Annotated in this window: 53 protein-coding genes and 1 pseudogene (2 of these 54 cut by a window edge); 31 read left to right on the forward strand and 23 right to left on the reverse strand. The window is 55.9% G+C overall.

The window, feature by feature from the left end; genetic code table 11:
* Positions 1-1,289: the 3' portion of a PTS sugar transporter subunit IIC gene (locus KW829_RS07330; protein WP_218307924.1), read on the forward strand. It extends 34 nt beyond the left edge of the window; only the last 1,289 of its 1,323 coding nucleotides appear in the window; the start codon falls outside the window, past its left edge; its stop codon occupies positions 1,287-1,289.
* A gap of 15 nt (positions 1,290-1,304) precedes the next feature.
* Positions 1,305-2,021, forward strand: a complete 717-nt coding sequence (locus tag KW829_RS07335) for a GntR family transcriptional regulator (RefSeq protein ID WP_010428962.1) — start codon at positions 1,305-1,307, stop codon at positions 2,019-2,021.
* 43 nt (positions 2,022-2,064) lie between these two features.
* On the opposite strand, the gene ldtB is transcribed toward KW829_RS07335, so the two are convergent.
* Positions 2,065-2,985 (reverse strand): L,D-transpeptidase, encoded by a 921-nt coding sequence (gene ldtB, locus KW829_RS07340; RefSeq protein ID WP_010428965.1) that lies wholly within the window; start codon positions 2,983-2,985, stop codon positions 2,065-2,067.
* A 222-nt stretch (positions 2,986-3,207) separates the two neighbouring features.
* Here ldtB and KW829_RS07345 point away from each other — a divergent pair, with 222 nt between their 5' ends.
* Entirely contained in the window at positions 3,208-4,803 is a 1,596-nt protein-coding gene (locus tag KW829_RS07345) for an ABC-F family ATPase (RefSeq protein WP_059310710.1), read from the forward strand.
* A 91-nt stretch (positions 4,804-4,894) separates the two neighbouring features.
* Here KW829_RS07345 and KW829_RS07350 read toward each other — a convergent pair whose 3' ends face one another.
* Together KW829_RS07350 and KW829_RS07355 are read right to left on the reverse strand one after the other, a co-directional pair.
* Complete coding sequence (locus tag KW829_RS07350; protein ID WP_218307925.1) at positions 4,895-7,258, reverse strand: glycoside hydrolase family 31 protein; 2,364 nt, start codon at positions 7,256-7,258, stop codon at positions 4,895-4,897.
* A 17-nt stretch (positions 7,259-7,275) separates the two neighbouring features.
* Positions 7,276-8,577 (reverse strand): MFS transporter, encoded by a 1,302-nt coding sequence (locus KW829_RS07355; RefSeq protein ID WP_023335029.1) that lies wholly within the window; start codon positions 8,575-8,577, stop codon positions 7,276-7,278.
* Positions 8,578-8,865: 288 nt separating this feature from the next.
* Here KW829_RS07355 and KW829_RS07360 point away from each other — a divergent pair, with 288 nt between their 5' ends.
* Positions 8,866-9,939 carry a LacI family DNA-binding transcriptional regulator gene (locus KW829_RS07360; RefSeq protein ID WP_089598974.1) on the forward strand — a complete coding sequence of 358 codons (1,074 nt, stop codon included), beginning with the start codon at positions 8,866-8,868 and terminating at the stop codon, positions 9,937-9,939.
* On the opposite strand, the gene KW829_RS07365 is transcribed toward KW829_RS07360, so the two are convergent.
* The 4 genes from KW829_RS07365 to KW829_RS07380 form a co-directional block, all read right to left on the reverse strand.
* Positions 9,936-11,192, reverse strand: a complete 1,257-nt coding sequence (locus KW829_RS07365; RefSeq protein ID WP_214605468.1) for a DUF1479 domain-containing protein — start codon at positions 11,190-11,192, stop codon at positions 9,936-9,938. The genes KW829_RS07360 and KW829_RS07365 overlap by 4 nt on opposite strands.
* Positions 11,193-11,341: 149 nt before the next feature.
* Complete coding sequence (locus KW829_RS07370; RefSeq protein WP_218307926.1) at positions 11,342-12,157, reverse strand: Cof-type HAD-IIB family hydrolase; 816 nt, start codon at positions 12,155-12,157, stop codon at positions 11,342-11,344.
* 195 nt (positions 12,158-12,352) lie between these two features.
* Positions 12,353-14,785 carry a formate C-acetyltransferase/glycerol dehydratase family glycyl radical enzyme gene (locus KW829_RS07375; protein ID WP_218307927.1) on the reverse strand — a complete coding sequence of 811 codons (2,433 nt, stop codon included), beginning with the start codon at positions 14,783-14,785 and terminating at the stop codon, positions 12,353-12,355.
* Between the two features lie 4 nt (positions 14,786-14,789).
* Positions 14,790-15,689 (reverse strand): glycyl-radical enzyme activating protein, encoded by a 900-nt coding sequence (locus KW829_RS07380; RefSeq protein ID WP_218307928.1) that lies wholly within the window; start codon positions 15,687-15,689, stop codon positions 14,790-14,792.
* A gap of 128 nt (positions 15,690-15,817) precedes the next feature.
* Between KW829_RS07380 and fsa the strand changes: the two genes are divergently transcribed.
* Positions 15,818-16,480, forward strand: coding sequence for a fructose-6-phosphate aldolase (gene fsa, locus KW829_RS07385; protein ID WP_218307929.1), 663 nt, complete (start codon positions 15,818-15,820; stop codon positions 16,478-16,480).
* 86 nt (positions 16,481-16,566) lie between these two features.
* Here fsa and moeB read toward each other — a convergent pair whose 3' ends face one another.
* Together moeB and moeA are read right to left on the reverse strand one after the other, a co-directional pair.
* Positions 16,567-17,319, reverse strand: coding sequence for a molybdopterin-synthase adenylyltransferase MoeB (gene moeB, locus KW829_RS07390; protein ID WP_126815610.1), 753 nt, complete (start codon positions 17,317-17,319; stop codon positions 16,567-16,569).
* A 1-nt stretch (position 17,320) separates the two neighbouring features.
* Entirely contained in the window at positions 17,321-18,553 is a 1,233-nt protein-coding gene (gene moeA, locus KW829_RS07395; RefSeq protein ID WP_218307930.1) for a molybdopterin molybdotransferase MoeA, read from the reverse strand.
* A gap of 189 nt (positions 18,554-18,742) precedes the next feature.
* On the opposite strand from moeA, the gene iaaA reads away from it, so the two are divergent.
* Genes iaaA through gsiD form a run of 5 tightly spaced genes read left to right on the forward strand, consistent with a single transcriptional unit; the run spans position 18,743 to position 24,965 of the window.
* Positions 18,743-19,681 (forward strand): beta-aspartyl-peptidase, encoded by a 939-nt coding sequence (gene iaaA / locus KW829_RS07400; protein WP_174340614.1) that lies wholly within the window; start codon positions 18,743-18,745, stop codon positions 19,679-19,681.
* A gap of 11 nt (positions 19,682-19,692) precedes the next feature.
* Positions 19,693-21,564: a glutathione ABC transporter ATP-binding protein GsiA gene (gene gsiA, locus KW829_RS07405; protein ID WP_218307931.1), complete on the forward strand. Its 1,872-nt coding sequence runs from the start codon at positions 19,693-19,695 to the stop codon at positions 21,562-21,564.
* Between the two features lie 23 nt (positions 21,565-21,587).
* Positions 21,588-23,126: a glutathione ABC transporter substrate-binding protein GsiB gene (gsiB, locus tag KW829_RS07410; protein WP_218307932.1), complete on the forward strand. Its 1,539-nt coding sequence runs from the start codon at positions 21,588-21,590 to the stop codon at positions 23,124-23,126.
* 5 nt (positions 23,127-23,131) lie between these two features.
* Entirely contained in the window at positions 23,132-24,052 is a 921-nt protein-coding gene (gsiC, locus tag KW829_RS07415) for a glutathione ABC transporter permease GsiC (protein WP_089598983.1), read from the forward strand.
* Position 24,053: 1 nt separating this feature from the next.
* Entirely contained in the window at positions 24,054-24,965 is a 912-nt protein-coding gene (gene gsiD, locus KW829_RS07420; RefSeq protein ID WP_214594319.1) for a glutathione ABC transporter permease GsiD, read from the forward strand.
* Positions 24,966-25,084: 119 nt separating this feature from the next.
* Here gsiD and rimO read toward each other — a convergent pair whose 3' ends face one another.
* Positions 25,085-26,410, reverse strand: coding sequence for a 30S ribosomal protein S12 methylthiotransferase RimO (gene rimO, locus KW829_RS07425; RefSeq protein WP_218307933.1), 1,326 nt, complete (start codon positions 26,408-26,410; stop codon positions 25,085-25,087).
* A 216-nt stretch (positions 26,411-26,626) separates the two neighbouring features.
* Between rimO and bssR the strand changes: the two genes are divergently transcribed.
* Positions 26,627-27,010, forward strand: coding sequence for a biofilm formation regulator BssR (gene bssR, locus KW829_RS07430; RefSeq protein WP_010429006.1), 384 nt, complete (start codon positions 26,627-26,629; stop codon positions 27,008-27,010).
* Between the two features lie 106 nt (positions 27,011-27,116).
* Positions 27,117-28,235, forward strand: a complete 1,119-nt coding sequence (locus KW829_RS07435; protein WP_182402683.1) for a PQQ-dependent sugar dehydrogenase — start codon at positions 27,117-27,119, stop codon at positions 28,233-28,235.
* Here KW829_RS07435 and KW829_RS07440 read toward each other — a convergent pair whose 3' ends face one another.
* Positions 28,236-28,862, reverse strand: coding sequence for a glutathione S-transferase family protein (locus KW829_RS07440; RefSeq protein WP_174340621.1), 627 nt, complete (start codon positions 28,860-28,862; stop codon positions 28,236-28,238).
* Between the two features lie 242 nt (positions 28,863-29,104).
* On the opposite strand from KW829_RS07440, the gene dacC reads away from it, so the two are divergent.
* Positions 29,105-30,310, forward strand: coding sequence for a serine-type D-Ala-D-Ala carboxypeptidase (gene dacC, locus KW829_RS07445; RefSeq protein WP_089599029.1), 1,206 nt, complete (start codon positions 29,105-29,107; stop codon positions 30,308-30,310).
* Between the two features lie 67 nt (positions 30,311-30,377).
* On the opposite strand, the gene deoR is transcribed toward dacC, so the two are convergent.
* The 3 genes from deoR to KW829_RS07460 form a co-directional block, all read right to left on the reverse strand.
* Complete coding sequence (deoR, locus tag KW829_RS07450; protein WP_010429018.1) at positions 30,378-31,136, reverse strand: DNA-binding transcriptional repressor DeoR; 759 nt, start codon at positions 31,134-31,136, stop codon at positions 30,378-30,380.
* Positions 31,137-31,203: 67 nt separating this feature from the next.
* Positions 31,204-31,812: an undecaprenyl-diphosphate phosphatase gene (gene ybjG / locus KW829_RS07455; RefSeq protein ID WP_010429020.1), complete on the reverse strand. Its 609-nt coding sequence runs from the start codon at positions 31,810-31,812 to the stop codon at positions 31,204-31,206.
* Positions 31,813-31,819: 7 nt separating this feature from the next.
* Entirely contained in the window at positions 31,820-32,548 is a 729-nt protein-coding gene (locus KW829_RS07460) for a phosphatase PAP2 family protein (RefSeq protein WP_010429022.1), read from the reverse strand.
* 168 nt (positions 32,549-32,716) lie between these two features.
* Between KW829_RS07460 and KW829_RS07465 the strand changes: the two genes are divergently transcribed.
* Positions 32,717-33,949 (forward strand): MFS transporter, encoded by a 1,233-nt coding sequence (locus KW829_RS07465; protein ID WP_218307934.1) that lies wholly within the window; start codon positions 32,717-32,719, stop codon positions 33,947-33,949.
* Between the two features lie 62 nt (positions 33,950-34,011).
* On the opposite strand, the gene KW829_RS07470 is transcribed toward KW829_RS07465, so the two are convergent.
* Positions 34,012-34,824 carry a Cof-type HAD-IIB family hydrolase gene (locus KW829_RS07470; protein WP_010429026.1) on the reverse strand — a complete coding sequence of 271 codons (813 nt, stop codon included), beginning with the start codon at positions 34,822-34,824 and terminating at the stop codon, positions 34,012-34,014.
* Positions 34,814-36,028, reverse strand: coding sequence for an MFS transporter (locus KW829_RS07475; RefSeq protein WP_218307935.1), 1,215 nt, complete (start codon positions 36,026-36,028; stop codon positions 34,814-34,816). The genes KW829_RS07470 and KW829_RS07475 overlap by 11 nt, the downstream gene beginning before the upstream one ends.
* An 81-nt stretch (positions 36,029-36,109) precedes the next feature.
* Between KW829_RS07475 and KW829_RS07480 the strand changes: the two genes are divergently transcribed.
* Complete coding sequence (locus KW829_RS07480) at positions 36,110-36,661, forward strand: TetR/AcrR family transcriptional regulator (RefSeq protein ID WP_100165210.1); 552 nt, start codon at positions 36,110-36,112, stop codon at positions 36,659-36,661.
* Between the two features lie 23 nt (positions 36,662-36,684).
* On the opposite strand, the gene arsC is transcribed toward KW829_RS07480, so the two are convergent.
* The 3 genes from arsC to KW829_RS07495 are packed head-to-tail and all read right to left on the reverse strand — an operon-like array spanning position 36,685 to position 38,779.
* Positions 36,685-37,116, reverse strand: coding sequence for a glutaredoxin-dependent arsenate reductase (gene arsC, locus KW829_RS07485; protein WP_218307936.1), 432 nt, complete (start codon positions 37,114-37,116; stop codon positions 36,685-36,687).
* Positions 37,117-37,128: 12 nt separating this feature from the next.
* Positions 37,129-38,418 carry an arsenic transporter gene (locus tag KW829_RS07490; protein ID WP_214597861.1) on the reverse strand — a complete coding sequence of 430 codons (1,290 nt, stop codon included), beginning with the start codon at positions 38,416-38,418 and terminating at the stop codon, positions 37,129-37,131.
* Positions 38,419-38,458: 40 nt separating this feature from the next.
* Positions 38,459-38,779, reverse strand: a complete 321-nt coding sequence (locus KW829_RS07495; RefSeq protein WP_089598994.1) for a metalloregulator ArsR/SmtB family transcription factor — start codon at positions 38,777-38,779, stop codon at positions 38,459-38,461.
* 465 nt (positions 38,780-39,244) lie between these two features.
* On the opposite strand from KW829_RS07495, the gene KW829_RS07500 reads away from it, so the two are divergent.
* Positions 39,245-40,162 carry a retron St85 family effector protein gene (locus KW829_RS07500; RefSeq protein ID WP_218307937.1) on the forward strand — a complete coding sequence of 306 codons (918 nt, stop codon included), beginning with the start codon at positions 39,245-39,247 and terminating at the stop codon, positions 40,160-40,162.
* A 1-nt stretch (position 40,163) separates the two neighbouring features.
* Positions 40,164-41,093 (forward strand): retron St85 family RNA-directed DNA polymerase, encoded by a 930-nt coding sequence (locus KW829_RS07505; RefSeq protein WP_218307938.1) that lies wholly within the window; start codon positions 40,164-40,166, stop codon positions 41,091-41,093.
* 85 nt (positions 41,094-41,178) lie between these two features.
* Here KW829_RS07505 and KW829_RS22925 read toward each other — a convergent pair whose 3' ends face one another.
* Both KW829_RS22925 and KW829_RS07515 read right to left on the reverse strand, forming a co-directional pair.
* Positions 41,179-41,775 carry a GIY-YIG nuclease family protein gene (locus tag KW829_RS22925; RefSeq protein ID WP_256350513.1) on the reverse strand — a complete coding sequence of 199 codons (597 nt, stop codon included), beginning with the start codon at positions 41,773-41,775 and terminating at the stop codon, positions 41,179-41,181.
* A gap of 334 nt (positions 41,776-42,109) precedes the next feature.
* Entirely contained in the window at positions 42,110-43,795 is a 1,686-nt protein-coding gene (locus KW829_RS07515; RefSeq protein WP_089598996.1) for an aspartate:alanine antiporter, read from the reverse strand.
* A 273-nt stretch (positions 43,796-44,068) separates the two neighbouring features.
* On the opposite strand from KW829_RS07515, the gene KW829_RS07520 reads away from it, so the two are divergent.
* Entirely contained in the window at positions 44,069-44,443 is a 375-nt protein-coding gene (locus KW829_RS07520; RefSeq protein ID WP_042716356.1) for an inner membrane protein YbjM, read from the forward strand.
* Positions 44,444-44,473: 30 nt separating this feature from the next.
* Here the strand turns inward: KW829_RS07520 and KW829_RS07525 are convergent, their stop codons facing one another.
* On the reverse strand, positions 44,474-44,743 hold the full coding sequence (locus tag KW829_RS07525; protein WP_010429050.1) for a GrxA family glutaredoxin: 270 nt from the start codon (positions 44,741-44,743) through the stop codon (positions 44,474-44,476).
* A gap of 184 nt (positions 44,744-44,927) precedes the next feature.
* Between KW829_RS07525 and nfsA the strand changes: the two genes are divergently transcribed.
* Entirely contained in the window at positions 44,928-45,650 is a 723-nt protein-coding gene (gene nfsA, locus KW829_RS07530; protein WP_126543537.1) for a nitroreductase NfsA, read from the forward strand.
* Between the two features lie 211 nt (positions 45,651-45,861).
* Positions 45,862-46,641, forward strand: coding sequence for a hypothetical protein (locus tag KW829_RS07535; RefSeq protein WP_069303864.1), 780 nt, complete (start codon positions 45,862-45,864; stop codon positions 46,639-46,641).
* A gap of 34 nt (positions 46,642-46,675) precedes the next feature.
* Here KW829_RS07535 and KW829_RS07540 read toward each other — a convergent pair whose 3' ends face one another.
* Positions 46,676-47,293, reverse strand: coding sequence for a DUF2971 domain-containing protein (locus tag KW829_RS07540; protein ID WP_218307939.1), 618 nt, complete (start codon positions 47,291-47,293; stop codon positions 46,676-46,678).
* 762 nt (positions 47,294-48,055) lie between these two features.
* Between KW829_RS07540 and KW829_RS07545 the strand changes: the two are divergent.
* The 11 genes and pseudogenes from KW829_RS07545 to KW829_RS07595 all read left to right on the forward strand — a co-directional run.
* Positions 48,056-48,316, forward strand: a pseudogene (locus tag KW829_RS07545) (oxygen-insensitive NADPH nitroreductase); the annotation flags it as partial.
* A gap of 64 nt (positions 48,317-48,380) precedes the next feature.
* The gene (gene rimK / locus KW829_RS07550) at positions 48,381-49,283 is read left to right on the forward strand and encodes a 30S ribosomal protein S6--L-glutamate ligase (RefSeq protein ID WP_010429057.1); all 903 of its coding nucleotides are present in this window, start codon (positions 48,381-48,383) and stop codon (positions 49,281-49,283) included.
* Positions 49,284-49,346: 63 nt separating this feature from the next.
* Entirely contained in the window at positions 49,347-49,823 is a 477-nt protein-coding gene (locus KW829_RS07555) for a YbjN domain-containing protein (RefSeq protein WP_010429060.1), read from the forward strand.
* Positions 49,824-50,175: 352 nt separating this feature from the next.
* Positions 50,176-51,288 (forward strand): spermidine/putrescine ABC transporter substrate-binding protein PotF, encoded by a 1,113-nt coding sequence (gene potF / locus KW829_RS07560; protein ID WP_010429062.1) that lies wholly within the window; start codon positions 50,176-50,178, stop codon positions 51,286-51,288.
* A gap of 102 nt (positions 51,289-51,390) precedes the next feature.
* The gene (gene potG, locus KW829_RS07565) at positions 51,391-52,524 is read left to right on the forward strand and encodes a putrescine ABC transporter ATP-binding subunit PotG (RefSeq protein ID WP_042716353.1); all 1,134 of its coding nucleotides are present in this window, start codon (positions 51,391-51,393) and stop codon (positions 52,522-52,524) included.
* A gap of 9 nt (positions 52,525-52,533) precedes the next feature.
* Positions 52,534-53,487: a putrescine ABC transporter permease PotH gene (gene potH, locus KW829_RS07570; protein ID WP_042716351.1), complete on the forward strand. Its 954-nt coding sequence runs from the start codon at positions 52,534-52,536 to the stop codon at positions 53,485-53,487.
* Positions 53,484-54,329: a putrescine ABC transporter permease PotI gene (potI, locus tag KW829_RS07575; protein WP_218307940.1), complete on the forward strand. Its 846-nt coding sequence runs from the start codon at positions 53,484-53,486 to the stop codon at positions 54,327-54,329. Before potH ends, potI begins: the two co-directional genes overlap by 4 nt.
* A gap of 65 nt (positions 54,330-54,394) precedes the next feature.
* Complete coding sequence (locus tag KW829_RS07580; RefSeq protein WP_042716348.1) at positions 54,395-54,868, forward strand: YbjO family protein; 474 nt, start codon at positions 54,395-54,397, stop codon at positions 54,866-54,868.
* Between the two features lie 165 nt (positions 54,869-55,033).
* Positions 55,034-56,173 (forward strand): 23S rRNA (uracil(747)-C(5))-methyltransferase RlmC, encoded by a 1,140-nt coding sequence (gene rlmC / locus KW829_RS07585; protein WP_218307941.1) that lies wholly within the window; start codon positions 55,034-55,036, stop codon positions 56,171-56,173.
* 105 nt (positions 56,174-56,278) lie between these two features.
* Positions 56,279-56,986 carry a response regulator transcription factor gene (locus KW829_RS07590; RefSeq protein WP_089599001.1) on the forward strand — a complete coding sequence of 236 codons (708 nt, stop codon included), beginning with the start codon at positions 56,279-56,281 and terminating at the stop codon, positions 56,984-56,986.
* A protein-coding gene (locus KW829_RS07595) for a HAMP domain-containing sensor histidine kinase (protein ID WP_218307942.1) crosses the window boundary here: on the forward strand, positions 56,970-57,671 show its 5' portion. 768 nt of this gene lie beyond the right edge of the window; the window shows 702 of its 1,470 coding nt (coding positions 1-702); the start codon lies at positions 56,970-56,972; its stop codon lies off the right edge, out of view. The genes KW829_RS07590 and KW829_RS07595 overlap by 17 nt, the downstream gene beginning before the upstream one ends.

Genomic DNA, 57,671 nt, shown 5'->3' on the forward strand with positions numbered 1-57,671 from the left:
CCTTTGTCGATAAATTTGTTGAGTTCTCGGCGCGCCTGGCAAACCAGGTGCACCTGCGCTCCCTGCGCGACGCCTTCGCCACGGTGATGCCGATTTTCATCCTTGCCGGTCTGGCGGTACTGGTGAACAACGTGGTGTTTCCGTGGATTTTTCATGGTGACACGCTCGTGCAGTTTAAGGTGTGGGGCGAGGCGATTATCAACGGCACGCTGAACATCGCCGCGCTGCTGCTGGCCCCGATGATTGCCTGGTCGCTGGCGCGCAACAAAGATTTCGACAATCCGGTCTCGGCAGTGGTTATCGCCGTCAGCAGCTTCATCATCATGATGCCGATGCGCCTGCAGATTACGCCCATCGGCAGCGACGCCGCGGTGAACGTCACCCAGGTGCTGACGTTCGCCAATATTGGCTCAACCGGGATTTTCGCCGGGGTGCTGATCGGGCTGCTTTCAACAGAAGTGTTTATCGCCATCTCGCGGCTGAAGGCGCTGCACATTTCCCTCGGGGAAAACGTGCCGCCGGCGGTGAGCAAATCCTTTACCGCGCTGATCCCGACCATTCTCACGCTTTCGCTGTTCGCAGTGCTGGCGGCCATACTGGCAAACGTGCTGCACACGGACCTGATCCATCTTATTACGACCTTTATCCAGCAGCCCCTGCGGCTGATCAACACCAGCCTGCCGGGGACGATTTTCATCTACAGCTTTGGTAACTTTCTGTTCACGCTGGGTATTCACCAGTCGGTGGTGAACAGCGTGGTGCTGGAGCCGTTCCTGCTGATTAACACCAACGAGAACATGCTGGCCTTCGCCAACGGTCAGCCCATCCCGCATATCATCAATAACATCTTCGTGCCGACGTTCGGCATGGTGGGCGGCACGGGCAGCACGATATCGCTGCTGATCGCCATCTTTATCTTCTCCCGACAAAAATCGGCGAAGCAGGTGGCGCGTCTGTCGCTGGCGCCCGGCTTATTCAACATCAACGAGCCGGTGATCTTCGGCCTGCCGATTGTCTTTAACCTGCCGCTGATGATCCCGTTTGTGCTGCTGCCCGCCATCGGCATCTATTTCGCATGGCTCTGTACTACGCTGGGGCTAATGTCGCGCTGCGTGGTGATGATCCCGTGGACCACGCCGCCGATTCTGAGCGCCTGGCTGGCGACGGCGGGGGACTGGCGGGCGGTGGTGGTGCAGTTGGCAATCATTGTATTTGGTGTATTCTTCTACCTGCCTTTCCTCAAGATTGCCGAGCGAGTGGCGTTGAAAAACAGCGGGATAGAAAACTAACAGAAAGGAAGGACGATGGCGGCGAAGTACATCACCATAGCGCGGGAAATTAAGAAACGCATTATCAGCCAGCAGTACGCCGCCAATGAACCGCTGCCGGACCAGTTTGCGCTGGCGGCGGAGTTCAGCACCAGCCGGATGACCATTCAGCAGGCCATGCGCCAGCTGATTGTCGAAGGGCTGGTCTACACCCGTCAGGGGCAGGGAACGTTCATCCGTAAAAATTTCCTCCAACTCTCGCAGTGGGATCTCTCCGGCAGCGACTACTTTGGCGCCACCAAAACCTGGGAGCATCTTGGAACGGTGACCAGCCAGGTGGTGCATTTCGAACTGCGCTTCCCGAACGAGAAAGAGCAGGCGTCGCTGATGATTAACGCCGATGCGCCGATCTATGACTTTATTCGTCTGCGTTTGCTGAACGGTGAGCCGATGTCGCTGGATTCCACGGTGATGCCGCTGAATCTGGTGCCCGGCCTGAACAAAAGCCATCTTGAAAGCTCGGTGTTCCGTTACGTGCAGGAGACGCTGGGGCTGAAAATAATGGGCTCGTATCGCGTCGTGCGCGCGTTAAAACCAAATGCGCTGGATATGCAGCACTTAATTTGTGAACAGACGGACCCGGTGCTGGAGGTGGAGCAAGTGATCTATCTTGAAGATGGCACGCCGCTGGAGTATGCCCACTGTCACTATCGCTACGACCACGGCGGGATTGTGATCGTGAACAACGGATAAAAAAAAGCGGGCAACGAGGCCCGCTTTTTTATTCGCTTTGCTATCAGTTCAGACGTACTGGCATACCAGAACGGTTCTGGATCGCCTGGTCAACCACGGTCGTTTCCACGTCAGCCTGAGAGGTCACGGACTGCACCGCGCTGGTCAGGTTGATTGGCACGATTTCGTTGTTGTTGATCTGATCTTCGCTGGTGGACAGCGGGTTGTGCACTTCGATGTAACGGCTGCCGTCTGGCTCAGAGGTCGCTTTCACCGGTTCATTGATGAACTGCACGCGGGTACCGACCGGCACGTTTTCGAACAGGAACTTGATGTCGTCGTTACGCAGACGCACGCAGCCGTGGCTGACGCGCAGGCCGATACCGAAGTTGGCGTTAGTGCCGTGGATAGCGTACAGGCGGCCAATGTACAGCGCGTACAGACCCATTGGGTTATCCGGGCCTGCTGGCACAACGGCTGGCAGCGGTTCGCCCGCAGCAATGTATTCCGCGTGCATTTTCGCGGTTGGGGTCCAGGTTGGGCCCGCTTTCTTACGCTCAACTTTGGTGGTCCAGTTCAGCGGGGTATCTTTACCCAGCTGGCCGATACCGATTGGCAGCACGATAACGGTGTTGGTGCCTTTCGGGTAGTAATACAGACGCATTTCGGCGCTGTTGATTACGATACCTTCATGAACGGTATCCGGCAGGATCAGCTGCTGAGGGATGTTCAGCACGGTACCTGCTTTTGGCAGATACGGGTCAACGCCCGGGTTTGCTTCGAGCATGTTAGACAGACCGAGCTGGTATTCAGCGGCAAAATATTCCAGCGGCTGAGCGTTGCCTTCCGGCACAATCACCACCTGGTTTTGCCCAACCAGACGGCTACCGTCTGTCGGCAGTGGATACGTCACCGCAGAAGCGGTCTTGCAAAAACCTACTACGGCTAACGCTGCCGCAAAAAGCGTTGTCAATTTCATGTTCATGTTGTGCGAGGTATCTAAGCCATTCAGGCGATGAGTTGATAAGTCTGAATCTGTGATGGGAGCGCATTATATGTGCATTCCCGCTAACAGGGAATTCAGATGTGTACGAAATCACATTTTTTTCGATTTTGTTAAAGTTTAGTGGATTGCCGCAACACGGGATCTCAATTCGGAATTGTGGCATAATGCCGTGTTTATCACACTTTTCGCAGGAATCTCCCCGTGTTAGTTACCAGCAACGTCACTATGCAGTTTGGCAGTAAGCCGCTGTTCGAAAACATTTCCGTCAAATTTGGCGGCGGCAACCGTTACGGCCTGATTGGTGCCAACGGTAGCGGAAAATCCACCTTTATGAAAATCCTCGGCGGTGACTTAGAACCGACGCTCGGCAACGTGTCGCTTGACCCTAACGAGCGTATCGGTAAGCTGCGTCAGGATCAGTTCGCCTTCGAAGAGTTCACCGTGCTCGACACCGTGATCATGGGGCACGCGGAGCTGTGGGAAGTGAAGCAGGAGCGCGATCGCATTTACGCGCTGGCCGAAATGAGCGAAGAAGACGGCTATAAAGTGGCCGATCTGGAAACGCAGTACGGCGAGATGGACGGTTACTCTGCGGAAGCGCGCGCGGGCGAGCTGCTGCTGGGCGTAGGCATTCCCGTTGAACAGCATTACGGCCCGATGAGCGAAGTTGCGCCAGGCTGGAAGCTGCGTGTGCTGCTGGCACAGGCGCTGTTCTCTAACCCGGATATCCTGCTGCTCGACGAACCGACGAACAACCTGGACATCGATACCATCCGCTGGCTGGAGCAGACGCTGAACGACCGCGACAGCACCATGATCATCATCTCGCACGACCGTCACTTCCTGAACATGGTCTGTACGCACATGGCGGATCTGGACTATGGCGAGCTGCGCGTGTACCCGGGCAACTACGACGAATACATGACGGCGGCCACCCAGGCGCGTGAACGTCTGCTGGCGGATAACGCCAAGAAGAAAGCGCAGATTGCTGACCTGCAGTCCTTCGTCAGCCGCTTTAGCGCCAACGCCTCTAAGTCGCGTCAGGCGACCTCGCGTGCGCGTCAGATCGACAAAATCAAGCTGGACGAAGTCAAAGCCTCCAGCCGTCAGAACCCGTTCATCCGCTTCGAGCAGGACAAGAAGCTGTTCCGTAACGCGCTGGAAGTGGAAGCCCTGGCAAAAGGCTTTGAGAACGGCCCGCTGTTTAAAAAATTCAACCTGCTGCTGGAAGTGGGCGAAAAGATTGCCATTCTGGGCGCCAACGGCGTGGGTAAATCCACCATGCTGAAAACCCTGGTGGGTGAACTGCAGCCGGACAACGGCACCGTGAAGTGGTCTGAAAATGCGCAGATTGGCTACTACGCGCAGGACCATGAATACGAGTTCGAAAACGACCTCACCGTCTTTGACTGGATGAGCCAGTGGAAGCAGGAAGGCGACGACGAGCAGGCGGTGCGCAGCATCCTGGGCCGTCTGCTGTTCAGCCAGGACGACATCAAAAAGCCGGCTAAAGTACTTTCCGGTGGTGAAAAAGGCCGCATGCTGTTCGGCAAGTTGATGATGGAAAAACCAAACATCCTGGTGATGGACGAACCGACTAACCACCTGGATATGGAATCTATCGAATCGCTGAACATGGCGCTGGAGATGTATCAGGGTACCCTGATCTTCGTCTCTCACGACCGTGAGTTCGTCAGCTCGCTGGCGACCCGCGTGATTGAAATTACGCCAGAGCGCGTGGTGGACTTCACCGGAAACTACGAAGATTACCTGCGCAGTAAAGGTATCGAGAACTAAAAAAAAGCCGGGTGGCGGCTTCGCCTTACCCGGCCTACGTTCTATTCCCTCTCCCAGTGGGAGAGGGTTAGGGTGAGGGCATCAGGCCGCACTACATCACCCACTCACTCCCTTCAATCCCGTTCACCAGCAGCCTGCGTTTTTCCCCCGCCGGTAACGACACCTTCAGCGCTTTCCACGCCGGACGATAATCCCCGCGCGCGTTCACCTTCAGGTTAATGGTTGCGCCGTCGCACACCATTTCCCATTCAACCCACAGCGCATTGCCGTTCTGATATCCCCAGCTTTCGCCGTCGTCTTCAAATAGCATCCCGGTGGTTGTCCCGACGCCCTTCAGTGGGAACAGCTTCAGCTCGCGGGTGTCGTCTTTTTCTGCGGATACGTGGGTGATACGCTCGCTGAGCGGCAGGCCGGCACCGGCGCGCACCAGCAGCGGCAGTTTTTCCAGCGGCGCGTCAAGAACAATCGACTGGCCGCCCGCATACCACGCGTGGGTGTAAAAATCGTACCAGCCGGAGGCGTTATCCGGCAGCCAGACGCGGCGCTCGCGCTGCCCGGCTTCGACGACGCTGGCCACCAGCAGGTCGCGGCCCAGCAGGAAGTCATCGCACTCCTCAAACGTCTGCGCATCGTGCTCATGATCGAGGAAGGTCGGGCGCAGCATCGGTTCATCGTCGGCGTGCGCCTGCCAGAGCAGGGTGTAGAGGTACGGCAACAGGCGGTAGCGCAGCTCCACCGCGCCACGAATGGCTGGCGTGACGCCCGGGTACATCCACGGTTCGTTCACGGTGTGGTCATCGTTCCACGAGTGAATGGTAAAGCGCGGATGCATCACGCCGTTCTGCACCCAGCGAACGAACAGCTCGGCATCCGGTTTGTCGCCGGAGAAACCGCCGACGTCGTGACCGACGTTGAACAGCCCGGACAGGCTCATGCCCAGCCCCATGCGGATGTTATAGCGCAGGGTGTCCCAGCTGGTGCGGTTGTCGCCGCTCCAGGTCTGGACGTAGCGCTGCATCCCGGCGCAGCCGGAGCGGGAAATCAGGTACGGACGCTTTTCCGGCGCGAAACGCTGCTGCGCTTCCAGCGAGGCGCGCATCATCAGCAGCGGCATCACCGGGCGAATATGCTTGATGGCGATCTCCTTGCCAAAGCCGTAACAGCGGGCTTCCCCGTCCCACACTTCATATTCGTTGTTGTCGTTCCAGGTGGAGTCGATGCCCATCTCCAGCAGCTGCGTGGTGACGCCGTTCTGCCACCACTGCACCGTCTGAGGATTGGTAAAATCGAGGTGCGAGCCTTCGTCATCCCAGAAGCTGGAACGTTCCGGCGCATCGGTTTCTGAATCGCGAATGAACAGGCCGCTTTCCGCCACTTCGTTATAGCGCGGATGATCCTGCAGCAGGCACGGCTTGATGTTGGCCGCAAGCTTCAGCCCCGCGTCGTGGAATGCCTGGCTCATCACCTTCGGCTGCGGCACCTTGTCATGGTTCCAGTTGAAGACGTAGCGCTTGCCGTTGATGGAGGTATAACCGGAGGAGAGCTGGAACGAGTCGCACGGAATGGCGTGCTCTTCGCACAGGCGGATGAAGTTCATCAGCTGGTTTTGCGCGTCCGGCGCGTCGGTGTAGTGCATGGTCGAGCCGCTGTAGCCCAGGCTCCATTTTGGCCCGAACAGCGTTTTTCCGGTCAGGCGCACGAAGGCCTTGGTGACGTCCAGCACGCGCTTGCCGGTAAAGATGTAGTAATCGATATCGCCCGCTTCCGCCTGCCAGCGGCGGTAGGCGGTGTGGTAGTTGTCTATCTCGTTGCCCAGATCCAGCCAGCAGCTGCTCAGGTTGTCGTAGAACAGGCCGTAGCTGACGTCATCGCGACGGGTGAGGGTGAACGGAATGTGCTTGTAGAGTGGGTCGGTGCTGGCCGCGTTGTACCCCATCGCGTCGAGGTTGCGCATCTCATAGCGTTTGCCGTTGCGCTGCAGATCGCCTGCTTTCTCGCCCAGACCATAAAAGCGCTCGTCCTTACGACGGCTCAGGTAATGCGCAACGCCGTCGCCGTGGGCGTTCAGGAGGTAGGCGCTGGTTGGACGGTCGTTGACCAGCGGCAGCCACTCGCCCGCCTCATTGCGGTAGTGCCACTCCAGCCACAGCGGCTGGTGGACGGTCACGCGCAGCCGTTCGGTTGCCACGGTTAGCGTCTCACCCTGCTGCGTGAGCGTCCAGGCCGGGCAGGTGAAACCGCTTAAATCGTCACGGCGGCGACCTTCCCACGGCACGTCTTTTTCCGGCGCGATGCTCCAGGTGCGGTCCAGCGCCAGCTCGCCTTTGCGTTTGATCAGCACGCGGAACAGGTTCTCTTCCAGCACGTACAGACACAGGCGGTGCTGATTATCGACCAGCAGTTCCAGATGGTTTGCTGACTGCTTATCTACGGTCCAGTTTTTCAGGGTTTTCATATGCAATACATCCACTATCAGGCGCGCTTGGCGCGACGTTCAGCAATAAATGCTACCAGGAAGACAGCGCCAATCAGGTCAAAGAAGCCCATGGCAATAAAGAGCGGGTTAAAGCCGATTTTGTCGGCGGTCACACCGATTAACAGCGAGAACAGGAAGCTGGCGATCCACGCCGCCGAGCCGCGCATGCCGTTGACGGTCGCCATCTGGCCTTTGTCGAACGACTCCACGACCAGGGCGCTCAGCATGCAGGAGATGATCTGGTGCCCGAAGCCGCCGATGGAGATCAGCACGATGGTGATATACGGGTCTCGGGTGATGGCCACGATGCCCAGAGAGATCATCAGGAACGCGCCCGTCACGGAGCTGGCAACGACCGAGTTAACGCGGGAGCAGCCGAACAGACGGGTGTACAGACGCGTCAGGTAGCCACTCGCCACGCTGCCCAGATCGGCGGCGAGGAACGGCAGCCAGGCAAACATCGCAATCTGCTTCAGATCCATGCCGTGCTCTTTGGCGAGGTACAGCGGCACCCAGAAGCTCAGCACCGCCCAGGCCGGTTCCGCCATAAAGGCCGGGATGGCGATACCGTAGAAACGTTTGTTTTTCGAAACGGTTTTCAGCGCGGTCAGGAAGGGCAGTCTCACCGCAGGCGGTTCGTTATCCTGCTTGATAAACGCCAGCTCGTCCTTGCTCAGGTTCGGGTGCTGCTCCGGGTTGTGGTAGAACGCCCACCAGAGGATCACCCACAGCAGCGCCAGCACGCCGGTAAACATAAACGCGCCCTGCCAACCGAACGAGGCGTGAGCAAAGTAGATGATAGGCGGGGCCAGCATCGCGCCGATGGAGAAGCCCACGCCCGCCCAGCCGGCGGCAACGGGACGTTCTGATTTCGGGAACCATTCGCCGATGGTTTTGGCATTCGCTGGGGTAGCGGCGGCCTCAGAGGCACCCATAAAGAAGCGCAGAATCGCCAGGTGCAGCCAGCTTCCGGCGCCCGCATGGAAAATACACATCAACGCCCAGATCCCGGCGCAGACCATAAAGCCAATCTTCAGGCCGATAACGTCAATCAGCCAGCCGCACAGGGGCTGGAAAATGGTGTAGGCGATCTGGAACGCGCCGACGATCCAGGAGTATTGCTCGGTGGTGATGCCGAGGCTCTCTTTCAGTTCCGGGGCGAGGATCCCGAGCGAGTTTCGGGTGATGTAGTTAACGGTGACGCCAAGTAAGAACAGCACCAGCACGTACCAGCGCAGGTTCTTGATGACGCGACGGGTTTTGCTTGTCGCAACGGTGTTATTGATGTCCTGACTCATTTTACTCTCCACAAGACGGACGGTAAGGGGACGGAGGTTCAGGTGTCACACGGATTGTTATGGCTTTGATTTCTATCCGTTTAAAATGCTTAAGTTGGTATACAACTAGTATGGAAGTTGTGTGACAAGTTCACCTTAAGGGAGAAAATGAGCAGGCAATAGTGGATTTTGTGCAAAATTTCTCATAACTGACGAAATGCCTCTGGCATGATGGTGTTTATGTCAGTTATTGCCTGACCAATACGCTATGAAAAATTTTTCATTTCGCAAATGGAGCCAGATCACAAAATGGACAAAAGGCTAAAAATCACCGAAATCGCCGCCCGTACACAGCTCTCCATCAGCACCGTGTCGCGGGTGCTGGCGGGGAAAGCGAATACCAGTGAAAAGGCGCGCGCAAAGGTGCTGGCATGCGCCCGAGAGCTGGGCGTGATGGAAGGTATGGCGGCGGGGCGGTTGCTGCTCAATAGCCTGGTGGTTTTTGCCCCCCAACGCGCCTTCGACGAGCGGTCCGACATCTTTTACTACCGTGTGATCCAGAGCGTGAGTAAAGGCCTGGCGTCCCACGATGTGCGACTTCGCTACTGCGCGCTGGAAGAGAATGATAGCGACGCGCAGCTGTTTCTGGCGCGCATGAATGAAGCGGACACCCAGGCGGCGATTCTGCTCGGTATCGACGATCCGCACATTCACGATCTGGCGGTGGACGTGGGGAAACCCTGCATGCTGATTAACTGCCGCGACCGGCACATGCGTTTGCCTGCCGTTGCGCCGGATCATCGCGCCATTGGCGAGCGGGCGGCGGAGTACCTGTTCGAGATGGGGCACCGTGAGGTGATGAACGTGCTGTGCCTGCGTCGCTACACCATGGAGCTGCGCCTGTCGGGGATCCGCGATGCGTGGCAGAGCCATAACCTCAAGTTCAACGATAAACGCGATCTGCTGGTGGTGCCCAGCTTCAGCGCGCGTGAAACGGAACAGATGGTCAGCGAGTGGCTTAACCAGCAGAAGGGAAAAGACCTGCCGACGGCGTTTCTGGTCGGCGGCGACTTTATGGCGGCGGGCACCATTAGCGCATTACAAAACCACGGCCTGCGCGTGCCGCAGGACGTCTCGGTGATGAGTATTGACGGGTTTAACCTGGCGGCGATTCAGGATGTGCCATTAACGGCGGTGCACGTTCCCCGCGATGAGCTGGGAACCGAAGCGGTGCATATGCTCCAGCAGCGGCTGATGCGCCCGGACGCGCCGGTGGGGACGTTACTGCTTAACGGTACGATGACCGTTCGGGATTCGGTACGGCGGATACGTCAGGGGAAACGACGCACCGCCGTGGAGCGGGAAGGGCTGTACGACAGTTAGACCATGCCCAGCGCGCGCTTGCCGTGGATATTGAGATCGTTCACGGTAAAGCGGTCCTGCCAGCTCTTTTCATAATCCTCGCGCGGGAAATCTCCCGGCGACGCGCCGGTTTCCAGCGCTTCCTTGACCTTTTTCGCGTAGGCGAGATTTTTCTCGCACATCGGCGCGGCAGGGATGTACATCACGTTGCCCCAGCCCTGCTGATTTTCCACCGGCGCGACGGAGTGGATCACATCGCAGTGCCACCACACGGAATCGCCCGCTTCGAGTGCCGGAATGCTGGTCAGCGCCTCGATGAGCAGCGGGTGCCACTTCTCGGAAATCGGCAGCACGCGCCCCGGCGCCACGCCGCACAGCTCGTCTTCCGGCACGTCGTCCAGCAGCGGACGCAGCAGAATATAGGCCATCGCTTCCGGGATCGGCACCACATGCAGCAGCCCCTGTCCGGGGATCATGTCCGACAGCGCCGTCCAGCCCTGGAAGGTGCGGAACACCGAGCATTTGGTGGTGTTATCGACGGTGTACTCTTCCACTTCAGTACGGTGCGCGGCGTTCCACGGATCGTACTTATCGACGTTGCCGTCAAACACGCGGGCGAACACCTGTTGATAAGCCGGAAGCAGCCAGCGCTCCAGCGCGCCGGAATCGGTATGCGCGCCCAGTCCTTTCGAGGTGGTTCCCGGCGGACGGCGGCGGATACGGTCCGGGTAAATCACGCTCACGTCCGGGTCGAACCACTGCTTGCCGTTGCTCTCGAATGTCCATAAACGGTTCAGGAACGACTGCACCTGCGCCATCTCTTCGCTCTGGCGCGCCTGCATTTGCGCCTGAGACCAGTAAATCGGGTAAATCTCCGGACGAGAGGCCGTTAAGGTTCCGAAGAAGTTATCGCCTGGGCCTTTGTACACGTCGTCAAACGTGTTGAGATCGAGGTAGTCGAGCATCGACTGATCCCATGCCAGCGCCTGCTCGCGTGGGAAATGACCTTTAATCACCGCGCAGCCGCGGCGTTTAACGGCCTCGCGCTGAGCGTCGGTGAGGGTGCCGTTTTTCACATCCGCGAACGGGATCACCGGCCAGACGGTTTCGCCTTTGTTCTTAAGGGCGTTGATTTCCGCCACGCGGGTGGCAATTTTATCGCTGAGCTTATTAAACACCGCCTGCACGTCGCCGATCTGCGCGCGTAACTCACGTTTTAACTGACGGATTGCCGCTTTGTGATCCGCTGGCAAAGTTTCACTGGTAAAGGTCATAACTGCCTCGCATCTTTCATTCGAAAGTAAAAATATCTACAAGTGATACTTTAAGTTAAAATTAAGTTAATGCAAGTTTAAAAACTTGACGCAAGCCACAGGACGGAAAAAGAGTGAGAGGCCGGAGCAAGGCTCCGGCGAGGAGAGGATCAGACGTCGAACGGGGAATGGTTGTCGAGCACGGCCTGAATGACGTTCAGCGCGCCCTGGTGGTTGTTGTCGTTGGTGCTGTAGCGGCTGATTTCTTTGATGCTTTCTGCCGCGTTGCCCATCGCAAAGGAATATTTCACCAGCTTTAGCATCTCGGCATCGTTGCCGCTGTCGCCAATGCCCACGCACTCCTGCGGGGAAATTTTCCAGCGTTTCAGCAGGCGGCTGATGCCGTTGGCTTTGTGCAGGCCGGGGATAATTAAATCCACAAAGCCAAAGCCGCTGGTGACCGGCTTCATGATGCCGTCCAGGGAGACGTGGAGTTTATCCACCAGATTAGGAATATCGCTGTCCGGCAGGTTCAGGGAGAATTTAAACAGCACGTCGTCAATCTCGCGGTAATCGCTGATGCGCTTTAAGCGGTGATAGTGCTTTGACATCAGCGCCACGAACGCTTCAGGAGCCTGGTCGCTGACGTAGGCACTCTCCAGCCCGCAGGCCACGAAGTTCAACCCTTTGTCTTTCAACAGTTCGCCAATGACGATTTGTGATTCATGACGCGTCAGTTCGCCGTGGAAAATCTGTTCCCCGTGATCGAACACCAGCGCGCCGTTTTCCGCCACGAAGGAGATCTGCTCTTTCAGTTCCGGAAAGAAGGAGATGAGCTGGTAATACTGGTTGCCGCTGGCAACAACGAATTCAATGCCGCGGGCGTTAAGCTGTTCAAACTGTGCCTGAAAGCGGTCTCGATCGTACTGCTTGGCATCATCAAGGAAAGTTCCGTCCATATCGGTGACGATAACTTTTACGGTCATACATTGCGCTCCTGGGTCACTGCGTTTTGAAACATTCTAATAACAAGGTGACGGGGAGCACAAATTTAATTTCATTCGAAAGTAAAAGCAAAACGGCAACCGAAGTTGCCGCTTTAAGTCTTTTCTCCCTCTCCCGGTGGGAGAGGGCCGGGGTGAGGGCATCAGCGTGCGCATTTCCCCTTAGGGGATACACCGTTACAGCGTATGCTCAGTACGCGCAATAATATCGTCCTGCGCATCCGGCGACAGGGCGGTGAAGAACGCCGAGTAGCCCGCCACGCGCACCACCAGATCACGATACTGGTCAGGATGTTTCTTCGCTTCCAGCAGCGTATCGCGCGAGACGATGTTGTACTGAATATGCCAGCCTTTGTGCACCTCGAAGAAGGTGCGCAGCAGCACCATCAGCTTCTGGCGATCGCTGTCGTTTTCCAGCGTCGACGGGTTCAGCTTCTGGTTAAGCAGCACGCCGCCGAGAATCGCCTCGGTAGGCAGTTTACCGACTGAGCCAATCACCGCCGTCGGGCCGAGGTGGTCCGTACCGGAGGCCGGGCTTGCCCCTTCCGCCAGCGGGGTGTGCGCTTTGCGTCCGTCCGGCGTCGCCATCGTCGCTGCACCAAACGGCACGTTTGCGGAAATTGAGGAGGTGCCCGCGTAGTAGTTACCGCCAATCGGGCCACGACCGTAGCGCGGGTTGTGGTACTGCTTCAACTCTTCAATGTAGGTCTGATAGGCACGCGTCAGCAGCATATCCACGCTGTCGTCGTCGTTGCCGTACTTCGGCGCGCCGTTGATCAGACGCTGGCGCAGCTGCTCGTGAGTCAGCCCCTCGAAGTCATCCGCCAGCGCGGCCGCCAGCTGCTGTTGACCGATAGTGCCCTGCTCGAACACCAGCTTTTTCACCGCCGCCAGGCTATTGCCGAGGTTGGCGATGCCCACCTGCAGGCCGGAAACCCAGTCATACTTCGCGCCTCCCTGCTTGATGCTTTTCGCGCGCTCGATGCAGTCGTCCACCAGCGCCGAGCAGAGAATATCGTGGACGTTCTCCTCCAGCATGGTGTCCACCACGTACTCAATCTCGATGGATTTACGGGTGTAGTAGCGGATCTGGCTGTCCCACGCCGCCATCACCTCCTCGAAGTTGTCGAAGTTACCGGCAGAGAGGGCTTTCTCCTGCGGCAGGAACACCTTGCCGCTGGTGGCATCGCGCCCGCCTTCCATCGCCGCCAGCATCACGCGGGCGAAGTTGATAAAGCTCATGCCGGTGCAGCGGTAGCCCCATTTGCCGCCCACCGCGGTTTCGATGCAGCCGATGGCCGCGTAGTCGTAGGCGTCGTCTCGTTCAACGCCGAGCTTGATGAATTCCGGAATGACGATTTCATCGTTGTTAAAGGCCGGCATGCCGAAGCCGCAGCGGATCACCTGCACGCAGGCGTCGAGGAAGTCGTTGCTCATGCCCGCGTGATAACGCACGCTCAGGTTTGGCTGGGTGGAGCGCAGGCGACCGCAGGATTCCAGAATCGCGTAGGAGAGCGGGTTGACCGCGTCCATCGGCTCGCCGTTGACCAGCTTCTGGCCACCGATGGTGACGTTCTGGTACAGCGGGCTGCCGGCGGAGGCTTTAGAGTGCGAGCCGGAGCGGATCTTGTTCACTTCCAGCAGCTTCAGCCAGCAGCTGTGCAGCAGCTCAATGGCGTGCTCGCGGTCGAGGCTCTGGTCAAGCTCCACGTCGCGACGGTAGTACGGATAAAGATACTGGTCCATACGCGCGAAGGAGACCGAGTGGCCGTTGGACTCAATCTGCAGGATCAGCTGAATGAAGTAGCACAGCTGCAGCGCCTGCCAGAAGGTTTTTGGCGGCTCGTGGGCGATTACGTCACAGTTTTCCGCCATTGCCAGCAGCTCGTCGCGGCGGCTTGCGCGGGTTTCGGTCGCGGCCATTTCTCGCGCCAGGTCGGCAAAGCGTTTGATGTGCAGGCTCACCGCCTCCAGCACGATATCGATCGCCTTCAGGAACTGGTCGCCGTGCAGGTCTTCCAGCACTGTCAGGTTGATGCGCGAGCGGCGCTCGGCCACTTTGGCGCGCAGGCCGTCGAGACCTTTCTCCAGCACCAGTGGGAAGTTCACCGCCAGGTGCGCGTCGCCGGAGGTCATGTTGCCTTCGGCTTTGATAATGCCGGTTTCCAGCAGGCCTTTCTGCTCGTCGGTGAACATGCCGTAGCAGCGATCCTGCACCGTCTGGCCGCGCCACCACGGGCAGATGTCATGCAGGACGCGCTTGTTCTCTTCGCTCACCGCAAAGCCCGCGCCCGGGCGATCCGCCAGATCGTCGATTTCTTTCTCAATCCAGGAGACGGTGTATTCCGGGAAGATCGGCGCGGCGCGCACTTCGCTTGCCTGGTTACCGATGATCAGCTCGTCGTGTTTGATCCAGATGGTGCGTTCAGCCAGGTGATGCGCCAGCGCCAGGGCGCGACGCACCGGGATCGGCTTGTCCATGTGCTGCTGATACATTTCGGTGTAATGCTGCGCGCGCTCGGTACAGACCGGCGGCTTGACGATATGTACGAGGGCCGTTTTGTGCGCTTTAATGCGCTCGCTGAGGGTGTTGAGATTCAGGGTCGTCATAAGTTTATCCTCGTAAGGTCGCGGTTAACCCTTTCTGGCAGGCGTACTGCTGCGCGAAGTCCAGCAGGGCAGGGTTATCCAGCGGTTTGTCAGGGGCAGAGTAGGGTTGGCCGAGCAGGGTGTATTTGTTCATGCCCAGCGTGTGGTACGGCAGAAAATGAATATCCTCGACGCCGAGCTCGTCGGCAGCGAAATTGGTAATGGCGGTAACAGAGGTTTCATCGGCGTTAAAGCCCTGGATCAGCGGCACGCGGATGGTGATTTTTTTCCCGGCCGCGGCAAGGCGTTTCAGGTTGTCCAGGATCCGCTTAGCCGAACCGTCCGTCCACTGCTTGAACACCTCACCGTCGACGTGCTTCAGGTCGGCGAGGAACAGATCGACGTAGGGTAAAGAGGGCTCGATATAGTGCCACGGTACGTGAAGACAGGTTTCGACGGCGGTGTGGATACCCTGTTCGTGGCTGGCTTTAAACAGCGCGTACGCCAGCTCCGGGTTCATAAACGGCTCGCCGCCGGAGAGGGTAATTCCGCCGCCGCTGCGGTCGTAAAAAGGCTTATCGCGCAGTACGGTCGCCATGATCTCCTCGACCTGCTGTTCTTCACCACAGACGGTCAGCGCCTGCGTCGGGCAGCAGTCGGTGAGGGTGTTGAGCGTGGCGTCATCAAGCTTCTCACGGTGAATGACCATCCCGTTCAGCGCGCGTTCGATGCAGCCCGGAGCCGCTTGCTGGCACAGGTCGCAGCCGTCCAGGCACAGGCGCGCATCAAACAGCACGTCCCGGCTGCGGGATCGGCTTTCCGGGTTCTGGCACCAGCGACAGCCCAGCGAGCAGCCTTTCAGGAACACCACGGTTCGAATGCCGGGGCCATCGTGGGTAGAGTAACGCTGAATATTGAAGATCATGATTTCGCCTCTCATCTTGCATATGAAGATTAAATTACTTTCGAATGAAAGTTATCTTGATGCGGGTCAACTCTTGAGCAGGTTTTGTCGTGATAGGGTAAGTGCAGGCTAATTTTGAGGGTGACATCATGGAACTTTACCTCGACACATCTGACGTTGCGGCAGTCAAAAAGCTGGCGCGTATCTTCCCGCTGGCGGGCGTGACCACCAACCCAAGCATTGTGGCAACCGGTAAAACGCCGCTCGATGTGCTGCTGCCTGAACTGCACGACGCGCTAGGGGGTAAAGGCCGACTGTTCGCGCAGGTGATGGCGACTACCGCTGAAGGGATGGTGGAGGACGCGCGCAAGCTCCGCGCCATCATTAATGACCTGGTGGTGAAAGTGCCGGTGACCGCAGAAGGGCTGGCGGCTATCAAGATGCTGAAAGCCGAAGGGATCCCGACGCTGGGTACGGCGGTTTACGGCGCCGCGCAGGGAATGCTCTCCGCGCTGGCGGGAGCAGACTATGTCGCACCTTACGTTAACCGCGTGGACGCGCAGGGCGGGGACGGGATCCAGACCGTGGTTGAACTGCAACAGCTGCTGACGCTGCACGCACCGCAGTCAAAAGTGCTTGCCGCGAGCTTCAAAACGCCGCGTCAGGCGCTGGACTGCCTGCTGGCAGGCTGCGAGTCCATCACGCTGCCGCTGGACGTGGCGCAGCAGTTTATTACTTCTCCGGCCGTGGATGCGGCGATTGTGAAGTTTGAGCAGGACTGGCAGGGGGCGTTTGGAAGGACGTCTATCTGATACTGTTGCCGGGTGGCGCTCACGCTTACCCGGCCTACGTTCGAGCCGTTGTAGGTCGGGTAAGGCGAAGCCGCCACCCGACTTTTTTACTGGCTACAAACCTCACACCCCGGGTTACGCATCAGCTTCATCTCACGGAACTGGCAGGTCATCGCGTCATACATGACGATTTTCCCCGCGGCAGGCGTGCCGTAGTGCGCCAGCACTTTGATCGCTTCCATCGCCTGCAGTGAACCAATCACGCCGACGAGCGGCGCCATCACGCCCGCCTCAACGCAGGTCAGCGCGTTCTCGCCGAACAGGCGGCTCAGGCAGCGGTAGCAGGGATCACCTTCCGCGTACGTGAAGACGCTGATTTGCCCCTCCATGCGGATCGCCGCACCGGAGACCAGCGGAGTTTTGTGGGCAAAACAGCCTGCGTTTAACTGGTTACGGACGGCGACGTTGTCGGTGCAGTCCAGCACCAGGTCATGCTGTGCAATCTGCGCGGACAGCGCCTCGTCATCCAGCATCGCGTCAATGAGGGTGAACTGAACGTTGGGGTTGATACGGGCCAGCGCAGCCCCGGCGGATCCCACCTTCGGCTGGCCAATGGTCGCGTCGCTGTGCAGCGTCTGGCGCTGCAGGTTGGACACCGATACGGTATCGAAATCCAGCAGCGTCATTCTGCCCACGCCTGCCGCCGCGAGGTACTGCGCGGCCGCGCAGCCCAGACCGCCCAGGCCAACCACCAGCACATTGGCCGCCTTGAGCGCTTCCTGGCCCTCGAAATCAAACCCGCGCAGGATAATCTGGCGGTTATAGCGCAGCATCTCCGGGTCGCTCAGCTCCACCGTCATGTCAGCCTCCGAACAGGTGGTTAAAGCGCTCGATCTCAACCCATTCGCCTGCTTCCACATTGCCGCGCTCGCGCTCCAGCACGATAAAGCAGTTGCCCTGGCTGAAGGAGCTGAAAATGTGCGAGCCCTGGTGCCCGGTGGTGCTCACTTCGAGCTCACCGTCCGCGTTGCGCGCCAGAATGCCACGCTGGAAATCGAGACGGCCCGGTGATTTTTTCAGGCGCGTGGCGGCACGCACGCGCAGGCGTTCCGGTAGCGGGTTAGCCTTGTTGCCGGAAAGCTTCGCCAGCAGCGGGATCACCAGCTGGTAGAAGGTGAGTGCCGCAGAGACCGGGTTACCCGGCAGGCCGCAGAACCAGCTATGCGTGAGCTTGCCAAAGGCGAACGGTTTGCCCGGCTTGATAGCCAGCTTCCAGAAGGCGATTTCGCCCAGCTCTTCAAGGATGGTTTTGGTGTAATCCGCTTCACCCACAGAGACGCCGCCAGAGCTGATGACCACGTCGGCTGCGTTATCCGCCTCGATAAACGCGGCGCGCAGTTTTTCCGGATCGTCAGGAATGATGCCGAGGTTAATCACGTCGCAGCCCAGCTGCTCCAGCATCAGGTGTACCGCCAGGCGGTTGGTGTCGTAAATCTGGCCGTCCTGCAGCGGCTGGCCCGGAAGCTGCAGCTCGTCGCCGGTGGAGAAAACGGCAACGCGCACGTTACGGATAACGTCGATTTCAGCAACGCCGAGCGACGCCAGCACCGGCAGTTCACCTACCGTCAGCTTCTGCCCGGCAGAAAAGACCGTTGCGCCAAGGGGGATATCTTCGCCCGTGCGGCGAATGTTCTGGCCCGCTTTAACGTTCGCGGTAAAACGCACGCCGTCGTCGGTCTGTTCGGTCTCTTCCTGCATCACCACGGCGTCGCAGCCAGCCGGAATCGGCGCGCCGGTCATGATGCGCACGCAGGTACCCGCAGGCCATTCACCGCTAAACGGCTGACCCGCAAAGGCTTTACCCGCCACCGGCAGGGCGTTACCCGTCTGGAGATCCGCCAGGCGCACCGCGTAACCGTCCATCGCGGAGTTATCAAACCCCGGCACGTTAAGCGGAGAGACAATATCGCGCGCGGCAATACGGCCAAAACAGCGCACAAGCGGCAGCGTTTCAACCTCATGCAGTGGGGTAATGCGGCCAAGCATCTGCGTGAGTGCCGTCTCAAGCGGCATCAGTCCGGCGGTAAAATCCATGGTGGGCTCCTGCGGAGTAACAACGAAAACGCCCATTATGGCAGAAAAGTGCGGCTAACTGTATGACCCGATGGGTGTACGCTTTACATCACAGTTGCGTCTTTCTATATTCAAAAATCATCTGAAGTTTCATCGACGATAATGATATTTATAGAAAAAGCCGCAAATCAGGCTAACGGGTGATGCGAAATGGTTAATGCGGTAATCGCAATTCATGGTGGCGCCGGGGCAATCACCCGTGCACAGCTCAGTCCCGAGCAGGAAAAGCGCTATATTGACGCGCTATACGCCATTGTGGAAACAGGCCAGCGGATGCTGGAAGCGGGCGATAGCGCGCTGGATGTGGTCACCGAGGCGGTGCGCCTGCTGGAAGAGTGCCCGTTGTTTAACGCGGGGATCGGTTCGGTCTTTACCCGGGATGAAACGCACGAGCTGGATGCCTGCGTGATGGACGGTATTACCCTGAAAGCGGGCGCCGTGGCAGGCGTCAGTCGTCTGCGCAACCCGGTGCTGGCGGCACGTCTGGTGATGGAAGCGAGTCCGCACGTCCTGTTGACGGGCGAAGGGGCAGAGACGTTTGCCTTCGAACACGGAATGGAGTCGGTATCGCCCGATCTTTTTTCCACGGAGGAGCGCTATCAGCAGCTGCTGGACGCGCGTACGGCAGGCAAGACGCAGCTTGACCACGCCGCGCCGCTGGATGAAACCACCAAAATGGGCACGGTCGGCGCAGTCGCGCTCGATAAAGCCGGAAACCTCGCGGCGGCAACGTCAACGGGCGGGATGACCAACAAGCTGCCGGGGCGCGTCGGCGACAGCCCGCTGCCCGGCGCAGGGTGCTATGCCAACAACGCCACGGCCGCCGTGTCCTGTACCGGAACCGGCGAAGTGTTTATTCGTGCTCTCGCGGCCTATGACATCACCGCGCTGATGGATTATGGCGGATTAAGCCTGAGCGAGGCCTGCGAGCGCGTGGTAATGGAAAAACTCCCCGCGCTTGGCGGCGTCGGCGGGTTGATTGCGGTGGATCGTGAGGGCAACGTGGCCCTGCCGTTTAACAGCGAAGGGATGTACCGCGCCTGGGGCTACGCCGGTGATGAGCCCAGTACGGGGATCTATCGTGAATAAGGGGGCAAAACGTGCCGCACAGTGAAGAGCTGGACAACCGCCAGGTATTGGCTGTCCATCAGCTGAATATTGCGTTTCAGGAGGAGCGGCAGTTCATCCCCGCAGTACAGAATTTATCGTTTTCGCTGCATCGCGGCGAAACGCTGGCCATTGTCGGTGAGTCTGGTTCCGGTAAATCGGTTACCGCACTGGCATTGTTGCGCCTGCTGGAGCAAACGGGCGGGCAGATCGGCAGCGAGAAAATGCTCCTTCGCCGCCGTAATCGTCAGGTCATTGATTTAAATGAACTGAGTGGTTCGCAGATGCAGGGCGTGCGTGGGGCGGATATCGCCATGATTTTCCAGGAGCCGATGACCTCGCTGAACCCGGTTTTTCCGGTGGGCGAGCAGATTGCCGAGTCCATCCGCCTGCATCAGGGCTTAAGCGGCGATGAAGCGCTCCTCGAAGCGAAGCGGATGCTGGAGAGGGTGCGCATTCCTGAAGCGCAGGCCATTCTGGGGCGCTATCCGCATCAGCTTTCCGGGGGGATGCGCCAGCGCGTCATGATTGCGATGGCGCTCTCGTGCCGTCCGGCGGTGCTGATCGCCGACGAGCCGACAACGGCGCTGGACGTGACGATTCAGGCGCAGATCCTGCAGCTGATCAAAGTGCTGCAGCAGGAGATGGAGATGGGGGTGATTTTTATCACCCACGACATGGGCGTGGTGGCGGATATCGCCGACCGCGTACTGGTGATGCACCAGGGGCACGCCGTGGAGACGGGCACGGTTGAGCAAATTTTTCATGCGCCTGTTCATCCTTACACCAAAGCGCTGCTGGCGGCGGTGCCGCGTCTTGGGGCGATGAACGGCAGCGATTTACCGCGCCGTTTTCCGTTGATGGCTCAGGGCGAGGCGGGCATGCAGACGGCCGAAACCGAGCAAGATACGGTGGTGCCGGGCAGGCCCATTCTGGAAGTCCGCGATCTGGTCACGCGTTTTCCGCTGCGCAGCGGGGTGTTCAATCGCGTGAAGCGCGAAGTCCATGCGGTGGAAAACGTCAGTTTTGATCTCTGGCCGGGCGAAACGCTGGCGCTGGTGGGGGAGTCGGGCTGCGGTAAATCCACGACCGGACGCGCGTTGCTCCGGCTGGTGGAGACACAGGCCGGGACCATTACCTTTAACGGCGAGCGTATCGACACCCTGCCAGACAGCAAGCTGCAGGCCGTGCGCCGGGATATTCAGTTTATTTTCCAGGATCCGTATGCCTCCCTCGATCCGCGTCATACGGTGGGGTATTCGATCATGGAGCCGCTGCGGGTGCATAACCTGCTCGACGGCGAGGCGGCGCAGCGTCGCGTGGCCTGGCTGCTGGAGCGCGTCGGGCTGAAGCCTGAACATGCCTGGCGTTATCCCCACGAGTTTTCCGGCGGACAGCGGCAGCGCATTTGCATTGCGCGGGCGCTGGCGCTGAATCCAAAAGTGGTGATTGCGGATGAGTCCGTTTCGGCACTGGATGTCTCTATCCGCGCGCAAATCATCAATTTATTGCTCGATTTACAGCGGGATATGGGCATTGCCTTCCTGTTTATCTCGCATGATATGGCGGTGGTGGAGCGTATCAGCCACCGTGTTGCGGTGATGTACATGGGGCAAATTGTTGAGATTGGCCCGCGGCGGGCGGTATTTGAAAACCCGCAGCATCCTTACACCCGCAAGCTGATGGCCGCTGTGCCGGTTGCCGATCCTGCGCATCACCACGCCCAGCGCGTGCTGCTGCAGGATGAAATGCCGAGCAATATTCGTAAACGGGGCGAAACCCTGGAGCGCGTTACGCTTCGGGAAGTCGGTCCCGGTCATTTTGTCGCACCACCGCGTCAGGACAATGCATTCTCGCGGTTATAACGTACACCAGGCAGGAGAACACAATGGTTAAATTTGTTGCTCGTACATGGCTGTTAGCCGCGAGCGTGACGGCGGCGCTGGCCGTCGCCCCCGCGTTCGCTGCCAAAGACGTGGTCGTGGCGGTCGGCTCTAATTTTACGACGCTCGATCCGTATGATGCTAACGACACGCTGTCGCAGGCGGTGGCGAAATCGTTCTACCAGGGGCTGTTTGGCCTGGATAAAGAAATGAAGCTCAAAAACGTGCTGGCGGAGAGCTATACCGTTTCGGACGACGGGCTGGTGTATACCATCAAGCTGCGTTCCGGCGTGAAGTTCCAGGACGGCACGGATTTCAATGCTGAAGCGGTGAAGGTTAACCTCGACCGCGCCAGCAATCCGGAAAATAGCCTGAAGCGCTACAACCTGTATAAAAATATCGCCAGTACCGAGGCGGTCGACCCGGCAACCGTGAAGATCACCCTCAAAGAGCCATTCTCCGCGTTCATTAACATTCTGGCGCACCCGGCGACGGCAATGATTTCGCCAGCGGCGCTGAAGAAATACGGCAAAGAGATCGGCTTCCACCCGGTAGGCACCGGCCCGTACGAACTGCTTACCTGGAATCAAACCGATTTTGTGAAGGTGAAGAAATTCGCCGGATACTGGCAGCAGGGCTTGCCGAAGCTCGACACCATTACCTGGCGCCCGGTGGTGGATAACAACACCCGCGCGGCGATGCTGCAAACCGGTGAAGCGCAGTTTGCCTTCCCGATCCCGTACGAACAGGCAGCGCTGCTGGCGAAAAACAGCAAGCTGGAGCTGGTTGCCAGCCCGTCAATCATGCAGCGCTACATCAGCATGAACGTGACGCAAAAACCGTTCGATAACCCGAAGGTGCGTGAAGCCATCAACTACGCCATTAACCGTCAGGCGCTGGTGAAAGTGGCCTTTGCGGGCTATGCCACTCCGGCGACCGGCGTGGTGCCCCCGGCGATCGCCTATGCGCAAAGCTACCAGCCGTGGCCTTACGATCCGGCCAAAGCGCGCGAGCTGCTGAAAGAGGCGGGATTCCCGAACGGCTTCAGCACCACGCTGTGGTCGTCGCATAACCACAGTACCGCCCAGAAGGTGCTGCAGTTTACCCAGCAGCAGCTGGCGCAGGTCGGCATCAAGGCGCAGGTGACCGCAATGGATGCCGGACAGCGTGCGGCAGAGGTGGAGGGCAAAGGGCAGAAAGAGAGCGGCGTGAGGATGTTCTACACCGGCTGGTCGGCTTCCACCGGTGAAGCTGACTGGGCGCTGTCACCGCTGTTTGCCTCACAGAACTGGCCGCCAACGCTGTTCAATACCGCGTTCTACAGCAACCCGCAGGTGGATAAAGACCTGGCCGATGCCCTGAAAACCACCAAACCGGAAGAGAAAGCGCGGCTCTACAAAGACGCGCAAGATATTATCTGGAAAGAGTCGCCGTGGGTGCCGCTGGTGGTGGAAAAACTGGTCTCCGCCCATAACAAAGCGCTGACCGGGTTCTATATCATGCCGGATACGGGCTTTAGCTTTGACGACGCGGATTTAAAATAACACTCATGCTGAATTATGTTTGTAAACGCCTGCTGGGGCTTATCCCGACGCTGTTGATTGTGGCGGTGCTGGTGTTTCTGTTTGTCCATATGCTGCCGGGGGATCCGGCGCGGCTGATTGCCGGGCCCGAGGCGGATGCGACCGTTATTGAACTGGTGCGCAAGCAGTTGGGTCTCGACAGGCCGTTGTATATGCAGTTCCTGCACTATATAGGCAACGTGCTGCAGGGCGATTTTGGCACCTCGATGGTGTCGCGTCGCCCGGTGTCGGAAGAGATTGCCAGCCGCTTTATGCCGACCTTTTGGTTAACCCTTGCCAGCATGGGCTGGGCGGTGGTGTTTGGTCTCGGTGCGGGAATTGTCGCCGCCGTCTGGCGCAACCGCTGGCCGGATAAACTGGGTATGGCGCTGGCGGTGACCGGCATCTCCTTCCCGGCATTCGCCCTCGGGATGCTGCTGATGCAGATCTTCTCCGTGGAGCTGGGCTGGCTGCCGACCGTGGGCGCGGATACCTGGAAGCACTACATTCTCCCCTCGATGACCCTTGGCGCAGCCGTGGCGGCTGTGATGGCGCGCTTTACCCGCGCCTCGTTTGTCGACGTGCTGAGCGAAGACTACATCCGCACCGCGCGGGCGAAAGGGGTCAGCGAGAAGTGGGTCATCCTCAAGCACGGTTTTCGCAACGCGATGATCCCGGTAGTAACGATGATGGGGCTGCAGTTTGGCTTCCTGCTGGGCGGCTCTATTGTGGTGGAGAAGGTCTTCAACTGGCCGGGGCTGGGGCGTCTGCTGGTCGATTCAGTCGACATGCGCGATTATCCGGTGATTCAGGCGGAAGTCCTGCTGTTCTCGCTGGAGTTTATTCTTATTAACTTAGTGGTGGACGTGCTTTACGCCGCCATTAACCCGGCCATCAGGTACAAGTAAGATGCGATTGTTGAACTGGCGTCGTCAGGCCGTATTAAATGCTATGCCGGGGCTAAAGCCGGAGCACATCCGCACTCCGTGGTCTGAATTCTGGCGGCGTTTTCGCCGTCAGCCTGTCGCGATGACGGCGGGGCTGTTTGTTTTGCTGCTGATTGTGGTGGCGATCGTTGCGCCGTGGGTCGCGCCGTTTGATGCGGAAAACTATTTTGACTATGACCGTCTGAACGACGGGCCGTCGATGATGCACTGGTTCGGCGTGGATTCGCTCGGGCGGGATATCTTCAGCCGCGTGCTGGTGGGGGCGCAGATCTCGCTGGCCGCCGGGGTCTTTGCGGTGTTGATCGGCGCGGCGATAGGCACGGTTTTGGGTCTCGTCGCCGGGTATTACGAAGGCTGGTGGGACCGCATTATCATGCGCATCTGCGACGTGCTGTTTGCCTTCCCCGGCATTCTGCTGGCGATTGCCGTGGTGGCGATCATGGGCAGCGGCATGGCGAACGTCATCATTGCGGTCGCGGTCTTTTCGATACCGGCCTTCGCCCGCCTGGTGCGCGGCAACACGCTGGTGCTGAAACAGCAGACCTTTATCGAATCCGCCCGCAGTATGGGAGCCAGCAACGCCACGATCCTGTTCAGCCATATTCTGCCGGGTACGGTGTCGTCCATCGTGGTCTATTTCACCATGCGTATCGGCGTGTCGATTATCTCGGCGGCCAGCCTGTCGTTTCTGGGGTTAGGAGCGCAGCCTCCCACGCCAGAGTGGGGCGCGATGCTGAACGAGGCGAGGGCAGATATGGTGATTGCACCGCACGTGGCGATCTTCCCAAGTCTGGCGATTTTCCTGACGGTGCTGGCGTTTAACCTGCTGGGGGACGGACTGCGCGACGCGCTGGATCCACGGATTAAGGGGTAGGTTTTTGCAGGATCTTACCCCTCACCCTAACCCTCTCCCCTGAGGGGAGAGGGGACTGCTCGGTGCGGTCTGTTCCCCCTCGCCCCTTTGGGGAGAGGGCCGGGGTGAGGGGTTAATGTTTAAACCCGGCTACCCCACAGGTCATACTCGTCCGCGTTTTCAACCTTCACGCGAATAATATCACCCGGCTTAACGTTGGTTTCGCCGTTCAGGTAAACCGCACCGTCGATTTCCGGGGCGTCTGCCATGCTGCGGCCAATCGCGCCCTCTTCGTCCACTTCATCAACGATCACCATGATCTCGCGGCCCACTTTTTCCTGCAGACGCTCAGCAGAGATCTGCTGCTGCAGCTGCATGAAGCGGTTCCAGCGCTCTTCTTTCACCTCTTCTGGAACCTGGTCCGCCAGCTCGTTGGCGGTTGCGCCCTCTACCGGGCTGTACTTGAAGCACCCAACGCGGTCCAGACGGGCTTCTTTCAGGAAGTCGAGCAGCATCTGGAAATCTTCTTCGGTTTCACCCGGGAAGCCGACGATGAAGGTGGAGCGCAGGGTCAGATCCGGACAGATTTCACGCCACTGCTTGATGCGCGCCAGCTGGCGGTCAACGGAGCCAGGACGCTTCATCAGCTTCAGAATACGCGGACTGGCGTGCTGCAGCGGGATATCCAGGTACGGCAGAATTTTGCCTTCCGCCATCAGCGGGATCACATCGTCAACGTGCGGGTACGGGTAGACGTAGTGCAGACGCGTCCAGATACCGAGCTTCGCGAGCTGCTCGCACAAGCCGACCATGCTGGTTTTCACCGGCTCGCCGTTGTGGAAACCGGAGCGGTGTTTCACGTCCACGCCGTAGGCCGAGGTGTCCTGGGAGATGACCAGCAGCTCCTTCACGCCCGCGTCGGCCAGACGTTTGGCTTCCGCCAGCACTTCACCGATTGGACGGCTCACCAGATCGCCACGCATGGACGGGATGATGCAGAAGGTGCAGCGATGGTTGCAGCCCTCGGAAATTTTCAGGTACGCGTAGTGGCGCGGCGTCAGCTTCACGCCTTGTTCCGGCACCAGGCTCAGGAACGGGTTGTGCTTGGGTTTTGGCACGTAGTGATGAACATGTTGCAGCACCTGCTCGTAGCTGTGCGGGCCGGTGATCTCCAGCACCTTCGGATGCACTTCGCGGATCTGATCCACTTTCGCGCCCAGGCAGCCGGTGACAATGACTTTGCCGTTTTCGGTCAGGGCTTCACCGATGGCTTCCAGAGACTCCTGAACCGCACTGTCGATAAAGCCGCAGGTGTTGACGATCACCATGTCGGCATTGTCGTAGCTTGGCACCACGTCATAGCCTTCGGTACGAAGTTCGGTCAGGATGCGTTCGGAATCCACCAGGTTTTTCGGGCAGCCGAGGGAGACGAAGCCGATTTTCGGCTGGTGCGTAACATTGCTCATAGGTTAAAAATTCATCAATTATGGAGTTATCAGGGCGGGATTTTACAGCGTATCGCGGGGGATTTATACATTCTTTGCATGGCGGATGCGGTGAGGAAAGGTTGTAACATTGTAAAGAATGTTAATCAGTTAAGAATTATTGATCTCAGGCATTAAATTGTACAAAAAATGACCTTATTCTGAATGTGCAACATGGCTGACAGAGGAGGAAATAGCATGTCCGTTGACAGACTGAAACGCGATCTGCTTAACAAGCTGATCAACGCCCGAATCGACCTGGCCGCGTATCTGCAGCTCAGGAAGGCAAAAGGCTATATGTCAGTCAGCGAAAGCGAACATCTGCGTGATAACCTGTTTGAACTTTGCAATTTCATGCGTGAAAAAGCACCGACCCTGAAAGCGGAATACGATGAATGCGAGCTGATGGCGCTGCGTCGTGCCGCTGAGGTGCTCTCCATTGCAGGGGTATGTTTGATGAACGGACGCCACGACTGCCCGAATTTTATCGCTGTTAACGCGGAGAAGCTTGAAAACTGCCTGACAACGCTCTCTCTTTGCATCATGTGTCTGAACGAGCACGCGAAGCTTGCCCAGCACTGAGCCCGGGGGAGGCGACTCCCCCTTCTGATTAAGCTTTTGTAAAAGTGGTAACGCGGCCGAACGTTGTGGCTAATCTTTATGCCATATGCCGATAAAGGAGCGCGTTATGCATCGATCCTCGCTGATTTTACTGCCTGCGTTATTTTTCCCTTTTTCTCTCCTCGCTGCCCCTGACGCGGTAAAGGTCGAGGTGTTGCAGAACCGACTCGATCACCCCTGGTCACTGGCCTTTTTGCCTGACAATAAAGGCGTGCTCATCACGCTCAGAGGCGGCCAGCTGAAACACTGGCAGGCCGGAAAAGGGTTGTCTGACCCGATTGTCGGCGTGCCCAGGGTGTGGGCAAACGGCCAGGGCGGTTTGCTGGACGTGGTGCTGGCACCTGATTTTGAACAATCGCGACGCATCTGGCTGAGCTATGCCGAAGTGGGAAATGACGGGAATGCGGGCACGGCGGTGGGCTACGGTCGGCTGAGCGACGATCTGTCGCGCATTGAAGCCTTCGAGGTGGTGTTCCGCCAGATGCCGAAACTCTCCACCGGGAACCATTTTGGCGGTCGGCTGGTGTTCGACGGCAAAGGGTACCTGTTTATTGCTTTAGGGGAGAACAATGAGCGTTCAACGGCGCAAGATCTGGACAAGCTTCAGGGCAAAGTGGTGCGCCTGACGGAGGACGGGAAGGTGCCGCCGGATAACCCGTTTGTAAACACCGCCGGCGCGCGGCCTGAAATCTGGTCCTACGGCATTCGTAACCCGCAGGGGATGGCGATGAACCCGTGGAGCGACACGCTATGGCTTAACGAGCACGGCCCGCGCGGCGGGGATGAAATCAACATCCCGGAAAAAGGGAAGAATTACGGCTGGCCGCTGGCGACCCACGGCATTAACTATAGCGGCCTGAAAATTCCGGAAGCCAAAGGTGAGCACGCGGAGGGAACGGAAAAACCGCTGTTTGTCTGGAAGGTTTCCCCTGCGGTGAGCGGCATGGCCTTTTACAACAGCGACGTCTTCCCGCAGTGGAAAAACAAACTGTTTATCGGCGCGCTGAAGGAGAAAGACGTCATCGTGCTGAGCGTCGACGGCAATAAGGTGACGGAAGACGGGCGTATTCTGGGTGATAAAGATCGGCGTATTCGCGATGTGCGGGTTGGGCCGGACGGCTATTTATATGTCCTGACCGACGAGACGGACGGGCAGCTGTTGAAAGTCAGCCCGTCCGGCACGTAATCAGGTAACCGGGATCATCACCGCGTTACGGTACGCCGGGCGCTCGGTAAGCTGCTGAAGCCAGCGCTCGAGGTGAGGGCGTGGCGTCCATTTCAGACCCATATTGGTCAGATTCCAGACGAATGGTGCAACCGCAATATCGCCCACGCCGAACGCGTCGCCTGAGAACCATTTGTGCTTCGCCAGCTCGTCGTCCATCATCGCAAACAGGGTCTCACAGGTGTCCTGGGCTGCATGAATGGCGGGATAGTCACGTTCGGCTTCCGGCGTACGGATAAGCCCCATCAGGATCACGCGGTGAGTGGGAGAGAGCGTCTGGTTTGCCCAGTCCATCCACTTTTCACCCTGAGCACGCTGGGCTGGGCTTTCTACCCACAGACGGCCCTGACCGTACTGCGCGGCAAGGTAACGGACAATGGTGTTGGACTCCCACAGCGTGGCATCGGTCTCATCGTCGCGCAGCAGCGGCACCAGCCCGTTCGGGTTCATCGCCAGGTAGTCAGCCTCTTTGTTCACGCCGAACGACATGCCGGCCATGATTTGATTAAACGGTAAATCCAGTTCCTCCAGCGTCCAGAGCACTTTCTTCACGTTGGTTGAGTTGTTCCTGCCCCACAGCGTAATCATATTTACTCCCGATGAGATGTGAATCCGAGTCAGCTTTTCGCCATGGTGAGATAAACCTAACAATTACGCAACAGAAGACAAAAAAATCGCCTGAATCAAAGCGTAAATGAATGTTATTGCATAAACTTTAATAACTTTACCCTGGTTGGGTTTCTTTAACCGTTTTAGTGCGCTATTACTCATCGCTTCTTGCGACACGGTGATGTGACGTAATTTTTTGAATGGACACTCGGGTGGCATTTATGACGCGAAAACTGACTTCTCTGCGCAGCCTGGCGGCAGGCTCTGCGCTCCTCTTCCTTTTTGCCCCAACGCTCTACGCGGCGGAACAGGCGGCGCCCGAAGCGCCACCGGTGGATGCCCGCGCCTGGATCTTAATGGACTACGCCAGCGGTAAAGTGCTGGCAGAAGGGAATGCCGACGAGAAACTCGACCCGGCAAGCCTGACCAAAATCATGACCAGCTACGTGGTGGGTCAGGCGCTGAAAGCAGGCAAAATTAAGCTTGATGATATGGTCACCGTCGGGAAAGACGCCTGGGCGACCGGTAACCCGGCGCTGCGGGGCTCGTCGGTGATGTTTCTGAAGCCCGGGGATCAGGTCTCCGTTTCCGATCTGAATAAAGGTGTGATCATTCAGTCGGGAAATGATGCGTGTATCGCGCTGGCCGATTACGTCGCGGGCAGCCAGGATTCGTTCATTGGTTTGATGAATGGCTATGCGCAAAAACTGGGCCTGACCAACACCACCTTTAAAACGGTCCACGGTCTCGATGCGCCGGGGCAGTTCAGTACCGCGCGTGACATGGCGCTGTTGGGGAAAGCGCTGATCCACGACGTACCGGACGAATACGCGATCCACAAAGAGAAAGAGTTTACCTTCAATAAGATCCGTCAGCAGAACCGCAACCGTCTGTTGTGGAGCAGCAACGTCAACGTGGACGGGATGAAGACCGGCACCACGGCGGGCGCAGGTTATAACCTGGTCGCGTCCGCTACCCAGGGCGATATGCGCCTGATTTCGGTGGTGCTGGGCACCAAAACCGATCGAATTCGCTTTAATGAATCAGAAAAACTGCTGACCTGGGGCTTCCGCTTCTTTGAAACCGTGACGCCGATTAAGCCGGATGCCACGTTCGTCAGCCAGCGCGTCTGGTTTGGCGATAAGAGCGAGGTGAATCTGGGCGCGGGTGAGGCCGGTTCAGTGACCATTCCGCGCGGTCAGCTGAAAAACCTGAAAGCCAGCTTCACCCTGACCGACCCGCAGCTTACGGCTCCGCTGAAAAAAGGCCAGGTCGTCGGGACGATTGATTTCCAGCTTAACGGCAAGTCGATTGAACAGCGTCCGCTGATTGTGATGGAAGCGGTAGAAGAGGGCGGATTCTTCAGCCGGATGTGGGATTTCGTACTGATGAAATTCCACGGGTGGTTTGGCAGCTGGTTTAGCTAAACCTTATGGGTTTTCTCCCTCTCCCTGTGGGAGAGGGCCGGGGTGAGGGCATCAGGCCGCACCCCTCTCAATACATCAACTTCACCTGCTGCGCCTTCGCATGGGCCACAATCTCGTCGTCCGGGCGGCAATCGCTGACGATGGCATCAAACTGCGCCAGCTCGCCCATTCTTGCCGGACGCACCTTGCCAAACTTGCTGTGGTCCACCACCAGCACATGATACTGCGCGGCATTTAACGCCCAGTGCTTCACGGGTAACTCTTCCAGGTTAAAGCAGGTCGCGCCCTGACGCACGTTCACGCCCGCCGCAGAATAAAACGCGATATCCGGGCATAAGTTACTCAACGTGTCCTGCAGGTTCAGCGGCTTAAAGATGGCATTACTGGCGTGGAACTCACCGCCGCAGAGGATCACCCGGCATTCGGGTTTCTCCTGCAGCGCCAGAAAGGTGTTCAATGAGTAACAGACGGCGGTAAACGGGAGGCTGCTGTCAATGGCTTCGATGATCCACGGCGTGGTGGTCCCGCAGTCAAAAAACAGGGTTTGATGCGGCTGCACCAGGGAGGCCGCGAGCCGTGCCGCTTTGCGCTTCTCTTCCACCAGACGCGTTTTTTGATCGCTGATCAGATAGTGGCTGGCGCTACGCGGCTCGAGGACGATGTATCCGCCCAGCAGCACAACGGGGGCGCTGTCGCTGTTAAGATCCCGACGAATGGTCATCTCAGAGACGCCGAGCAGCGTAGCAGCTTCCTTGAGGTGCAGTTTATCACTACGCTTCAGCGCCTGGAGCAGCTGAGCAATGCGGTCATCGCGTCGTGTTTCCATAGATCCTCAGGATGAAAAAGTGAACCCCCGCAGGGCGGGGGCTCAAGTGTAACCTGTCGGAACGGGATTAGTCACGTATCCAGCCTTTGCGGATCGGGAGGGCAAACAGCACGCGATACAGCTGAGACAGCCCGCGGTAAAGCGCCGGGCCAAAGAGGCTCCACAGGATCGCCGCGCTCACGCAGCCGATCAGCCCCACCAGGAACCCGCCCACCATATCCAGCGGCCAGTGAACGCCAAGATAAACGCGGGACCAGGCGATGGCCAGCGCGATACCCATCAGCACCGCGCCAGACCACAGGCGATGCCAGAACAGGAACGCCAGGGCGAAGGTGAAAATCACGGTGCCATGATCGCTTGGGAAGGAGTCATCAGGCGCATGGTGCAGGAAATTATACCCAACGTGATCGACGAACGGACGGTCGTGGGGGAAGGCATGTCCCAGCAGATAGCTGGTCACTACGCTGACACCGATGGCCATCGCCACTTTGATCACCAGCTGGCGCTGTGCAGTGACCTCTTTACGTGGACCCCACAGCCAGAGAACAACGGCCAGTACAGGTACAATCGAGATCAAATCTCTGGCAACAAAGGTGGCGAAATCAATCATCCATTCCGGCGAGGCTGGCGTGGCGTTGATGAAATAAAACAGTCCGTAGTTCAGATTCTCTAACATAATGTCGTCACTCTTTCGCAAACCAGGCGGAAACAAGGCCATAGACCACCACCTGGGAAAACCAGACCCACCACCCAGCCCACAGGTTGTGAGAGAAAAAATGCGCCCCGCGCATGACCTGACCGTAACCCATTACCAGACCCAATACCGCACCCAGCACGACGAAACTCCAGGCCAGACGTGGACGTTCGCGCCAGAAGGCAAAAAACAGCCCCATCACCATAAAGCCGCTTGACGAGTGGCCGCCCGGGAAGCAACGGCCCGGTCCGCTGTCTGCCGGTACCGCGCTAAACAGGGGGTAAGAAACCGCCTTCCCGCCATACTCCACCAGATCCCACGGACAGCTATGGTGGCTAATGCTTTTCAGCACGCCGACAACCAGTGCACCCAGCCCCATCAGAAGCGCAGCCGTGAGGAGTCGGGCATTGCGCTTGACGACACCGTAAATCAGCGCAACCGCAGCCAGGGCGATAGAGACATACTTCGCCAGCCGATGGTTGAGCAGGTCCAGCATCGGGTTTTGCTGCAACGGAAAATGGCGCGTCGCTGCGTCATACCAGAAACCGGTGATCCATCTGTCGAGCGTTTCGTCACGTGAAAGCCAGGTAAACAGGACGGCGAGGACAATCAGCACGAAAAGCTGATAACCATAAAAGCGCAGGGGCAAACGGTAAAGGTCTTTTGTCTTATTTGTCGGCAAGTTAGACAATTCTGAAGGGCTGAAGGTGTAGGCCATAATTAGGGTCAGTGACGTGAAAATAGGGCTATCATAAAACTGTCAACTTAAGGAAACCTTAAACGACGACGATAAGTGCTTTATTTCTGTTTACTATCGATAATTTGCTATCTCGGGCTGCGGCAATTCATTACACTCATCGCGATTTTTTCATCATAAAGAGATTGCATGTTAAACCGTTCTTCTTCCGGTAATCGTCTGGGACGTCAGGCGTTACTTTTCCCTCTGTGTCTGGTGCTCTACGAATTCTCTACCTATATCGGCAACGATATGATCCAGCCCGGTATGCTGGCCGTGGTAGAACAGTACAACGCGGGTATCGAGTGGGTGCCGACCTCCATGACCGCCTATCTGGCGGGCGGCATGTTTTTACAGTGGCTGTTAGGGCCGCTGTCGGACCGTATTGGTCGTCGTCCGGTGATGCTGACCGGCGTGGTGTGGTTTATTGTCACCTGTCTTGCCACGCTGCTGGCGCAAAACATTGAACAATTTACCCTGCTGCGTTTCCTGCAGGGGGTGAGCCTGTGCTTCATCGGTGCCGTGGGGTATGCCGCTATTCAGGAGTCGTTTGAAGAGGCGGTGTGTATCAAAATCACCGCGCTGATGGCGAACGTGGCGCTGATTGCGCCGCTGCTGGGACCGCTGGTGGGCGCAGCCTGGGTGCACGTTGCGCCGTGGGAGGGGATGTTCATACTCTTCGCCGCCCTTGCTGCCATCTCCTTCTTTGGTCTGCACCGCGCGATGCCGGAAACGGCTACGCGTCTGGGTGAAAAACTCTCCCTGAAAGAGCTGGGACGCGACTACAAAGAGGTGTTGAAAAATGGCCGCTTTGTCGCGGGTGCGCTGGCGACGGGCTTTGTCAGCCTGCCGTTGCTGGCGTGGATTGCGCAGTCGCCCGTCATTATCATCAGCGGTGAGAAGCTCAGCAGTTACGAGTACGGTTTGCTGCAGGTGCCGATCTTTGGCGCGCTGATCGCCGGTAACCTCGTGCTGGCACGTCTGACGTCGCGCCGCACCGTTCGCTCGCTGATTATTATGGGCGGCTGGCCGATTGCGGCAGGGTTGATCATGGCTGCGGTCGCTACGGTGGCCTCTTCCCACGCCTACCTGTGGATGACCGCGGGTCTGAGCGTCTATGCCTTTGGTATTGGCGTGGCGAATGCCGGACTGGTGCGCCTGACGCTGTTTGCCAGCGAAATGAGTAAAGGCACGGTGTCCGCCGCGATGGGCATGCTGCAGATGTTGATTTTTACCGTCGGAATTGAGGTGAGCAAGCACGCTTACGCGTTTGGCGGCAACGGGCTGTTCAGCCTGTTCAACCTTGCCAACGGCGTGCTGTGGGTGGGATTAATGGTGGTGTTCCTGAAAGACAAACGCATCGGCAGCGCCCTGCAACCTTGATCTGTTTATTCCCTCTCCCCTTTTGGGAGAGGGCTAGGGTGAGGGCACCAGACCGCACGCGGTTAATTAAACGGAGCCTCCCCGTTCAACACCTTCTCAATCACGTTTAAAACGCCTTCATCGTTATTATGCTGCGCTTCAAACCGGGCGACCGCCTTAATATGCGGTTTGGCATTGGCCATCGCAAAGCTAAACCCTGACTGGCGCAACATTTCTACGTCGTTGCCGCTGTCGCCAAAGGCCACCACGTCGCTGTTCTCTATGCCCCATCGCGCCTGCAAAATGCGCAAGCCGTTAGCTTTGTGCACGCCGGGGATAATCAGGTCGATACTGCCGTGACCGGTGGTGACGGGCACCATAATATCGCCCAGCCTTTCATGCAGCAGCGCCTGAATACGCGGAATTTCATCATCGGAAACGTTAAGCCCAAACTTGAAGAAAATATCGTTCAGGTTATCGAAATCACTGACCCTTTCGAGGCGGTGATAATATTTTGAGGCCATATCGATGAAGGCATCGTCATAGGCTTTGAGGGTGTAGGCGCTGCCTTTGCCGCAGGCAATTATCTCAATGCCCGGAACGTCATTTAACACGTTCGCGACGGTCTCGAAATGGGCTTTCGACAGTTCACCATTAAAGACATCTTCACCTTCGCTCACGACCCAGCCGCCGTTTTCGGCAACAAACGCAATCTCATGCGCGATCTCCGGGAAAAAGGAGATCAGCTGGTAGTATTGGTTGCCGCTGGCGACCACGAAGCGAATGCCTTGCGCCTTCATGCGCGCGTACTGCGCCAGAAAACGCGTGCGGTTGTACGTCTTCGCATCACTCAGGAAGGTGCCATCCATGTCGACTGCAATCAGTTTAACGCTCATATCCCTTCTCCAGTGTCGTTTGTTCTGCTTCCGGCTTTGCCACCGCGCGCGCCACCAGCGCCGCGATAATGACTAACCCTAATACCACCAGCATGGCGCTGCGCAGGCCGTAGTGCTCCCCGAGGAAACCGAGCAGCGGTGGTCCCACCAGGAAGGCGAGGTAACCGGTGGTCGCCACTACGCTGACGCGCGTTGGCGCATCCGGGCCAGTGTCGCTGGCGGCGGAAATGGTCAGCGGGAAGCCAAGTGATGCTCCCAGTCCCCACAGGATCACGGAAATGCCTGCAATCCAGTCCACGTCCACAAAGATGATCATCGCGATGCCTAACCCGCCGAGAAGGGCACTGGCGCGCACCACCGCTACGCGACTGTAGCGGTCGATAAACCAGCCGCCGGTGAAGCGCCCGACGGTCATCCCCAGCGTAAACCCGGCGTAAATCAGCGAGCCGGAGGTCGGGCTGAAGCCGTGACCGTCCACCATCAGCAGCGGTAGCCAGTCGTTGGCGGAACCTTCCGCGAACGCCATTGCCAGCACCACCACGCCGATCAGCATCAGCTGGAAGTCGCGGTAGAAGGGCAGCCCTTTTTCGGCCGAGTGCTGTTCGCCAGCGGAGTTCTTACCGGTGCCGTCCGGGATCGCCCGGATGCCCGTCAGGATCGGAATAATGCACACCAGCGCCGCCAGTAAAATATGCAGATTGGCCGCCACGCCAAACGCCGTCAGCGCCATCCCCACTCCCGCACCCGCCAGCGTGCCGAGGCTGTAAAAGCCATGCATCATCGGCAGCACGGTTTTGTTCATCTCACGCTCGACAGATGCCCCTTCGACGTTAATCGCTACTTCCGCCGCGCCGAAGCTGCCGCCAAAGACCGTCAGCCCCAGAGCAAACAGGACCGGCGAGGCAAACCACAGCGCCACGCTCAGCACCATCATCCCGAACACCGCGCAGCACATGGTGGTGCGGATCACCGCCCGCGTGCCAAAGCGTTTAACCAGCCACGCGGAGCAGAGAATGCCGCTCATGGAGCCTATCGACAGGCCGAACAGCACGATGCCCATCTCGGCGGTAGAGACGGACAAAATATCGCGAATAGCCGGGGTGCGCGTGGCCCAGGAGGCCATCAGCAGCCCGGGAATAAAGAAGAACATAAACAGCGCCCACATGCGTAATTGCAGGGCCTTACGGGGAGAGTTCAGCGTCATTGGGGTAGCACCAGAAGTACAACAATAGCGACAACACTAGCAAGTTTGTGTACATTTGTACATAAACCGGATGAGGAATTTATGAGCAGACCACCCAACGATCCGCACCGCCGGGAAAAAATACTCCAGGCGACGCTGGACACCATCGCTGAGCACGGTATTCACGCCGTCACGCACCGTAAAATCGCCTCCTGCGCGGGCGTACCGCTGGGGTCGATGACCTACTATTTTGACGGTATGGAATCGCTGCTGGAAGAGGCCTTTACGTGGTTTACCCGGCAGATGTCGCAGCAGTACCGGGATTTCTTTGCGGGCGTCACAGGGCCGGAAATGGCGTGTGAGTCCATCACCACGCTGATCCACAGCTCGCAGGTGACCACGCCGCACAATATGGCGTTGATGTACCAACTGTACGCTTTTATGCACCGCAGCGCGGCCCTTAAAACGGTGATGCAGGACTGGATGAAGATGAGCCAGGACACGCTGGAGCAGTGGTTCGATCCGGTCACCACCCGCGCGCTGGATGCGTTTATTGAAGGGATGACGCTGCATTTTGTCACCGACCGTAAGCCCTTAAGCCGGGACGAGATCCGCGCGATGGTGGGCAGGATTGCGGGTGAGGGCGGTCGTTAGGCACCCCCTCGCTCCAGCCAGACCTACCTGCGGCCGATGGGTTTCCCGCTGGCGTCCACGACGGCTTCGCCATCCTCTTTCGTAAACGCCCCTTTTTGCGCGTCCGGCAGGATGTCGAGGACAACTTCAGACGGGCGGCACAGGCGGGTGCCGAGCGGCGTTACCACGATCGGACGGTTAATCAGGATCGGGTGCTGAAGCATTAAACCGATAAGCTGGTCGTCGGTGAAGTTATCTTCGGCCAGGCCGAGCTGTTCATAAGGCTCCACGTTTTTACGCAGCAGGTCCCGCACTGAAATGCCCATATCGGCAATCAGGGTGGTCAGTTCATCTTGCGACGGTGGGGTTTCCAGATAGAGGATAATCTCTGGCTCCGTGCCGCTGTTGCGGATCATCTCCAGCGTGTTGCGCGAGGTGCCGCAGGCGGGGTTGTGGTAGATAGTGATGTGGCTCATATCAGTGGCTCATTACAGTGTGAAGGAGAGACGTAGCGCCAGCGCGGCGAGCGTCACAAACAGGACCGGCAGCGTCATAACGATGCCCGTCCGGAAATAGTAGCCCCAGGTCATCGTCATGTTTTTCTGCGCCAGCACGTGAAGCCAGAGCAGGGTGGCGAGGCTACCGATAGGGGTGATTTTCGGCCCCAAATCGCAGCCAATCACGTTGGCATAAATCATCGCGTCCTTGAGCAGTCCCGTTGCCGTACTGCCTTCAATGGAGAGCGCGCCAATCAGCACCGTGGGCATATTGTTCATTATGGATGACAGGAACGCGGTGATGAACCCGGTTCCCAGCGTGGTGGCCCACAGCCCGTGTCCGGCCAGGCTATTCAGGACGCCTGTGAGAGAATCCGTCAGCCCGGCATTGCGCAGGCCATACACCACCAGATACATCCCCAGCGAAAAGATAACGATCTGCCACGGTGCGCCGCGCAGCACTTTCCCTGTGTTTATCGCATGTCCGCGCTTTGCGACAGCGAATAAAATCAGCGCGCCGACGGTCGCAATGGCGCTGACCGGAATGCCGAGAGGCTCAAGTACGAAGAAACCGACGAGAAGCAGCAGCAGGACGATCCAGCCCGTTCTGAACGTCGGGAGATCGTGAATGGCGCGTGCGGGCTCGCGGAGTTTTGACAGGTCATATTCCGGGGGAATTTCCTTGCGGAAGAAAAGATGCAGCATCACCAGCGTTGCGGCAATCGCGGCGATATCCACCGGGATCATCACCGAAGCGTACTCGCTGAACCCCAGCTTAAAGAAGTCTGCCGACACGATGTTGACCAGGTTGGACACAATCAGCGGCAGGCTGGCGGTATCGGCGATAAAACCTGCTGCCATCACAAACGCCAGCGTGGCCTGCTTGCTGAACCCCAGCGCCAGCAGCATGGCGATAACGATAGGGGTCAGTATCAGCGCTGCACCGTCATTGGCAAACAGCGCCGCCACGGCTGCGCCCAGCAGCACGATATACGTAAACAGCAATCGCCCGCGACCGTTTCCCCAGCGGGCAACATGGAGCGCCGCCCACTCGAAAAAGCCGGACTCATCCAGCAGCAGGCTGATGATGATGACGGCGATAAACGTTGCCGTAGCGTTCCAGACGATATTCCACACGACTGGTATATCGTTAATGTGAATCACGCCGCTGACCAGCGCCAGCACGGCGCCGATGGTGGCGCTCCAGCCGATACTGAGCCCTTTGGGCTGCCAAATGACCAGTACCAGCGTAAACAGAAAAATAGCCCCTGCCAGAAACATCGTTTACTCCATTATATCTGCTTTGGTGAATGTGTTGCGATCAGCATGCGCCCGGTAGTCGGTTTTTCAGCTTCATGCGCGTCTCTTCCCGCAGGCAGTTCCAGCTGTTGTCGATAACGGTTGCCGCCCACGCAGGCATGTTAGGAGAGAGACGGTAATGGACCCATTTCCCCTCGCGACGGTCGATCACCAGCCCGGACTCGCGCAACAAGGCCATGTGACGGGAGACTTTCGGCTGCGACTCGGTGGTCGCGGCGCAGAGATCGCAGACGCACAATTCACCTGCCTCACGGAGCAGCATGACGATGGCGAGCCGCGTTTCGTCGGAGAGGGTTTTGAAGAGCTGGAGCGGGTGGAGCATGGACGAACCCTATGGGTAGTTAATACATATTCGATAAATCATATATATTAAATGTAAGGGAGGGAAGAGAGGGATCATGGATCAGAGAATTTCAGGCAAAAAAACTATTTATAAAAAAGGGTTAGTTGAAGCAATAAATATAATCAACGACAGCTAAGCAGATTTGGTCCGCCAGAACTGGTGCGCTTACTGGCCGGCATGAACCTGTATGAAAACCACACCATGAAGTGCTCAGGCTTGGCGGAGATACTAGCGCACTTGAAGGTATTCACTTGAGTTATCTAAATGTTGGTGCTAGCCTGATCATGCCCTTAGTAGGAAAGCGCATATTGCATGTTGCTTTCTAGCGGTTGGTGTTTAGCCAACTCGAATGGATTGCTTGGTATCTCGACACAAGTTAGCCTTGTGTCATTTATAGACACCAGGCTAACTTGTGTCTCGGGAACTCTTGTATGGGCAATTAACATGTGGTTCAAACACCCAAGATATTTACGCGCAAAAGAAAATTTTATTTCAAGTTTTTTTCCCAGCAACTTGAACTCTTTTAATTATATTTTACCCAAAGTATTATTTATTTGTGGTGGAGATGAGGCTTTTTGCTCAAACAGAGGGGTGCTTGAAAAATATATCACTAAACATCATAAAGAGTTTGTCACTTTTCGCGCAGAATTGGCGTGGGAAGTTATTAGTAATCTTGGAACTCATCGTAATGTGAATGCATTATCGTTAGAAGAGTGGCTTGCCGATTTTTCCGATGTGGTAATTATTCTCGTAGAAAGTTACGGTACTGTAGCTGAATTGGGTGCATTTTCCTTAAGTCCGGTATTACGTAAAAAACTTCTTCCAATCTTGGATAAAAAATTTGAAAGTCATAAGTCATTCATTAATACAGGCCCAGTAACATGGGTTAATAGTGAGTCTAAATTTGGTCCTACAATCTACACTGAATTCGAGACGATTTTAACTTGCATGCCTAAAATCAATGAAAGGCTTAACAGGAAAACTCAATCAAGTATAGCGGAGTCGAATTTGATTGGTGATTATAAATACTCTCCAAAAATATTTCTATTTTTTGTATTAGTAGTTGTATCATCTTTGGGACCGATAACGATACCTGAAATAATCAATATCACTGGGCGAATGATAAATTATAAGAACAATAAAAACATTTCTTTTGTCGTGTCTATTGGGGTTGCTCTGGGGATTTTTAAGGAAAGTAAATTTGAAGGTGTAACTCATTATTCCTGTGTCGATTATGTTAAGTTGTTCAATCATGAAACGATGAAAGGTTTGGTTGAAAGTATTCAGCGCAGTAGAGCTAGATCATTATCCGATTTAATAATGATATCGAAATTCAAGACAGAGCTAGAAAGGATTATGTGATATGTTAATTGAATATCTAGCTAAAGTATTGCTATTAGAAGCTGATTTTATTTTTAAAGTTGCAAATGAAGCTAACTCCCATTATGGGAAATTTTCTGTTCCTAAAAAAAACGGCGGGACAAGAATAGTCTATCAACCCTCTAAAGAATTAAAAGTGTTACAGAGACTGCTTCATGATAATATATTGTCGAAATTGCCGGTTCATCCAAATGCTGTAGCTTATCAAAAAGGTTCGTCAGTTTATAAACATGCAAGTATTCACAAAGCTAAGCGTTTCATGCTCAAGTTGGACTTTGAAGCATTTTTTGATTCTATTACGAAAAATGATGTTAAAGAATACATAAATGACAATAAACAATATTTCGGTGACAAATGGTTAGAATCTGATACAGATTTGCTAGTAAAATTAGTATGCTTCAACGGAAGGTTGACTATGGGGGCGGTCAGTTCTCCTGTAATGAGTAATGCTATATGCTTTAAATTGGATCACTTATTGAATGAGTTTTGTCTTTCAAAAGGTGTGACATATTCGCGTTACGCGGATGATATGTATTTTTCAACTAATGAAGAAAATGTATTAAAGTTGATACCTCCCTTTTTACGATTGAACCTAAAAACTCTTAGATATCCATCAAAATTATGGATTAATAGAAAGAAAACTTTGCACATGTCAAAAAAAAATAAAATGATGGTCACTGGTGTAACTTTGACTACCGATGGAGGGGTTTCATTAGGAAGGGATAAAAAAAGAATGGTTAAAGCTCTTATTTTCAAATGGAAGGATCTTCCAGAGGAAAAACGCCTTTTTCTTAAAGGATATTTATCGTATTGTAAAAGTGTTGAACCGTTATTTATTAATAGACTGTGTGCAAAATATTCATCAGAGTTGATAGATGAAATACAGCGGTATCAACCTGTAGTATCAAAATGATAAACGTGTGCATGAAAATCTTTATGCGTCAAAACATTGTAAGCAAATTTGCTTACAGAACTAGAATCAATGGCGTAGAATTTTACTACGCCATAAGTCGCCTGTTCAGATCCCTTTCGTCAGCAATCTCCATCAATCTTGCCTCCGCAGCAGCCTGACTACGCATTCCTGAAAGCGTCATTTTAAAGGCATGAGCATTTCCCTGAATGTTTAGTGGTAAGGAAAGCGATGCAATCAGCATATCCTCAAGTTCCCAGGGCGCTTCGACAGGATGCCAGTGAACTTTTGCATTCTGTTCCATCCAGGCGTCAAGCCACTGCTCGCCAGGGTGAGTAAATGTCATTCTGGATCCAGAACCCACGCGGCGCAGGGGAAAGCCACTTAAACCACTCAATAACACACCCAGCGTGCGCCTAAGCGTCGAACCAGCTGCATTGCCGCTGTAATGCGTTTTTATTCGTTTCCTTAAATTTGAACGGCTATTAGGCTTCCCTCTCTGATCGGGCGAAATACCAACGTATAGCAGCGTATAGCCGTCTGAGGTGATGCAGCCCTCGGTCGGCACACCTGGAGGGATCTCCTTAAACCACCAGAAGTAGACGCCATTTACTGGCGGAACTGGCGATGGCTTGCTCATTACTTCCGTTCTGCTGTAGGTTTTCTCGGGATAAAAATCGAACATGCGGCTTTCCTTGCTGACGTTTTTTCTGATTTTATTCTTTTGCTGTCAGGGAGCGATAGTTTTCTGAAGCCAGGAAGGAAAAAAGTAAGGGGATAGGTTTTTTGTCTGGTGCTGAAGCCCAACATCAGAAAGCGTGGCTGTAAGCGATTGATTCTGTGAGCGAGGGGATTTCAGACAACAAAAAACCCATCAACCTTGAACCAAAACGGCGGGGTTGATGGGCTCCACAAATTGGGGACATCAAAGAAAAGCAGTGGCACTAGTTATGACTGCCCTCTGATAAAAAAGTTCTGCGCGTAACGAAAATAATTCTAACCACGCGCAAACTTGAGACTTATCCGAGTCCTGGCCAGATGATGATGATCAGCGTACCCGCCAGCGTGAGCAGCACGTTAGCGATAGCATAGGTGCCCGCATACCCCAGTGCCGGGATGTTGCTGCGCGCAGTATCGCTGATGATTTCCATGGCAGGCGCACAGGTACGTGCGCCCATCATTGCCCCGAAGAGCAGGGCGCGGTTCATGCGCAGCACGTAGGCGCCGAACAGGAAACAGATAACGACCGGTACCAGGCTGACGATAAGTCCGGAAACCAACATCTGCCAGCCGACGGCCCCCAGGCTGTGGCCGATGCCGCTCCCGGCGCTCAAGCCGACGCCTGCCATAAAGACCATCAGACCGAACTCTTTCACCATGTTCAGCGCGCCCTGTGGAATGTAGCCGAAGGTTGGGTGGTTGGCTCGCAGGAAGCCCAGCATGATCCCGGCAAACAGCAGCCCGGCGGCGTTACCGATGCCGAAGCTAAAGTTGCTGAACTGGAAGGTGATCATCCCGATCATCAGGCCGACAATGAAGAACGCGCAGAAGGCCAGCAGGTCGGTGACCTGGCTGTGGATGGAGATAAAGCCGATGCGGTCAGCAACGGTTTTCACGCGTCGTGCGTCGCCGCTCACCTGCAAAACGTCACCTTTGTTGAGCACGACGTTGTCGTCGATGGGCATCTCAATCTGGCTGCGGATCACGCGGTTGAGGAAGCAGCCGTGGTCGGTTAGCTTCAGCTGCGCCAGACGGCGGCCAACGGCGTTATGGTTTTTCACCACGATCTCTTCGGTGACGATACGCATGTCGAGCAGGTCGCGGTCGAACACCTCTTTACCGTTGCGGAAGCTCGGATCGAGACGGGCATGAGCGTCCGGGTAACCTACCAGCGCGATGTCGTCGCCCATCTGCAGCACCGCGTCGCCGTCCGGGTTTGCCAGAATGCCGTTGCGTCGAATACGTTCGATGTAACAGCCCGTCTGGCGGTAAATCCCCAGCTCGCGCAGGTTTTTGCCGTCGGTCCAGGCCACCAGCTCCGGCCCGACGCGATAGGCGCGGATCACAGGCAGATAGACTTTACGCTTGGTGTCCGTGTCCAGACCGCGCTCGCGAGCAATTGTCTGTGCGCTGGTCTGCAGATCCTGGTGCTGCAATTTTGGCAGGTAGCGCGCACCCACGATCAGGCTCACCAGACCAATAAGGTAAGTCAATGCATAGCCCAGACTCAGGTGGTCGAGCGCGGTAGAGAGCTGTGCGCCCTGCATGCCGGAATGACGCAGGGTATCACCCGCACCCACCAGCACCGGGGTGGATGTCATGGAGCCAGCCAGCATACCGGCCGTTAACCCGATATCCCAGCCAAACAGTTTGCCCAGTCCTAACGCAATCAGCAGCGCGCTGCCGACCATCACCAGCGCCAGCATCAGGTAATTTTTGCCGTCGCGGAAGAAAATTGAAAAAAAGTTCGGCCCCGCTTCCACGCCAACACAAAAAATAAACAGCATGAAGCCTAAATTGAGCGCATCCGTGTTAATACTGAAATGCTGCTGACCTAATAATAAAGAGACGACTAAAACGCCAATGGAATTACCCAGTTGAACTGAACCCAGGCGCAATTTACCCAGGCAAAGGCCCAACGCCAGTACCACAAATAATAACAGGATGTAATTCCCATTTAACAAGTCTGCGACGTTTATATTCACGGAGGCTAACTTCTTGTTTACCAGTAAGTTGTTGAATGAAAGGACTATTTGGGCTACTGTTTTCAGGGCCAGGGAAAGACTTCACGACTCCCTGCTTCCTAATAAATTCCCTAAAACATGCGCTGGCGGTTAGTTTAATCGTATTAGCTACCGACAGCCACCTATTATCGCATCAGCCTGTGCGTGCTTTGGCAAGGATTGCCGTACTGCTTTATCTGACTGGGCGTCCACTGGACGAAGTTGTATTTGATAGAGATAAGTCAGGAGGATAGTTTGAACATTAAACGAAACTGGGCGGGCGTGGTCAGCTGCTTTTTGCTGTTTACGGTCGTTTGCATGTCGCTCGCTTTTAATGTGAAGGGGGCATTCAGGGCGTCCGGTCATCCGGAACTGGGTTTGCTCTTTTTCATCCTGCCGGGCGCCGCAGCCAGTTTTCTCTCGCGTAAAGGAGAGGTAATCAAGCCTCTACTCGGGGCCATGCTGGCAGCACCGCTGTGCCTGCTGATGATGCGTCTGATGTATGTCCCGACAAGAAGTTTGTGGCAGGAGCTGGCGTGGTTACTGAGCGGGGTGTTCTGGTGTGCGCTGGGGGCGCTTTGCTATCTGTTTGTGCGCAGCTTGCTGCACCGGCGCAAACATCCGCAATAAAAACGCCCTCGCGGTGAGGGCGTCTTCGCATTACTGAGCGGCAAACAGGCCCAGGTTTTCTTTGGCGTAGGCTTCAAAGTCAGTGCAGCCGCCGATGTGTTTCTGATCGAGGAAGATCTGCGGTACGGTTTCAACCGGCTTGCCGACGGTTTTTTCCAGATCGGCTTTGGTGATGCCTTCCGCGTGGATGTCTACATAACGGAAGTTGAAGTCATCGCGCTCTTCGGTCAGTTTCTCAGCCAGCTCTTTTGCGCGAACACAGTAAGGGCACCCTGGACGACCAAAAATTACTGCAAACATTTCTCTCTCCTCAAAAAACAAGCCTGACGGCGAATGACATGTATAGTGCCCCATAACCCGCCGTCATTAAAGAAGGTTTCGCCTGTCGTTATAATACCTATGAGCTATGTTTCGCCAATTACACCGCGCACATCATTGCCTATACTGGCTGCCATAGGGTTTTAGCAAGATAAAGAGAGAGAAGATGACGCCAACCATAGACCTGCTTCAGTCCCACCGTTCCATTCGCCACTTCACCGATGAGCCGATTACCGAGGCGCAGCGTGCCGCGATTATTGACAGCGCCAGGGCGACCTCCAGCTCCAGCTTTCTGCAGTGCAGTTCGATTATCCGCATCACCGACCCGGCCATGCGCGAGCAGCTGGTCACGCTGACCGGCGGGCAGAAGCATGTGGCGCAGGCGGCAGAGTTCTGGGTGTTCTGCGCCGACTTTAACCGCCATCTGCAAATCTGCCCTGAAGCCGAACTGGGGCTGGCCGAACAGCTGCTGCTGGGCGTGGTGGATACTGCGTTGATGGCGCAAAACGCCTTTACGGCGGCGGAATCGCTGGGGTTAGGCGGCGTCTACATCGGCGGCCTGCGCAATAACATCGAAAGCGTGACTGAGCTGCTGAAGCTGCCAAAACATGTGCTGCCGCTGTTCGGCCTGTGCCTCGGTTGGCCTGCGGATAACCCGGATCTGAAACCGCGTATTCCTGCCGCCATGCTGGTGCATGAAAACCACTACCAGCCGGTCAATCAGGACGTCCTGAATCAATATGATGAAGAGCTGGCGAACTACTACATGACGCGCGGCAGCAATAACCGTCGCGATACCTGGACTGACCATATTCGTCGCACCATCATTAAAGAAAACCGTCCGTTTATTCTCGATTACCTTCATAAACAGGGATGGGCTACACGCTAAACCTTCTAATGCGGTGATGTTATCGCCGCCAATGAGCAAAATGTTCAAAATCGGGTATTACAGGGAAAACTAAAGTTTCAAGCTTCAGTTGATGGCTGTAGTTGACACTCAATACGTTTTCGCATATTTACTCTGCAATGGTTTGCGGAGCGAAGGCATACTTACTTTGCAAAAATGATAATAATTTGTTTTCATATAGTTAGGGGGAGAAGTGAGTATTGCTGATAGCAGTCAATTCATAAAATCAGTTAAGTCGCATCCAGAAAATTTTTTTATAATCCATTACTCATGCCAAAACCTTAACGATGATAACGAGGCATTGTCTCCGCGTATCACATCGATAGCTATAAACCATTACAGCACTGGTCAATCAGTAAGCTTTTCCACGCACTCTGTTTCCGAAGAACTACTGATTCCGCGAAATGATGTACTGCAAAGGTTTGATGAAGTCGAACTTGAGTTGTTGACTAAGTTCTACAAATTTATTCGAGATCGACGTGACAAATTCTGGGTACATTGGAATATGAGAAACCTTACCTTCGGATTTGAGCATTTAGAGCATCGTTATCGTGTATTGGGCGGCAAGGACGCTTGTGTCATCGATGTTGAGCGTAGGTTGAATTTGAATGACCTAATTTCTGACCGCTATGGTGCTGACTATGCTACGCATCCAAAAATGACGTCGCTAATGGATCTAAATGGTGGAAGGCATAGAGACCTTCTTAATGGGAAGGAAGAAGTTGAAGCTTTTGAGCGGAAAGAATTCATGCGTATGCACTCCTCTACGCTTTCAAAAGTTGGTTTCTTTAGTTCGACCATGAGGAAGCTTGTCAATGGCAAACTCAAAACCGCCTCAAAAGGATTTGGTGTAAGACTAGATAAACTTTTCGAAGGCAGGGGAGCAAAAGGTGTTGCTCTTTTCGCAACCTCGCTGACGATTGTTGTAGCAGTTTGGCAGTTATATCTCTGGGTAAGCCCTATTTGGGCTTAAATCATACCAATACCCCCATATAAAGTGGGGGGAGCTAATTAATAAAGAGCTTAAATGTTTCTCGTTCCATGCCAATCTGTTTAACATCGATGAAAATCTTGTGTTGTGCCATTGTATCTTTAACCAACGCACGGATCTTTTTCTTATCTTCATCAGAGGTTTTCAAACCCAAAATCACACGCTTTAACTGATGGCGGGGGAACGGGTAGATCCCTGAAACGTCGTTTTTTACACACCTCATTTCCTGTTCGTAACTCCACTGCGTAGACTTCGTGAAAATAGCTTTAAGACTCATATTCTGAGTTGAGCCTGATTTGTCATATGCAGGGGGGCGAGCATCGGAATAGATCACATCATGCGGAACTAAGAATTCTGTATCTCTGTAGAAAGGATGTGTGTACATCTTTATCGCCACAGCTTTAGCATCTTCATGCTTAAGTTCAAATTCAATCACACATCCTTTGTGGTTGTTCGCGTAATGCGCCCACATCGGTAAAATGGTTGCTGATTTACTAAAGCATGTTGCAGCAGAATGTTTAGAGGTCTCTTTCCTGAAATTGAGTGTGTTCGTAACAGTAAACATCTGTTCACGTTGCTTAAGAGTGAAACGCGGATCGTTGAATCCGTTCTCTTTTCTGATGCGTTCAACCATCTTTTCGTATCCTTCTCTGGGGAAATAAGGATACGTATCAAAAGGATCGTTGAACTTGTCAGGAGTAGTAAACTTCAAAGTTGAATCTTTGATGATACACAGTGCCGCGTCGATACTCATGTACTTAAAAAACTTGGTCTTATGCTTAGGGTTTTTGTTCATATGTTGTTCAACGTTTGACGGTTAGCATTTAATCGATGAGAGAAACATTATCACGTGTAAGGCAAAAATCGGGCAAGTGAATACAGACGGGTTTTTTTTTGATAAAAAGATACTTCCGAATGGATGGAAAATCGGTAAATTTCGAGCGTGCATTACGTTTACGCGTATATAAAACTTTGAATCTAGTTTTATTCATAGCCTGAACCTATCACCAGAATTAAAAACCATTTGTACTAATGTAACATTCAGTTTACATCTGCTTCGGTCGTTCAGTATTTCTACAAATATTTTTCTGATAAATACACGTACAAAGTTACGAACAAAGAGAGAAAAAATTACGTGGAATACTCAACTAAAAGCTAGGTTGTGAAGCGTTGCGGGTTCGATATCAAATCAGTAACTAACTGAACGAACGGGGCGCGGACGCTTGCTGGTGTCCGGACAAACGAAAATTTCGTGAACAAGAAATTACTGAATGGGTTATGAAGAACATCATTACCCATTAACCAGTTCTTTTTTGCGGATGATTGCGTTCGTAGTCATTGGTGAATCCCTTTAAGTTTCTGACTCTGCGTTGTTACGTCGTTTTGATGGGATTCATTATGCCTCGGCTGGCCTGCGGATAACCCGGATCTGAAACCGCGTATTCCTGCCGCCATGCTGGTGCATGAAAACCACTACCAGCCGGTCAATCAGGACGTCCTGAATCAATATGATGAAGAGCTGGCGAACTACTACATGACGCGCGGCAGCAATAACCGTCGCGATACCTGGACTGACCATATTCGTCGCACCATCATTAAAGAAAACCGTCCGTTTATTCTCGATTACCTTCATAAACAGGGATGGGCGACGCGGTAGTCCATTCCTTCTGCGCCTCGTGTATGATAGGCAGGCTTTATCCATGTCTTCAGAGAGGTGCAGGGTGAAAATTGCCATATTGTCCCGGGATGGAACGCTCTATTCATGTAAACGCCTGCGCGAGGCGGCGGCAAAACGCGGGCATCAGGTTGAGATCCTCGATCCGATGTCCTGCTATATGAACATCGACCCTGCTGCGTCGTCGATTCACTACAAAGGCCGCAAGCTGCCGCATTTCGATGCGGTGATCCCCCGCATCGGCTCCCAGATCACCTATTACGGCACCGCCGCGCTGCGCCAGTTCGAGATGCTGGGCAGCTATCCGCTCAATGAATCTGTCGCCATTTCCCGCGCCCGCGATAAACTGCGTTCGCTGCAGCTGCTCGCCCGTCAGGGAATCGATCTTCCCGTCACCGGGATTGCCCATTCACCGGACGACACCAGCGATCTGATCGACATGGTGGGCGGTGCGCCGCTGGTCATCAAACTGGTGGAAGGCACGCAGGGTATTGGCGTGGTGCTGGCAGAAACGCGGCAGGCAGCGGAAAGTGTGATTGACGCCTTTCGCGGTCTGAATGCGCATATTCTGGTGCAGGAGTATATCGAAGAGGCCAAAGGTCGCGATATTCGCTGCTTCGTGGTCGGAAACGAGGTGGTTGCCGCCATCGAACGTCAGGCGAAAGAGGGCGATTTCCGTTCAAATCTCCATCGCGGGGGCGTGGCGCGGGTTGCAGAGATCAGCGAGCGTGAAAGAGAGATTGCCGTAAAGGCGGCGCAAACGCTGGGGCTGGACGTGGCCGGAGTCGATCTTCTGCGGGCGACACGCGGGCCGCTGGTAATGGAGGTCAATGCCTCGCCGGGGCTGGAAGGCGTGGAAAAAACCACAGGTGTCGATATTGCGGGTAAAATGATCGCCTGGATCGAGCGTCATGCCACGCCGGGTTACTGTCTGAAAACGGGCGGTTAAATGGTATTGAGCACGCTTTTTGCGTAATCTATGCAAAGTTTTTATATAAGAGGCTGCACAGCGATGGATTTACAGGTCGTTCCAACACTGGATACGTTACGTCAATGGCTTGATGATGCCGGTATCACCTTCTTTGAATGTGATTCCTGCCAGGCGCTGCATCTGCCTCATATGCAGAATTTCGACGGCATTTTCGATGCTAAAGTCGATCTGATTAACGACGTGATCCTTTTCTCCGCGCTGGCCGAAGTGAAGCCGTCCGCGCTGCTGGCGCTGGCTTCCGATCTCTCGGCCATCAACGCCAGTTCCTTGACGGTGAAAGCATTTCTCGACATACAGGATGATAATCTGCCAAAACTGGTCGTTTGCCAGTCTTTATTCTCCGGTGCTGGCTTATCCTTTAAGCAGTTCGCCTGGTTTATGCGCTTGAGTGAAGAGCAAATTTCGATGGTCATGATGGAAGCCAATGCACATCATCTGCTGTATAGCGCGGAAGATGACGCAGAGAATAATGATGCATCTCCCAATTTTCTCCACTAAGCCTGTCTGACTTTTGCGCAGTCGCTGCCAGAGCGGCTGCATAACGCCATTTTTTCTGCTGCTTTTAACCTTTCCTTAAAGAATTTTTCACCTCCCTGAAGGCCCTTTCGGCTTATCACGTAGACATAACCTGCATAAAAAATTGATAAAAGGCGTTTTTTCGTCTGGGCTATAGCCGGAGACACGGGCTACAGTTATTCTTGCGATGCTTACAAAAAAGCGAGCGGAACCTGCCAGGAAAGGGGTTTATTTTTATTTCGGGCAGAACGACAAACTATGCATGATTTTTGCATATATCCAGATTGCACAGTTTTGGTTCGTTTGTTAACGAGCTTTCAGAAGGAATAACACTATGATCGCCTTGAATAAAAAATGGTTATCGGGTCTGGTTGCGGGTGCTCTGATGGCCGTCTCTGCCGGCACGCTCGCTGCGGAACAAAAAACGCTGCACGTTTATAACTGGTCTGACTATATCGCGCCGGATACGGTCGCTAATTTTGAAAAAGAGACCGGCATTAAAGTGGTCTATGACGTTTTCGATTCCAACGAAGTGCTGGAAGGAAAGCTGATGGCGGGCAGCACCGGTTTTGACCTGGTGGTGCCCTCTGCGAGCTTCCTTGAGCGTCAGCTGACCGCAGGCGTTTTCCAGCCGCTGGATAAGAGCAAATTATCGAACTGGAAAAACCTCGACCCGGAAGTGCTGAAGCTGGTGGCGAAGCACGACCCGGACAATAAATACGCGATGCCTTATCTGTGGGCGACCACCGGTATCGGCTACAACGTCGATAAAGTGAAAGCGGCGCTCGGCCCGGACGTCAAGCTGGACAGCTGGGATGTGGTGCTGAAGCCGGAAAACCTTGAGAAGCTGAAAAGCTGCGGCGTCTCCTTCCTCGATGCGCCGGAAGAGATTTTCGCGACCGTGCTGAATTACCTGGGTAAAGACCCGAACAGCAACAAAGCCAATGACTACACCGGCCCGGCGACCGATTTGCTGCTGAAGCTGCGTCCAAATATTCGCTACTTCCACTCTTCCCAGTACATCAACGACCTGGCAAACGGCGACATCTGCGTCGCAATCGGCTGGGCAGGTGACGTGTGGCAGGCGGCTAACCGCGCGAAAGAGGCGAAAAACGGCGTGAACGTCTCTTACTTCATTCCAAAAGAGGGGGCGCTGGCGTTCTTCGACGTCTTCGCGATGCCTGCTGATGCGAAGAACAAAGACGAAGCCTATCAGTTCCTCAACTATCTGATGCGTCCGGACGTGATTGCTCACATCAGCGACCACGTTTACTACGCGAACGGTAACAAGGCCTCGGTGCCGCTGGTAAGCGAAGAGATCCGCAATAACCCGGCGATTTATCCACCGGCAGACGTGTTTGCCAAGCTGTTCACCCTGAAAGTTCAGGATCCCAAAATTGACCGCGTGCGTACCCGCGCGTGGACTAAGGTGAAGAGCGGTAAATAAGTTACCGTGAGTCGTAGGCCGGGCAAGCGTTAGCGACCCCGGCAACAGGCGCACCGTTCTGGTGCGCCTGCACCAGTTTTGATCTCTACCGGAGAACACCCCGTGAATGACGCGATCCCCCGCCCGCAGGCGAAAGTCCGTAAAGCGCTGACCCCGCTGCTTGAAATTCGTAACCTCACCAAATCTTTCGACGGCCAGCATGCCGTGGACGACGTCAGCCTGACGATCTACAAAGGCGAAATCTTCGCGCTGCTGGGCGCATCCGGCTGTGGAAAATCGACCCTGCTGCGTATGCTGGCGGGTTTTGAACAGCCTACCGCCGGGCAAATCGTGCTGGACGGCGTAGACCTGTCCAGCGTGCCGCCGTATCAGCGTCCGATTAATATGATGTTTCAGTCCTACGCGCTGTTTCCGCACATGACGGTGGAGCAAAACATCGCCTTTGGCCTGAAGCAGGACAAACTGCCGAAGGCTGAAATTACCGCGCGCGTGGCCGAGATGCTGAGCCTGGTGCACATGCAGGAGTTCGCGAAGCGTAAACCGCACCAGCTCTCCGGCGGCCAGCGTCAGCGCGTGGCGCTGGCCCGCAGTCTGGCAAAACGTCCGAAATTATTGCTGCTCGACGAACCGATGGGTGCGCTGGATAAAAAGCTGCGCGACCGCATGCAGCTCGAAGTGGTGGACATTCTCGAGCGCGTGGGCGTGACCTGCGTGATGGTTACCCACGACCAGGAAGAGGCGATGACCATGGCCGGACGTATCGCGATCATGAACCGCGGTAAGTTCGTGCAGATCGGCGAGCCGGAAGAGATTTACGAGCATCCGACTACGCGCTACAGCGCGGAGTTTATCGGCTCGGTGAACGTCTTCGAAGGGCTGTTGAAAGATCGTCAGGAAGACGGGCTGGTCATCGAATCGCCGGGGCTGCAGCATCCGCTTAAGGTCGACTCTGATAACTCGGTGTTAGATAACGTGCCGGTCTACGTTGCCCTGCGTCCGGAGAAGATCATGCTCTGCGAGGATCCGCCTGCCGATGGCTATAACTTTGCCGTCGGGGAAGTGGTGCACATTGCCTATCTGGGCGACCTGTCTATTTACCATGTGCGACTGAAAAGCGGACAAATGCTCAGCGCCCAGTTGCAGAACGAACATCGCTATCGCAAGGGACAGCCGACCTGGGGCGACGAAGTGCGCCTGTGCTGGGACGCGGACAGCTGCGTCGTACTGACGGTATAAGGAGCGATCATGAGTACACTTGAACCTCCAGCCCGCGTCAAAAAACCGGGCGGCTTTGCCCACTGGCTGGCGCGAATGCAGATGAACCACGGCCGCAAGCTGGTGATCGCCATGCCGTATATCTGGCTGATCCTGCTGTTCCTGCTGCCGTTCCTGATTGTTTTCAAGATCAGCCTAGCGGAAATGGCGCGGGCGATCCCGCCGTATACCAACCTGCTGGACTGGGCCGACGGGCAGCTGACGCTGACCTTAAACCTGGGCAATTTCCTGCAGCTCACCGACGACCCGCTCTATTTCGAAGCCTATTTGCAGTCGCTGCAGGTGGCGGCGATCTCGACGATCTGCTGCCTTCTCATGGGCTATCCGCTGGCCTGGGCGGTCGCGCACAGCAAGCCATCGACGCGTAACATCCTGCTGCTGCTGGTAATTTTGCCGTCGTGGACCTCGTTCCTGATCCGCGTTTACGCGTGGATGGGGATCCTGAAAAACAACGGCATACTGAATAACTTTTTGATGTGGCTCGGGGTGATCGACCAGCCGTTGACCATCCTGCATACCAACCTTGCGGTCTATATCGGGATTGTTTACGCCTATCTACCGTTTATGGTGCTGCCGATTTACACGGCCCTGACGCGCATTGATTACTCGCTGGTGGAAGCATCGCTCGATCTCGGCGCGCGCCCGTTGAAAACGTTCTTCAGCGTCATTGTCCCGCTGACCAAAGGCGGCATTATCGCCGGGTCAATGCTGGTCTTTATCCCGGCGGTAGGGGAGTTTGTGATCCCTGAACTGCTCGGCGGCCCGGACAGCATCATGATTGGCCGCGTGCTGTGGCAGGAGTTCTTCAATAACCGCGACTGGCCGGTGGCCTCGGCGGTGGCAATCGTGATGCTGTTGCTGCTGATCGTGCCGATCATGTGGTTCCACAAGCATCAGCAGAAACAGATGGGAGACCACGGATGAACAACTTACCGGTAGTGCGCTCCCCGTGGCGAATTGCGATCCTGGTGATTGGCTTTACCTTCCTGTATGCGCCGATGCTGATGCTGGTGATCTACTCCTTCAACAGCTCTAAGCTGGTAACGGTCTGGGCGGGCTGGTCGACGCGCTGGTACAGCGAGCTGTTCCACGACGATGCGATGATGAGCGCGGTGGGGCTGAGCCTGACCATTGCCGCCCTGGCGGCCACGATGGCCTGTGTTCTGGGCACCATCGCCGCGCTGGTGATGGTGCGCTTCGGGCGTTTTCGCGGTTCGAACGGCTTTGCCTTTATGATCACCGCGCCGCTGGTGATGCCGGATGTGATCACCGGCCTGTCGCTGCTGCTGCTGTTCGTTGCCCTGGCGCACGCCATCGGCTGGCCGGCGGATCGCGGCATGCTCACCATCTGGCTGGCCCACGTCACCTTCTGTACCGCCTACGTGGCGGTGGTGATCTCGTCACGTATGCGCGAGCTGGATCGCTCTATTGAGGAGGCTGCGATGGATCTCGGCGCCACGCCGCTGAAGGTCTTCTTCATCATCACGCTGCCGATGATTATGCCTGCGGTGATCTCCGGCTGGCTGCTGGCGTTTACGCTCTCGCTCGACGATCTGGTTATCGCCAGTTTCGTTTCCGGGCCGGGCGCGACGACGCTGCCAATGCTGGTCTTCTCCAGCGTGCGTATGGGGGTGAATCCGGAGATCAACGCCCTGGCGTCAATTATCCTCGGCGTAGTCGGAATTGTCGGATTTATCGCCTGGTATTTGATGGCGCGCGCGGAAAAGCAGCGGGTGCGTGATATCCAGCGTGCAAGACGCGGCTGAAGCATTTAAAATTTCCAGTGAAGTGCCGCGCATGACGCGGCACTGTTTTTCAGGGAAGTAAAACATTGGGATTCTTTCAAAAAACACGTCATACGCATGCTCGTCCGAACGTTCCTGCGCTGGTGCAGGTGGCGGCGCTCGCCATTATTATGATCCGCTGTCTGGACGTGCTGATGATTCTGAACACCTTAGGCGCCCGCGGCATCGGTGAATTCATTCACCGCAGCGTACAGACGTGGAATCTGACGCTGGTTTTTTTGAGCAGCCTGGTGCTGGTGTTTATTGAAATCTACTGTGCATTCTCGCTGGTCAAAGGGCGCAACTGGGCGCGCTGGGTCTATCTGCTGACGCAAATCATTGCTGCGGGTTATTTGTGGGCGGCTTCGCTGGGCTACGGATATCCTGAACTGTTTAGCATTCCCGGCGGTTCCCGGCGGGAAATTTTCCAGTCGCTGGTGATGCAAAAGCTTCCGGACATGCTGGTGCTCTGCCTGCTTTATATCCCGGCTTCCAGTCGGAGATTCTTCCGCCTGCAATAATGTGTATACACGTCATCCTTCAAGCCGTCTCTGCGTTGGCCGCGTCTGTTCACCCCAGTCACTTACTTGAGTAAGCTCCTGGGGATTCTCAGACTTGCCGCCTTGATACAACTTGAATGATTTTGTGTATATAATCGCAGCCCTCGTGATTCTTAAGGTTTTCATATGCAGTGCGCACTCTTTGACGCCGGACGCTGCCGCTCCTGTCAGTGGATAGAACAGCCGGTCTCTCAACAACTCACCGCCAAAATGGCCGACCTGCAACAGCTGCTGGCAGCACACGCGGTGGGCGAGTGGTGCGCACCCGTCAGCGGCCCGGAGCAGGGCTTTCGCAACAAAGCCAAAATGGTGGTCAGCGGCAGCGTTGAAAAACCGCTGCTGGGAATGCTACACCGCGATGGCACGCCGGAAGACTTAACCGACTGTCCGCTGTATCCCGCCTCGTTTGAGCCCGTCTTTGCCGCACTGAAACCTTTTATCGCGCGTGCGGGTTTAACGCCTTACAACGTCGCCCGCAAGCGCGGCGAGCTGAAATACCTTCTGCTGACCGAAAGCCAGAAAGACGGCGGCATGATGGTGCGCTTCGTGCTGCGCTCCGAATCCAAGCTGGATCAACTGCGCGCGGCGATACCGTGGCTGCAGGAACAGCTTTCGCAGCTTAAGGTCATTACCGCAAATATTCAGCCGGTGCATATGGCGATCATGGAGGGGGAGAAAGAGATTTTCTTCACCGAACAGCACGCGCTGGCCGAGAATTTCAACGGTGTGCCACTGTGGATCCGCCCGCAAAGCTTCTTCCAGACTAACCCGGCCGTGGCAAGCAGTCTTTACGCCACCGCCCGCGACTGGGTGCGTGCGTTAAACATCCAGCATATGTGGGATCTGTTCTGCGGCGTGGGCGGCTTTGGCCTGCACTGCGCGACGCCAGAGATGCAGCTCACCGGAATTGAAATTTCCGCCGAAGCGATTGCCTGCGCGAAACAGTCCGCCGCCGAGCTGGGGTTAACGAATCTGCGCTTCCAGGCGCTGGACTCCACGCAGTTCGCCACCGGCCAGGGCAACGTGCCGGAACTGGTGCTGGTGAACCCGCCGCGTCGTGGCATCGGAAAAGCGCTGTGCGACTACCTGAGCCAGATGGCACCGGAATACATCGTCTACTCCAGCTGTAACGCGCAAACCATGGCGAAAGACATCGCTAACCTGCCGGGCTACCGCATTGAACGCGTGCAGCTTTTCGATATGTTCCCGCATACCGCGCATTATGAAGTGCTGACGTTGTTAATCCGTAGGCCGGGTAAGGCGTAGCCGCCACCCGGCATGAACCCCGCACAATGTTCAACAAAATGTGAACTCTTCATCCCTGCGAAATCAGGTAAGCTTACGTCATAAGAAATGATTGAAGGCTTACCCATGAAGCAGATTCTGCTGGTGGAAGACGACCACGATATCGCGGCGCTTCTGCGACTCAATTTAGAAGATGAAGGCTACGCCATCACCCACGAGCCCGACGGGGGCAACGCCCTGCAGCGTCTTGAAAAACAGCCGTGGGATGCGGTGATCCTCGACCTGATGCTGCCCAACGTTGACGGGCTCGAGATTTGCCGCCGCATCCGTCAGATGACGCGCTACCTGCCGGTGATCATCATCAGCGCCCGTAGCAGCGAAACCGACCGCATCACCGGGCTGGAAACCGGCGCCGATGATTATCTGGCTAAGCCGTTTTCGGTGCAGGAGCTGATTGCGCGCATCAAAGCACTGTTCCGCCGCCAGCAGGCGATGGGGCAGGCGCAAACCGACGGGCAAATTCAGGCACACGGGCTGACTATCGATCCGCTGGCGCGCAGCGTGCTGCTTCACGGCCAGGTGGTGGATCTCACGCCGCGTGAATTCGAGCTGCTGTACTTCTTTGCCCGTCATCCAGGCGAGGTGTTTTCCCGGTTAGCGCTGCTGGAGCAGGTCTGGGGCTATCAGCACGAAGGCTATGAGCACACCGTTAACACCCATATCAACCGCCTGCGCATCAAGATTGAGAAGGACGCCGCCGAGCCGGAGATTATTCGCACCGTCTGGGGCAAGGGCTATAAATTTGCGGAGCCAAATCATGATGCGCCGCTTTAGCCTGAGCCAGCGCCTGACGCTGCTGTTCATCCTGCTGATGATGCTCTGCGCCACCGTCGCCTGCGCAGTACAGCTCTACAGCAGCACGCAGTACGGTAATGCGATGGTGCAGCGGCTGTCGGGTGGGCTGGCGCAGCAGATCGTCCAGCGCGAACCGATTCTGGACGCGCAGGGGAGGGTCGACCGAACGTCACTCAAGCCGCTGTTTGACCGGCTGATGACCTTTAATCCGAGCGTTGAGCTGTACGTCGTCTCCCCGGATGGCGATATCCTGGCCGATGCCGCACCGCCGGGCCATATTCAGCGGCAAAAAATCGACCTGGCGCCGGTTCAGACCTTCCTGAGCGGTACCGCTATTCCGGTATTGGGCGACGATCCGCGAAGCCAGAATAAAAAAGTCTTTAGCGCCACGCCGCTGCGGCAGGACGGCGAGCTAAAAGGCTATCTGTACATTATTTTGCAGGGCGAGGAGTCGAACGCGCTGGCGGAGATGGCCTGGCATAAGGCGCTGTGGAGCACGGTGCTGTGGTCACTGCTGTGGGTCGCGCTGTTTGGCCTGCTGGCGGGCCTGCTGGTCTGGTACTGGGTCACGCGCCCGGTAAAACAGCTGACGGTCGACGTCGCCGGGCTGGATCGGGACAGCATGAGCGCAATCAGGCAGCTGGCGGTAGAAATGCCTGACGCG

The organism is Enterobacter sp. ENT02 (assembly GCF_019219165.1).
In the GTDB taxonomy this organism is placed as follows: domain Bacteria; phylum Pseudomonadota; class Gammaproteobacteria; order Enterobacterales; family Enterobacteriaceae; genus Enterobacter; species Enterobacter mori.

Coding starts and splice junctions, on each gene's coding strand:
- KW829_RS07335 (WP_010428962.1), top strand. CDS start 1,305: ATGGCGGCGAAGTACATCACCATAGCGCGGGAAATTAAGAAACGCATT.
- ldtB (WP_010428965.1), bottom strand. CDS start 2,985: ATGAACATGAAATTGACAACGCTTTTTGCGGCAGCGTTAGCCGTAGTA.
- KW829_RS07350 (WP_218307925.1), bottom strand. CDS start 7,258: ATGAAAACCCTGAAAAACTGGACCGTAGATAAGCAGTCAGCAAACCAT.
- KW829_RS07355 (WP_023335029.1), bottom strand. CDS start 8,577: ATGAGTCAGGACATCAATAACACCGTTGCGACAAGCAAAACCCGTCGC.
- KW829_RS07360 (WP_089598974.1), top strand. CDS start 8,866: ATGGACAAAAGGCTAAAAATCACCGAAATCGCCGCCCGTACACAGCTC.
- KW829_RS07365 (WP_214605468.1), bottom strand. CDS start 11,192: ATGACCTTTACCAGTGAAACTTTGCCAGCGGATCACAAAGCGGCAATC.
- KW829_RS07370 (WP_218307926.1), bottom strand. CDS start 12,157: ATGACCGTAAAAGTTATCGTCACCGATATGGACGGAACTTTCCTTGAT.
- KW829_RS07375 (WP_218307927.1), bottom strand. CDS start 14,785: ATGACGACCCTGAATCTCAACACCCTCAGCGAGCGCATTAAAGCGCAC.
- KW829_RS07380 (WP_218307928.1), bottom strand. CDS start 15,689: ATGATCTTCAATATTCAGCGTTACTCTACCCACGATGGCCCCGGCATT.
- fsa (WP_218307929.1), top strand. CDS start 15,818: ATGGAACTTTACCTCGACACATCTGACGTTGCGGCAGTCAAAAAGCTG.
- moeB (WP_126815610.1), bottom strand. CDS start 17,319: ATGACGGTGGAGCTGAGCGACCCGGAGATGCTGCGCTATAACCGCCAG.
- moeA (WP_218307930.1), bottom strand. CDS start 18,553: ATGGATTTTACCGCCGGACTGATGCCGCTTGAGACGGCACTCACGCAG.
- iaaA (WP_174340614.1), top strand. CDS start 18,743: ATGGTTAATGCGGTAATCGCAATTCATGGTGGCGCCGGGGCAATCACC.
- gsiB (WP_218307932.1), top strand. CDS start 21,588: ATGGTTAAATTTGTTGCTCGTACATGGCTGTTAGCCGCGAGCGTGACG.
- gsiC (WP_089598983.1), top strand. CDS start 23,132: ATGCTGAATTATGTTTGTAAACGCCTGCTGGGGCTTATCCCGACGCTG.
- gsiD (WP_214594319.1), top strand. CDS start 24,054: ATGCGATTGTTGAACTGGCGTCGTCAGGCCGTATTAAATGCTATGCCG.
- rimO (WP_218307933.1), bottom strand. CDS start 26,410: ATGAGCAATGTTACGCACCAGCCGAAAATCGGCTTCGTCTCCCTCGGC.
- bssR (WP_010429006.1), top strand. CDS start 26,627: ATGTCCGTTGACAGACTGAAACGCGATCTGCTTAACAAGCTGATCAAC.
- KW829_RS07435 (WP_182402683.1), top strand. CDS start 27,117: ATGCATCGATCCTCGCTGATTTTACTGCCTGCGTTATTTTTCCCTTTT.
- KW829_RS07440 (WP_174340621.1), bottom strand. CDS start 28,862: ATGATTACGCTGTGGGGCAGGAACAACTCAACCAACGTGAAGAAAGTG.
- dacC (WP_089599029.1), top strand. CDS start 29,105: ATGACGCGAAAACTGACTTCTCTGCGCAGCCTGGCGGCAGGCTCTGCG.
- deoR (WP_010429018.1), bottom strand. CDS start 31,136: ATGGAAACACGACGCGATGACCGCATTGCTCAGCTGCTCCAGGCGCTG.
- ybjG (WP_010429020.1), bottom strand. CDS start 31,812: ATGTTAGAGAATCTGAACTACGGACTGTTTTATTTCATCAACGCCACG.
- KW829_RS07460 (WP_010429022.1), bottom strand. CDS start 32,548: ATGGCCTACACCTTCAGCCCTTCAGAATTGTCTAACTTGCCGACAAAT.
- KW829_RS07465 (WP_218307934.1), top strand. CDS start 32,717: ATGTTAAACCGTTCTTCTTCCGGTAATCGTCTGGGACGTCAGGCGTTA.
- KW829_RS07470 (WP_010429026.1), bottom strand. CDS start 34,824: ATGAGCGTTAAACTGATTGCAGTCGACATGGATGGCACCTTCCTGAGT.
- KW829_RS07475 (WP_218307935.1), bottom strand. CDS start 36,028: ATGACGCTGAACTCTCCCCGTAAGGCCCTGCAATTACGCATGTGGGCG.
- KW829_RS07480 (WP_100165210.1), top strand. CDS start 36,110: ATGAGCAGACCACCCAACGATCCGCACCGCCGGGAAAAAATACTCCAG.
- arsC (WP_218307936.1), bottom strand. CDS start 37,116: ATGAGCCACATCACTATCTACCACAACCCCGCCTGCGGCACCTCGCGC.
- KW829_RS07490 (WP_214597861.1), bottom strand. CDS start 38,418: ATGTTTCTGGCAGGGGCTATTTTTCTGTTTACGCTGGTACTGGTCATT.
- KW829_RS07495 (WP_089598994.1), bottom strand. CDS start 38,779: ATGCTCCACCCGCTCCAGCTCTTCAAAACCCTCTCCGACGAAACGCGG.
- KW829_RS07500 (WP_218307937.1), top strand. CDS start 39,245: ATGTGGTTCAAACACCCAAGATATTTACGCGCAAAAGAAAATTTTATT.
- KW829_RS07505 (WP_218307938.1), top strand. CDS start 40,164: ATGTTAATTGAATATCTAGCTAAAGTATTGCTATTAGAAGCTGATTTT.
- KW829_RS22925 (WP_256350513.1), bottom strand. CDS start 41,775: ATGTTCGATTTTTATCCCGAGAAAACCTACAGCAGAACGGAAGTAATG.
- KW829_RS07525 (WP_010429050.1), bottom strand. CDS start 44,743: ATGTTTGCAGTAATTTTTGGTCGTCCAGGGTGCCCTTACTGTGTTCGC.
- nfsA (WP_126543537.1), top strand. CDS start 44,928: ATGACGCCAACCATAGACCTGCTTCAGTCCCACCGTTCCATTCGCCAC.
- KW829_RS07540 (WP_218307939.1), bottom strand. CDS start 47,293: ATGGTTGAACGCATCAGAAAAGAGAACGGATTCAACGATCCGCGTTTC.
- KW829_RS07555 (WP_010429060.1), top strand. CDS start 49,347: ATGGATTTACAGGTCGTTCCAACACTGGATACGTTACGTCAATGGCTT.
- potF (WP_010429062.1), top strand. CDS start 50,176: ATGATCGCCTTGAATAAAAAATGGTTATCGGGTCTGGTTGCGGGTGCT.
- potH (WP_042716351.1), top strand. CDS start 52,534: ATGAGTACACTTGAACCTCCAGCCCGCGTCAAAAAACCGGGCGGCTTT.
- potI (WP_218307940.1), top strand. CDS start 53,484: ATGAACAACTTACCGGTAGTGCGCTCCCCGTGGCGAATTGCGATCCTG.
- rlmC (WP_218307941.1), top strand. CDS start 55,034: ATGCAGTGCGCACTCTTTGACGCCGGACGCTGCCGCTCCTGTCAGTGG.
- KW829_RS07590 (WP_089599001.1), top strand. CDS start 56,279: ATGAAGCAGATTCTGCTGGTGGAAGACGACCACGATATCGCGGCGCTT.